The organism is Candidatus Delongbacteria bacterium (genome assembly GCA_041675285.1).
In the GTDB taxonomy this organism is placed as follows: Bacteria; CAIWAD01; CAIWAD01; order CAIWAD01; family CAIWAD01; genus CAIWAD01.
The window spans coordinates 115,343-173,013 of the sequence record JBAYTZ010000004.1; the positions used below are offsets into that span (position 1 = coordinate 115,343).

A 57,671-nucleotide genomic window follows, 5' to 3' on the forward strand; every position below is an offset into this window, starting at 1 on the left:
GGCCGACGCCAGCCTGATGAACTTCTTCGGCCTGCAGGGCATCGCGGACACGATCCAGCAGTTCGCCAGCGACGAGATCAAGAACGAGATCCTGCCGGACATGGCGGCCGGCCTGCTCAGCGGCGCCATGGTGCTCACCGAAGCGGACGCGGGCAGCGACCTGGGCGCCGTGCGCACGCGCTCGCAGCTCGAAGCCGAGGAGAACCCCGACGGCAACTGGACGCTGACGGGCAGCAAGCGCTTCATCACCAACGGCTGCGGCGACGTGCTGCTGGTGCTGGCGCGCAGCGAGGATCCCGCCAAGTACGGCGGCGGCCGCGGGCTGAGCTTCTTCCTTGTGACACGCGATGAGCGCGTCCAGGTCCGGCGCATCGAGGAGAAGCTGGGCATCCACGGCTCGCCCACCTGCGAGATCTACTTCGACAAGGCGCCGGCCCGGTTGATCGGGCGGCGCGGACACGGGCTCACCCGCTACACGGCCTGGCTGATGGCCGCGGCGCGGCTGGGTGTGGCCGCCCAGTCGGTGGGGATCAGCGAGGCGGCCCTGCGCGAGGCGGAGGCCTATGCCAACGACCGCGAGCAGTTCGGCAAGAAGATCGTCGAGCTGCCCGCCGTGGCCGTGATGCTGGCGGAGATGCGCGTGGCCACGGAGGCCTCGCGCGCCCTGCTCTACGCCACCAGCACCTTCGTGGACCTGCAGGAGGGCGCGGAGAAGCTGGGTCTCAACGCCGAGGAAAAGAAGTACGGCCGCGCCGCGGACCTGCTGACGCCGATGGTCAAGTACTACACGTCCGAGCTGTGCAACATGGTCACCAGCACGGCCATCCAGGTGCACGGCGGCAACGGCTTCATGAAGGATTACCCGGTGGAGCGCCTGTTCCGCGACGCGCGGATCACCAACATCTACGAAGGCACCAGCCAGATCCAGATTGACTGGGCCGTGGTCCGGCTGGTGCGTGGCGAGTTGTCCGCCATCCTGGAGCCCTATGCCGGGCGCGTCTGGGAGGATCCGGAACTGGCCGGGCTGGCCGAGCGCCTGCACGACTCGCGCCCCTTGCTGGACCAGGCCACGACCTGCCTCAAGCAGCGGGGTCCGGAGTATCGCGACCTGATGGCCCGCCGGGTGGTGGACATGGCCCTGGACCACTACGTGGGCTGGCTGCTGCTGGCCCAGGCCGAGAAGTGGAGCTACAAGCGCAAGGTGGTGCGCCGCTTCCTGGCCGACGCCCTGCCGCGCCTGCGCATGAACCACGAGATCGTGATGGGCGACCGCACGCTGGATCTGGAGCGGCTGGTCGAAGCCTGAGAATCGCCGCGCCGGCGTCCAATCGGGCGCCGGCGCTTCCTCCCTTGTGGCCCGCTTAGGGCATCTGCAGCACCAGCCGTTCGTTCTCCGCCTTCCAGGCCGCGTGCAGGAATTCGCGGAAGGGCGGATAGTCGCCGGGCTCGATCCGTTGTCCCGTGATCTCGAAGTGCCGGCAGATCCGCACCACGCCCGCCGGGGCCGGCTCACGCCTGAGGTGATAGGAGCCGGACGGGCACTTCAACTCGACAGCCTTGACCTCGCCCAGCAGGGTCGCGCCGGCGGGCAGCTCCAGCTCGATGGTCTCGTCGAAGCTACCGCGCCGGTGGGTGACGTCCAGCGCGGTGCGCCGGGTCTCCAGCGTGGCCAGGTCGTCCGGCACGTCGTTGGCGCTCCAGGGCAGCGGAACCAGCAGCAGGCTGCCGGCGGAGGTGCCCGCGGTGGGCAGCGCGTAGTCGAAGTCGACGCTGACGTCCTCATCCAGACCGGCGGCCTGCACCCGGAAGGACTGGAAGCGCGCGCCGGGCCGGCTCTCGCTGACGATCCCGTTCACCAGCGCCTCGTGGGTCTCGGGCTTCTCGCGGGAGATGTAGTCGCGCAGCCAGGCCGCCTCCTCGCCCGTGTAGTCGATGCGACCCCGGACCTGCAGGCCGCCATCAGCCGCCGCCACGGCGTGCAGGACTGCGCGGCTGGAGAGGCCCGCGAGGGGATCGAGGGGAATCCGCTCGAAGCCTGCGCCCTGTCCGTCCACCACCAGGGCCTCCTGGCCCTCCAGTGTGTACGGCACGTTGGGGAAGGTCAGGCGCCGGGCCGTGGTGTCGATCCAGTAGACGCGGCCGTCCCGTGTCACGGCCTTGACGATGGCGTGGGTGAAGCGCTGGGAGGGCAGGTAGGAGCGAACCATGTGGTCGGAGTTGTTGACCAGCGCCACGGAGGCCGACACGCCCAGCGTGCGCAGCAGGCCCACCAGCAGCACGGCCTGGTCCTTGCAGTCGCCGTAGCCCGTCCGCAGGATCTCACGGATGGAACGGGGCAGGTAGCCGCTGTTGACGAACTGCTCGCCCTCGTATTGGATGTTCTCCATCACCCAGTGCGTGGCGCGGCGGATGCGCAGGGAGTCCGACCCCTGTGACACGTCCAGCTGTCCGGCCAACTCGCGCAGCTCGGGGGAAGGCGCCAGCCGGCCGGAGATCACGTCCTGATACCAGCGCACCACGCGGTCCCATTCCCGGATCGTGCTGAAATCCAGCCAGGCGCCGTACTCGTGGGCCTCCGGGGCCAGGAACTCCTGCAGGAGCGCCGGACGCCGCCAGGTCTGGTACTCGAGGTAGGGGCGGCCGGCGGCCTGTCCCCGCCGGGCTTCGAGCTCGATGTTGTGCAGCTGGACCTTGGGTTCCATCCCGGCCGGAAAGTGCAGGACGGCGTGCGAGCAGAGGACGGGGTACCCGACGTCGAAGCGCCAGGATCCGTAGTACTCGTGGGGCAGGCCGGCCGTGGGCAGTGTGGTGCTGAGGCCCTGGAACTCCACCAGATCGCCCGGCTCCAGGTCCGCGAAGGCGGCCTCGCCGTTCTTGATGTCGGCCATGATCTGCCGGCCGTCGGCCTTGATGGTGCGGGCCACCTCCACGCTGCCCGAGGCGTTCATGGTCATGAAGTCCTTGACGCCGGCGTCGGTGAGCACCTTCACCAGGTAGCGGTAGCGCCGGTCGCAGGCCCCGCCGGGCTGGAACACGTACTGGCATTCGTCCAGCAGGTAGACCGCTGGCGAGCCGGTCGGCACCCAGTCCAGCGACTCCGCCAGCAGGGTCTCGCGCCGGATGCCGGGCAACTCGTCGAAGGGCGAGGGTTGGCTGCGCGCCGCGCGGATCATCTCCTGCAGCGTGTAGTTGTGCGTCGTGAGCCGGGCCTGCTCCAGCCGGGCCTCCAGGGCCTCCTCGCGGCGGTTCAGCTTGTCCAGCAGGACGGGCTTCAGCGCCAGCAGCCCCTCCATGGCCGGGCTCACCGCCAGTCCGCGGTTGACGTGCTCCAGCGCCTCGTCCAGCCGCCCGGCGCGTTGCATCACCAGCGCCGCGTCCCGGTGGTAAATGTCCCGGCGGCCGTCCGCGGCCAGCGCGGCCGCGGTCCAGCGCAGGGCCTCCTCCGGCTGGTCGTGGCGGAAGGCCTCGCCGCCGGCCCAGCGCAGCCCCTCGGGCCAATCGGGCCGGGCCCCGGCCAGGGCGAAGATCTCCGCCTGCCGCGTGTCCTCGTCCTGGAGGGCGGCCAGGATCTCCAGCAGCGAGTTGCGCAGGTCCAGGCAGCCGGGCTCCCGGGCGATGCCCTGCCTCATCAGGGCCAGTCCGCCCGGCGTGTCGCCGTCCATCAGCAGCATCAGCCCGCGGTGCAGGATGACTTCTGACTGGTCGGGAAACAGGCTGTGCAGCTCCTGCACCAGCCGGCGGCAGCCGTCGTTGTCGTGCTCCTCCAGCAAACGTCCCGGCTGCAGCATGCGAGCCAGCAGGAGCTCCGGGTACTGGTCGGCCAGTGTGCGCAGCAGTTGCGAGGCCTCGTTGGCGCGCAGATTCATGTTCAGGTCGTCCAGGCGGGTCATGGCGCTGGCCAGGCCGCTGGGGAAGCGGGCCTCCAGACGCCGCAGGCAGTGCCGGCCATCCTCCAGAAAGCCCCGCTTCAACAGGAAGGAGGCCAGGTAGACCTCATCGGCCAGGGGCAGGTCCGTCCGGGCCAGCAGACGCGGCAGCCACGCGCCGGGATCCCAGGCCGCCACGGCGTCCGGCGCCGTTCCCTGGGGCAGCTGCGCCACCAGCGGCCCCGGCGGCGTGGCGCGCACTTCCAGTTCGAGGGGGTGACCGGCGTCGGTGACCAGGCTCAGGCCGACCTGGAGGGCCTGCTGTTCGGCGCAGGCCTTCACCAGGATGCGGTTCCAGCCCGCGGCGAGACGCACGGGGAGCTCGTAGAGCAGGTCGATGCCCGCCTGATGCTCGGCGGTCTCCAGCAGCCAGGCGCCGTTGACCTGCACGCGGAACTGCCCGGATCCGCTGAGCAGCAGGCGGGCCGGCTGCTCCAGCGGGCTGAGCACGTGGGTCAGCAGGGCCGAGCAGCCGTCGGGCTTGCCGCCCAGCAGCATGTCCAGGTCCACCAGACCGCCGGCGGATTGGATCCGGCGCCACTGGCAGGGCAGGCCGAACTGGTCTTCCCAGGTGGCGGTGGTGTCGAAGAGGCCCGCCTCCACGTCCTCCAGGCGGCGCAAACCGGAGGCGGCCATGTTGGCGAAGGGGCCGGCCAGCCAGTACTCGCCCAATCCGCCGGTTGCCGACAACAGGGAGTCCGCGCTCCGCAGGCGACCCTGCTGGGCCTCCGCCTGGGCCCGCAATCTGCGATAGAACCGGTGCAGATCCGGACGTCCCGTCGACACGGCCTGCAAGCGTTCCAACTCCGACAACGTGCCGGGTTGCAGGCCGCGCAGCTGGAGATTGCCGGAGTAGTCGGCCAGGAGCGCCGGGTTCAGCAAGTGGTCCGGGTCCAGCACGACGGCCTCGGTGAGACAGGCGTTGGTCGCCGCGTACTCCAACCGCAGGTTGTGGGCCAGCGCCGCCAGGCGACAGGCCGCCGCGCGCTCCGCCGGACTGCCGCCGGCTCGCTGCAGGCGCTCCGCGCGCTCGATGACGGCCGAGAGCCGGCCGGCGTTGTAGTCCTGCTCCAGTTTGTCCAGCGTCCCGGCGCGCAACCAGCCGGCCAACAACAACAGCGGCAGCAAGCGACACAGCATGTGAACCTCAAGTGTTGATCTGGCGGGGAAGTGACGCAAGTATGATACTGATTCTGTCAGCCGCGTGGCGCGGTCAGGGGGTCCAACAGGAAGGAAGCGGATGCGGACGCGCGTGAGAGTGTGGTTCCTGTTGCTGGCCGTTTCCCTCTGCCGGGCCTCACTGGGGGATTTCCAGGGTCTCGAATTGCAGCTCGCGGCGGGGCGCTGCGTCCCCAGCGGCCAGCAGGGCCAGGGGCAGCTGGACTTCAACGGACCGACGGGCTGGTGCGGCGGCGCCCGTCTGCACATGGGCACCTATGAGCAGCTGAAGGCGGTCCTGTCCGTGACGGCCCACGGGCGCAACGCCCTGCGGGCGACGGACAGCGTGGGCTGGCAGGGCGCCGACGGCGGGCACCTGGCGCTGAGCGGCGCGGCCTTCCGGACCCGCGCCATCACGCTGGGCGCCTTGGTGCGTTCGGATCCGCGCCTCGACCTGCAGGCCTGGTTGCGCGGCGGACTGGGCTGGGGTCAGATGATTCGCGATCCGTGGACGCTCACGGACATGGATGCGGCCGAGCCGGAGACACTGAAGCGGCGTGTGGTGGAAGGCGTGGCGCTGGAAGTGGGGGTGGGCGTGGATCTGCGCCTGCTGCCGGATCTGGCGGTGGGCGTCTCCTGGACATCGCTGCACATGGCGGACATCTGGGATGGCTCCGCGCTGCTGCGGCAAGCCCAGGGCACCCTGCGCTGGACGCCCAACCTGCGGGGGGCGAGCCGGCCCTGATCCGGCCGCGTCAGGTCCGCCAGGCCTCGGCCAGTTCGGGCAGCCGGCGCAGGGCCTGCCACTCCTGCGGATGGGTGTCCCGACAGGCGTAGGCCTTCCAGCAGCGCGCCACGCTCCAGTCGGGATGGGGCCGCTGCAGCAGCCGTGGCCGGGCTCCCGCGGCGACCTGGCCCGCCACCAGCACGCGCAGGTACCAGCCCGTGTGACCCCACTCCGCCATCCGCGCCGCCATGTCCGCCTGCCCCAGCAGACGGCCCGGCTTGTAACACGGCACGCGGGGCTGGCTCACCTCCAGCACGGGCGCCGACACCGGCGGATCCTCGTCCTCCGGGTGGCCGGCCGGACAAAGGGCCCAGCGATCCCCCAGGCAGGTCAGCTCTTCGTCCAGTCCCTCCAGCAGCAGGTTCTCGCCGAAGGACCCAGCCGCCAGCGGCCGGCCCAGCCAGTCCGCCCAGCGCGGGTAGTGGGCAGCCGCCCAGGCCAGCAGGGCCTTGTCCGGCCCGCCGTGGTGCCGGCGATCCGCCTGCTCGTCGCCCTCCAGCCCCAGCCGTGTGACACTGGCCGGGCCGCCGAGCGGGAGCTTCTCCACGGCACTCTCCCATTCCCCCTGTCCGTCGACGCGCCGGATGACCCGGCCGGCCAGCACGGCAACTACGCGGGGATCCGGGCGTGGTGGCTGCATCTGCGGTCTCCCTGGCTTGGGTCATGGGACTTGCGCCCGTGGCCGGTGGGCATGATAAGGCCGGACGAAGCGGGTGTCAAACGACTTGGGGCGAATGCCCCGGTGGCCCTCAGCCTGCGCCGAGCAATGCCGCCACGGCGGGGGAGGCGGGCGCCGCGCGGAGAGCCTCCAGCCGGCCCTGTTGGGCCACCCGGCCCTGCTCGTAGACGATCCAGCGGTCGGCCAGGGCCGCCGCCTCCTCCAGGTCGTGGGTCACCAGCAGGATGGGGATCTGGAAGCGGGCGCGCACCTCCTGCAGCACCTCGCGCATCTCCAGACGCAGCGGGCGGTCCAGGGCGGAGAAGGGCTCGTCCAGCATGAGCAGCGCGGGCTGGCGGATGAGGGCGCGGGCCAGGGCCACGCGCTGCTTCTGGCCGCCGGAGAGCTCGCGCGGCAGGCGTTCCTCCAGCCCCTCCAGATAGAAGGTGGCCAGGAGCTCATGGGCGCGCTCGCGGCGCCGGGGGGCCGGCAGGTCCGGTGCGCCGTGCAGCACGTTGCCCAGCACGCTCAGGTGGGGAAAGAGCGCCAGGTCCTGGAAGACGTAGCCCACCGGCCGCCGACCGGGCGGGCGGCGCAGACCGGCGGCTGTGTCACACCAGACTTCTCCGTCCAGGGCCACCCGGCCCTCGTCGGGGTCCAGCAGGCCGGAGACGAGTTGCAGGGTCATGGTCTTGCCGGCCCCGGAGAAGCCGAAGAGCACGGCCAGCTCGTGCTCCATGCGCCACTCCACATCCAGCGTGAAGCCGGGCACGCGCTTGCGCAGCCGGACCTCCAGCCCGCTCACAGCCATCGGCCGGCTCCGCGGTTGGCCAGGTAGAGGAAGAGGCCCGAGAGCACGGTCATCAGCAGCACCAGCGCGTGGGCCGCGCCCCACTCGCCGCTGCCCGCCAGGCTGTAGATGGCCAGCGGCATGGTGGCCGTGCGGCCGGGAATGTTGCCCGCCAGCATCAGCGTGGCGCCGAACTCGCCCATGGCGCGGGCGAAGGCCAGGGCCGTGCCCGCCCAGAGGCCGCGCCGGGCCAGCGGCAGCAGCACGCGCAGGGTGGTGGACCACTCCGAGTGCCCGCAGCAGGTGGAGGCCCGCAGCAGGTTCTCGTCCACGGACTCGAAGGCGGCACGTGCGGTCTTGATCAACAGGGGCAGGGCCACCACGTAGGAGGCCAGCGCCGCGCCCTGCCAGGTGAAAACCACGCTCCAGCCCGTGGCGGCGAAGAGCGGGCCGCCCAGCCAGCCGTGGCGACCGAAGAGCAGCACCAGGTAGTAGCCCGTGACGGTGGGCGGCAGGACCAGCGGCAGGGTCAGCAGCACGTCCAACAGCTCCTTGCCGCGGAAACGGCGCCGCGCCAGCAGCCAGGCCAGCGGAAGACCGGTGAGCACCACCAGCAGGGTGGCTGTGAAGGCCACCTGGAGGCTGAGTCGGATGCTGCTGAGAATGGCGTCGTCCATGGACCCAGAGTAGCGTTTTCCGTCCGGCGCCGGGCGGGGTCCCGGGCCGTGAGACAGGCGGATCCGCCGGCCGGCTGTCGCTCAGCGCGTGGCCCGCTGGAAGCCGTGGCGGCCCAGGATCTCCTGCCCCGCTTCGGAGAGCAGCAGGCTCAGGAAGGCGCGGGCCTGGGCTTGGTGCGGCGTGCCGCGCACCACGGCGGCGGGGTAGACGATGGGCGTGTGGCTGGCATCCTGCGCCTGGGCCACCAGCCGGACCTCATGCGGGCGCGAGGCCGCGTCCGTGGCGTAGACCACGCCGGCGTCCACCTCGCCGCGGGCCACCCAGTCCAGCACCTGGCGGGCGTTCTCGGCGTAGATCAGCTTGCGCTCCAGGGCCGGCAGCAGCTTGTGGAAGAGGAGGACCTCCCGGGCGTAGCGGCCGACAGGCACGCTGCGCGGATTCCCCACGGCGATGCGCTGCACGTCCTTGTGGCTCAGGCCCTTGAAGGACGCCAGCCGACTGTGGGAGGCGGCAGGCACCACCAGCACGAGCTGGTTGCCCGCGAAATTGGCGCGGGAATCGGGCAGCAGGAGGCCGCGCCGCTCGGCCTCGTCGACATCCTGTTGGGCCGCGGAGGCGAACACGTCCACCGGCGCGCCGCCGATGAGCTGCTGCAGCAGCTGGCCCGACGCGCCGAAGTTGAACAGCACGCCGACGCCGCTCTGCTTCTCGTAGAGTGCGCCCAGCTCTTCGAAGGCATTCTTCAGGCTGATGGCCGCGGAGACGGTGATCTCCACCCGCTCCGCCGCGCGGACCGAAGTGGGGGTTCCGCCCAGGATGGCCGGGAGCAGGATCAACAACAAGGTGGATGAAAGGAATGCTCGGCGAGAACTCATGGCTCCGGTCTTTCGCTGGAGAGAGTGAAGAGTCGCACGTAGTCCTGGAAGATGAACAGGCGGTTGCGCTTCTGTCCTGTCATCTCGCGCATGATGCCCAGGCGGACGAAGTCGGTGATCAGGGCCGTGGCCGTGTTGGTCGGGACGGCCAGCCGCTCGGCCACTGTCCGGATGGTCACGACGGGGCTTTGGTACAGCAGGCGCAAGAGCCGCTGGGCATTGGCCTGGCGTCGCCCGTGAAAGGTGGGGAGAAGCGTGCGCTCAATCCGCTCCTTCAACGCCAGGATGTCTTTGAAGACCTGGATGGACTGGCTCGCGGTTTCCTGGACTCCCACGAGGAAGAAGCGCAGCCAGGGTTCCAGGCGACTTGTGTCACGCACCCCCATCAGTTGGTCGTAGTACTCGCCTTTGTGGCGCTCGAAGAAATCCGAAAGGTAGAGCGCGGGTTTGGCCAGCAGGCCGAAGTGGACCAGATAGAGCACGATCAGCAGTCGCCCCAGCCGGCCGTTGCCGTCGTTGAAAGGATGGATGGTCTCAAACTGGTAGTGAATGAGCGCGATGCGGATCAGGTGTGGCACATGGATGCGCTCGTTGTGCAGGAAGAGCTCCAGATCGCTCATCAGGGCCGGGACGTGGGACGGGTGCGGAGGAACAAAGGTCGCGTGCTTCAGGCTGGGACCGATCCAGTTCTGGCCGGTGCGGAACTCCCCCGGTTGCCGCGCCTGGCCCCGCCCGCTCTGCAACAGGATGGCGTGAGTCTCACGGAGGAGGCGATTGGAGAGCGGCAGCGTCGGCAATTGACCGATGGCGTGGTGGACGGCCTGGATGTAGTTGTGGACCTCCGTCCAATCATCCCGCCGCTCTGGATTCAGGTCCTGTTCTTCCACAAGAGCCTCTTCCAGATTCGTGCGCGTGCCCTCGATGCGGCTTGACGTGGTGGCTTCCTTGGCCACGTGCATGCGGATGAAGAAGTCGACGTCGGGGATGAGTTGGGAGAAGGCGTTCAGCTCGCCCAACAGGCGAGTCGCCTCCTCGAGCAGAGTCAAGGTGCGGGGGTCGCTGAGGATCCACTCGCGGTTGATGGGTTCGGGCAGAAAGCTGCTGTACTGGTACTGGACTTCGCGGCGTCCGGCCTGAAAGGTCTTGAGGTCGGCAGGGTCCCCGGGTTGGAGAGGTTTTGGCGCGTCAGTTGACATGGGAGTGACTCTTGTTTCATATGACGGCCAGTAATTGAAATAAGATTGGAGCTAATGTCAACTGCTGCCCGACTCTGGGGTGCTAACTGGCCGTCACCCGGTGGCCCACCAGCCGCTCCTTCAGGGCGCCCAGGAACTCCGGCGTGATGGCCACCTTGAACTTGCCGCTCTTGAAGTGGACGGCCTGGCCGTCGGCGGCCACCAGGCGGAAGAAGACCTCGCCCTCGCCCTTGTGCTGGCGCAGCAGGGTTTCCAGGCCGTCCAGCTGGACGGGATCCAAGTGGCGCTTGTCCAGCTCGATGGTCAGGCGCTTGGCGGCGCGCTCCAGCAGCTCGCTGAGCGGATAGGCCTGCTCGACGATGAGGATCCGGTCGTTCTCGTCCTTGACGCTGAGCCGGCCGCGCAGGGCGCAGAGCGCGTCCTTGCGCAGGGCGTCGCCCGCCAGACCCAGCTGCTCCTCGAAGGCCATGAATTTCAGGCTGCCGCCGAAATCGTCGATGGCGCCCAGGGCCATCTTCTTGTCCTTTTTGTTGATCAACGTGCGGAAGGCGCTGATCATGCCGCAGACCAAGAGCTGCGCGCCGTCGCCCAGCGCGTTGACCAGGTCCAGCCGGCGCGTGCTGAAGCCCTCCACCACGTCGCGGTACTGCTCCAGCGGATGGCCGCTGATGTAGATCCCGATCAACTCCTTCTCGCGCTGCAGGCGGTCGGCCTCGCTCCAGGCGGGGGCCTCGTCCAGCACGGGGGGCGGCACCTGGACGGCCTCGGCTTCGCCGAAGAGGCTGATCTGGTTGCGGCTGGCCTGCTCCTGCTGCACGGCGGCGAAGCGCAGCAGCTGCTCCACCCCGGCGAACAGCGTGGCGCGGCGCTCGTCCAGCGAGTCGAAGGCGCCCACCTGGATCAGGCTCTCCAGCACCTTGCGGTTGACCCGTGTGACATCCACGCGCCCGGCCAGGTCGAAGACGTCCGTGAAGGGGCCGTCCGCGCGGCCGGCCACCAGGGCCTGGATGGCCGTGTCCCCAACGTTCTTCACCCCGCCCAGCCCGAAGCGGATCCCGCCGTCCACCACGCGGAACTCGCGCAGGGACTGGTTGACGTCCGGCGGCAGCACGGGAATGCCGAAGCGCCGGCACTCCTCGATGAACACGACCATCTTGTCCGTGTCGGCCATCTCGTCGGTCATCACGGCGGCCAGGAACTCGGCCGTGTAGTTGGCCTTTAGGTAGGCCGTCTGGTAGGCCAGCCAGGCGTAGGCCGCGCTGTGGCTCTTGTTGAAGCCGTAGCTGGCGAAGCGCTCCAGCAAGTCCCAGATCTCGACGGCCGTCTTTTCCGGAATCTGCCGTTCGGCCGCGCCCTGGACGAAGCCCACCTTCATCTTGGCCATCACGTCGAGCTTCTTCTTGCCCATGGCGCGGCGCATCTCGTCGGCCTGTCCCAGGCTGAAGCCGCCCACGGCCTGGGCGATCTGCATCACCTGCTCCTGGTAGACGATGACGCCGTAGGTCAGGTCCAGGAATTTCTCCATCACGGGATGCAGGTAGCGCACCTCCTCGCGGCCGTGGCGGCGCTCGATGAAGAGCGGGATGTTGTCGATGGGGCCCGGCCGGTAGAGGGCGTTCATGGCGATCAGGTCGTCCAGGCGCGAGGGCTGCAGCTTCTTCAGGTACTCGCACATCCCGCCGGACTCGAACTGGAAGACGCCCAGGGTCTGGCCGCGGCCGAAGAGCTCGAAGGTCTTGGCGTCGTCCTTGGGAATGGTCTCGATGTCCAGGTCCACGCCGCGCTCCAGCAGCCGGCGCTGGGTCTCCTTGATGATGGTCAGGGCGCGCAGCCCGAGGAAGTCCATCTTCAGCAGTCCCACCTCGTCGATCCAGGTGCCGTCCCACTGGGTGGTGACGTCGCCCTCCATGCCGCCCGCGCGCTGCAGGGGCACGAACTCCTCCAGCGGGCCGGGGGTGATCACCACGCCGGCGGCGTGCACGCCCGAGGCGCGGTTGAGGCCCTCGAGGATCTCAGCGTTGCGCCACATCTGCTCGTAGCGCGGATCGGTCTTGAGCAGCAGGTCCAGCTCGGGCACGGCCGCGCGCACGTCGGACAGATGGACCTTCTTGTCCATGGCCATCTTGGGCGGGATGAGTTTGGTGATGGCGTCGGTCTCGGCGAAGGAGAGGCCCAGCACGCGGCCCAGGTCCTTGACCACGGCCTTGCTCATCAGGCGGCCGAAGGTGATGATCTGCGCCACGTTGCGCTCGCCGTACTTGCGCTTGACGTAGTCGATCACGTCCTGCCGGTGGCGGTCCTCGAAGTCGATGTCGATGTCGGGCATGGACACGCGTTCGGGGTTGAGGAAGCGCTCGAAGAGCAGGTCGAATTCCAGCGGATCGATGTTGGTGATGCCCAGCACGTAGCTCACCAGCGCGCCGGCGGCGCTGCCGCGGCCGGGACCCACGCGGATGTCGTTGGCGCGCGCGTAGTCGATGAAGTCCTTGACGATGAGGAAATAGCCGGCGAAGCCCATTTTTTGGATCACGCCGATCTCGTAGTCCAGGCGCTCGCCGGCGCCGGCGGGCGGGCCGGCGGGGAAGCGGCGGGCCAGGCCTTCCTGGCAGGCCAGGGCGAAGTAGTCGTCCAGGGTCTGGGCCGGACTCTCCGGCGGAATGGGGAAGACCGGCAGCTGGCGCGTGTCGAAGTCCAGGCTCACGTCGCATTTGTCGGCGATTTCGCGCGTGATGCGGCAGGCGTCCTCCATGCCGGGGAAGGCCTGGTACATCTCCGCGGCGGTCTTGAAGAAGAGCTGGTCCGTGCTGTAGCGCATGTTGCGCGGATCGTGCTGTTTCTGGTCGCGGATGCAGATGTACATGTCGTGGGCCAGCACGTGGCTGCGCTCGAGGTAGTGGATGTCATTCGTGGCCACCAGCGGGATGGCCAGCGAATCGGAGAGCTCCTTCATGCGCGCCCGGGCGATGTCCTCCTCGGGGATGCCGTGGTTCTGCACCTCCAGGTAGAAGTCGTCGCCGAAAAGCTCGCGGTAGGCCAGGGCCGTGCTCTTGGCCTTGTCCCAGTCGGAGGCGAGCAGGGACTGGTTGATCTCGCCGCCCAGGCAGGCGGTCTGGGCGATCAGCCCGCGGTGGTACTTCTGCAGCAGCTCCCAGTCCACGCGCGGCCGGTAGTAGAAGCCGTCCAGGAAGCCCGCGCTCACCAGCCGCAGCAGATTGTGGTAGCCCTCCTGGTTCTTGGCCAGCAGCACCATGTGGAAGTAGGGCTTGCGGCCGGCGACCTTCTGGCGCTCCTTGCGGCTGCCGTTGGCCACGTAGACCTCGCAGCCGATGATCGGCTTGACCTTGGCCTTGCGCGCGGCCTTGTAGAATTCCAGCAGGCCGTAGAGATTGCCATGGTCGGTCAGGGCGAAGCTGTCCATGCCGTTGTCCACGCAGCGCTGCACCAGCTGGTCCACCCGGGCGGCGCCGTCCAGCAGGGAGTAGTGGCTGTGGTTGTGGAGGTGGACGAACTCGGGCATGGCATTCTCGATGCTTCCGGCGCAGCGGAGGGGCGATCGCCTTTCCTGACAAATGGATCGGGTTCTGGCTTGGAGTCTGGCTCCGGGTCAGCGCCCGCGGGCTGGCCACCCGGGGCGAGGCGCAAGAACATAGAATTGCCCCCCCACGCCCCAAAGCACTCGGCGGCAAGAAGCGGTGGATAACCCGTCAAGTGGTTGTGGGACATGAATCTGTCGTGACCGCGCGCTTCGCCACCTTCAATGGTCATTTCCGGAGGCCGAGTGTCGCCATCTGCCGTTCTGTGCATGTTGCTTGCCGTCTGCCTGAGCGCCGGGCCCGCCCCGGGCCGGGAGATCCGCTGGGCGCCCTTTCCCGTGCTGGCCTACACGCCGGAGACCGGCGGGATCGGCGGCGCCTTCCTGCAGGGAGTGACGTCGGGGGACAGCCTGGCCCACGAGAGCCAGTTGGCCGCCTGGCTCTCCGTCAGCACGCGCCGGCAGCTGGAGCTGGGCCTGCGGCCGGAACTCTGGCTGGCCCAAGGGCGCTGGGTGGCCCAGGGCGAACTGAGCTACCAGAACTGGCCGGCCACTTGGTTCGGGCCGGGGGATCCCGCGCCGGAGGCCGCCTACACGGTGGAGAAGGGCAAGGTCGAACTGAGCCTGCGGCGCCGGGTGGCGTCCGGGTTGTTCGTGGGTGGCTACGGCCTGCAGATCCGCGAGAGTTTCACGGACTGGGAGGCCGGCTTTCCGCTGGCCGAGCAGGAAGGCCGGGACAGCGGCCTGGGCCTGGAGTGCGCCTGGGATCGGCGCGACAGCTCCATCTGGCCCACCCGCGGCGGCTATCTGCTGGGGCGCGCGGCCCGGCATGCGCCCTGGATGGGGAACAAGCGGCCCTACACGCGCTGGCTGCTGGATCTGCGCGGCTACCGCTCTGCGGGGCCCGGCGTGCTGGCGGGACAAGCCGTCCTGGACGGACGGGGCGGCCGGCCCGGCTTCCGGGCGCTGCCCCGGCTGGGCGAGTATCTGCGGGCCTATGAGGATCTGCGCTTCCTGGATTCCTGGTTGCTGGCCGGGCGGCTGGAGTGGCGGCAGCCTGTGCCGCTGCCCGCCTGGACGGGTCCCTGGCTGGCGCGGCGCTGCGGGATGGTGGCCTTCGCGGAGCTGGGCGCACTGGCGGATGGGCCCGGCCGGCTGGCGGGCGCGCCTTGGCGGCGCAGCCTGGGATTGGGCGGCCGCTACGCCCTGCTGCCGGACCAGCACGTCAACGTGCGGGCGGACCTGGCCTTCGGCTCGGAAGGGCTGGCGCTGCGGATCAAGGTTGGGGAAGAGTTTTGAGGACGTACTCTGCAAACCAGGCAGAGCCAGGGACAGACGGTGACACCGACCCCTTCCCCCTTCAGGGGGAAGGGTGGGATGGGGGTTCAAGGCAAGCCTGATTTCTTTCCACATCCCTCTCGACCAATGCATGGAAGATCGTTTGGATCACACCTTCAAGATTTTCTTCAATCTCTGTGTTCCAGAAACGCATCACCTGTACGCCTTGCTCAGAAAGCCAATGGGTTCTGAGCAGATCTTGCTCAGTTGACAGCGCATGCTGACCGCCATCCAACTCGATGGCCAAGCCGCACGACAGACAGATGAAGTCGATGATGAAGGGGCCTGCCGGAGCTTGTCGACGGAACTTGTATCCGCCCAACTGACGGCTGCGCAAAGCTGCCCACAAGCGCTGCTCAGCGGGCGTCATTGCGTGGCGCAATTGGCGGGCACGAACCGTCATGATGGGAGAGATCCTGTGATACACGTTGAACCCCCATCCTAACCTCCGCCCGAAAAGGAGTAAGGGCTCGTGAGGCAGAAACCCCCATCCTAACCTTCCCCCTGAAGGGGGAAGGGACTTGAAGGCGGAGAACCCCCATCCTAATCTTCCCCCTGAAGGGGGAAGGGATCGCGCAACCAGGCCTCTGCATCAGGAAGGGAGTGGGGTCAGACTCTCCAACAAGCGCCGGGCGGCCGCAAGATCCGGCTCCTCTTCGCGACCGGATTGCAAGCGGGCGATCTGCCGCAGGCGGCCCTCCTCGTCCAGCAGGCGGATGTCGATGCGCGTGGCGCCATCGGCGTAGGCCTTTTCCACGCCGATCTGATGCCGGGCGGCGGCGGCGATCTGGGGCAGGTGCGTGATGCAGAGCAGCTGGTGGCGGGCCGCCAGTTGCCGCATGAGCGTGGCCACGGCCAGGGCGGCCTTGCCGCTGATCCCGGCGTCGATCTCGTCGAAAACCAGGCACTGGCCCGCGCACTCCTCCAACAGCAGGCACTTGAGCGCCAGCATCACGCGGCTGAGTTCGCCGCCGGAGGCGATCTCCTCCAGCGGGCCCAGCGGCGTGTCCGGATTGGTGCTGATGTAGAAGGCGGGCGATTCGGCGCCCACGGCGTCCCACTCGGCGGCGGGTTCCTCCAGGCAGACGTCCAGGCGCCCGCCCAGGATGCCCAGCTCCTCCAGCAGGGGCTGGATGCGCCGCGAGAGCGCCGCCCCGCCGCTGGAACGGGCCGCGCTCAGGCCGGCGCGGGCGGCGGAGAGGGCCGCGCGCAGCCGCTCCTCCTCGCCCTCCAGCCGCAGGATCTGCCCGTCCAAGTCGTCGCCCCGGGCCAGCAGGTCGTCCAGCTCGCTCTGGCGGGCCAGCAGCAGGTCCAGGCTGCCGCCGTGCTTGCGGATCATCCGGTCCAGTTGCTGCAGGCGCTCGCGGATCTGTTCCAGCCGCTCGGGATCTCCTTCCAGGGCCTCGGCCCGGGCGCGGGCCTGCTGGGCCGCCTCCTGCACCTGGATCAGGGCCTCGGCCAGCAGTCCGGCGGCGCTGGCGAAGGCCGGGTCCAGCTTGGCGGCCTGGGCCAACTCGCGCTGCAGGGGCACCAGGCGGGAGTGGACGCTGTCCTCGCTTTCCTCCAGCGCGTCGGCGGCCTGGAACCCGGTCCGTTGCAGCTCCTCTGAGTTGCTCAGCACGCGGTGCTCGGCCTCGAGCTCGCGGTCCTCGCCGGGGCGGGCGGCCAGCTTCTCCAACTCCTCGCTCTGGAACTGCCACAGCTCGCGCAGCTCGCGCTGGCGGTCACGCGACTTGCGCGCGGCGGCCAGCTGCCCGGCGGCCTCCTTCCAGGTCTGCCAGAGGGCGTCGTGGGCGGCGCGCGCCGGGGCGATGGCCGGCAGGGCGTCCAGCAGGTCGGCGTGGCGCTCGCGCTCCAGCAGCTGGGCGAGATCGCGCTGGCCGTGGAAGTCCGCCAGCAGGCGGGCCAGTTCACGCAGGTCGCGCTGCTGGACGGGCTGACCGTTCACCCAGCTGCGGCTGCGGCCCTGGGAGATCTCGCGCGTGATCTCCAGCGGGCCGTCCTCCGGCAGTCCGCGCGGTTGGCACCACTCGCGGCGGGCGGCGTCCGGCGGCGCCTGGAACACGCCGCTGAGCCGGGTGGTCCGGCCCTCGTGGAGCAGCTCGCGGTGGACGCGGGCGCCCAGCAGGGCGGCCACGGCCCCCAGCAGCATGCTCTTGCCGGCGCCGGTCTCGCCGGTGACGGCCACAAAGCCGGCCGGCAGGGCCAGGTCGAGGGCTTGGATCAGACCGAAGTGCTCGATGGTCAGGTGTCTCAGCATGGGGGCAAGATACGGCGTGGAGGCCTCAGGGAAAGGGGGAGAAAACGCGGCTTTCCCCGAGACGGTGGAGAGGATTCGCTGGAATGGACAAGGGACGGGAGCGGGCGGCAAACGCGCGGGTTATGTGGTGAAGCCCGGACGGGGGCCAGACAGTCATCCGATTTTAACGATGAACCCTCCCACCGCCCCCCACCCGCCCGGGGTACTTGGGGTCTTCAGTTTTGATCCCCGTATGACGAGGGAAAGTGGTGGATAGCGGAAAGCGTGTGGAGTGACGCAGACGAACCGGCTGTTCCTCGCATGGCCGGGCGCAGACTGTCATGGCCCGCCGTCCGAGTCCTCAGGGCCGGCCCTGCGCCGAGTCCACGTCCAACGGGCCCACGGGCAGGAAGCGATCCCGGCGGCGCGCGGTCTCCAACTCCTGGGCCTGCCTCTCGTCCCACCACCAGAGCCAGAGCGGGCAGCTCTCCCCGGCCTGTGGTCGCAGCACTTCCGCTGGAACGCCGAAGCGATTCCACCAGGCCAGTCGCAGAAACGGTGCATGCCAGCCCAGGGCGTAGGGCGCCAGCTGACCCAAGCGGGCGTCCAGGTGCTGCAACAGCTGGACGCGCTGGTCGTCCAGCAGACTGGCGTCATAGGCCACGATCAGGGAGTCCACGGTCGCATCTGCCAAACCCGACGGATTGTACGACGCGACCTGCGAGGAATGGAAGGGGTAGAAGGGACGGGGTTCCTGCAGGCCGCGCCATTGATGCCAGAACAAGTGGATCTCGCCCTTGCTCACCCGGCCCCGATGGGTGGTCATGTCCACCGGTTCGGTTCGCAGCCGCACCCCGGCCCGGGAAAACTCATGACGAATCAGATCCATCACCAAGGTCCAGTCCGGTGAGGAATTCGTCGCCAGCACCACCTCCAGCGGGTGTCCCAAGGAATCCTGCCGCACGCCGTCCGGACCGCGGTGCCAGCCCGCTGCATCGAGCAAACGGCCGGCTTCCAGTGTGTCACAACGCAGCTCCGGCAAGGCGGGATTCTCGCCCGGCGTGCATTCGAAGTAACTGCGCAGGAGTTCATACTCTCCGCGGTAAGGACCCTCGATGATCTGCTCACGGGGCAGCAGGCGCGTCAAGGCCTGGCGCACGCGAAGATCATTAAATGGTGGATGGCGCAGATTGAAGACCAGCGCCATGCCGTCCGCCGGCTGATGCAGCCGGACCTTGCGGCGCTGCACCCAACCGGCGCGGAGCGGCTCCAGGGCCTGCGGCGTGATCTCGGTGACCCAATCCGCGGAGTTGTTGACGAAGAGGATGTCCACTTCATCCTCAAGAAAGAACTGCCGCTCCTCCTGGGGTGACCGGACCACACGCAGCACCAAATCGCGGAAATTGCCCACTCCCTGCAGGGCAGGGTCCCTGCGTCGCCAAGCCCGACTGTGCCGCGTCAACCGTAGTTCGCTGCCCGGCTTGCTCTCGGACAGGAAATAGAGGCCGCTGCCCGGCAGGGGCTCGGTCCTCCAGCGCTCCAGCACATCTCGGGCACTCAGGCCGTTGATCAAGTGAGCGGGCAGGATGGGCATGAGAAAGGCCAGATTCTGGAAGACGGACAGCGAGCGGGTGAGGCAATGGACTCGCACCAGATGGGGGCTGAGGACCTGTGGCTCGGCCACCTGCCGATACTCGGCGGAGACACCGGGTTGACCCAGGCTTTCATCCGTCAGCAGCCGCCAGGTGGCCCTCACATCCTCCGCTGTGACACGCTGACCGGTTTGCCAGCGGGCCTCGGGGCCGAGACGAAACCAGATCCATTGACCCGCCGCGGAGTCCGCTTCGATTTTCCAATGGCTGGCCAATTTGGGCGTGTGGGATCCACTCCAGGCGTCGCCACCCAGCAAGGTCTCGTGGAGGAGTCCTGCCGCCAGCTGTTGGAAGTGCTCCGCGCCGCTGCGGGCCAGGGGACAGAGGCTGGCGGGATAGCCATGCAGGGGGACGCGCAGCACGCCACCCGGCCGGGCGAGGGGATCGCCCGGAGAGCGGAAGTCGGCATTGGTGACGAATCCCAGACTGGCGGCGAGCGCCTCGAAGCCCGCTCCACCCAGTTCGGCCGAGACTCCGGACACGGGGCCAGCGGTCGGCTCCTCCGTCGCGTATCCGTGCCGCGCCCAGTACTTGCGGGCATCCTCGCCCTCGGGGGAAAGGGCGGCCGGCAGGGGCCGGACAATGGCGAAGCAGAGCAGGGCGCCGATCAGGCGGACTGGAGGGAACCGCATGGCAACTCCGATCAGTGGATCACGGCCAGCTTGCCCTCCGCGCTGCCGCCACTGGAGGTGACCAGCAGGAGGTAGACGCCGCTGGGCACGAACTCGCCGCCGCTGTCCCGGCCGTCCCAGCCGGCCTCGGCCTCCAGCAGGCTCAGGCTGCGCAGCCGGCGGCCGTTGGCGTCGTAGATGCTCAGGCGCGCGTCGTTGGCCAGGCCCTCGGGCAGGACGCGGGCGCGCCGTGTGCCGTCGGGGCGGAAGGGGTTGGGATACATGCGCACGGATCCTGCGGGACTCGTCCCGTAGTTCTGGGCGCCCTCGGCGTTGGCGAACAGACCCAGGCTGGTGGCGGCCCAGAGTTCGCCCGTGCGCGGATTCACGCGCAGTTTGTTCACCACCAGATCGTCCACGCGGCGCAGGTAGTGATTCAGTTCGTCCACCACGGCGGGTTCGCGAAAGGTCCCGGATTCCGGCTCATAGACGTTCAGGCCCTCGGCGGAGCCCAGCCAGACGCGGCCGCGGCCGTCCACCTCCACGTCGCCCAGATCCTCGCTCAACAGGCCCTCGATAAACTGCACGCGGCTGAACTGGGCCGTCGAACCATAGAGGCCGCCCATGTAAAACCCGTCGCTCGTGCTGATCCAGAGATTGCCGTCCGGATCTGCCCGCAGTCCGCGGATGCTGCCCTTGGCCTCCAGCTCGAAATTCCAGACGGCATCCGCCAGCTGGTGCTCCTCCAAGCGCCACTCCCCGAGCCGGGTGACGGGCAGGCCGCGTGGGCTGAGTTGCAGCAGGCGCTTGTACTCGTCGCGGGATTCCTTGCCGGCCATGCCCGCCCAGACCAGACCATCCGGGGACGGCTCCAGGAAGTAGGGGAAGATCTGATCGAACTGGGCATAGAAGCGACGTTGGAGTGCCGTGCTGCTATCGGAGTACCAGCCGGCGGGCAACACCACCAGACAGGAATCGTCAATCGCCTGATGATTGATGATCCAGAGGTTGCCCGCCGCGTCCTCCTCCACGTCGCTCACCAGGCAGAAGGTCTCACTGGACCCCCCAAGAGTGCTTTGGTAGCCTGCCAACCGCTTGGCCGCAAGAGAATCGGCGTTAAAGGTGACCAGGCTGGAGTCGGCGGGCAGCAGGCGGCTGCAGCCCTTGCCCCAGCTGCCGAACCAGACGCCGCCGCGGCTGTCGCAGCAGACCGAGGTGGGGTAATTGGCGAAGACGCTGTAACCCAGTTGCCAGGGGCGCCAACCCGTCTCCGTCAATTGGAACAGACCGTTGCGCACCAGATCGGCGGAGACGCCCACGGCCCACAGCTCGCCGTCCGCCGTGAAGTCCAGGTCCATGAACTGCTCGGCGCCGGGCACGTCCGGCGACCAGCTGCCCGCCAGCGCGCCGTCCACGATGGCGGCCAGGCCGCCGGGCCGGGTGTCTGGCAGCAGCGTGGCCCAGAGGGTGTCGCCGCTGAAGGTCAGTGCGCCGGCCTGCTGCGGCAGGAGCACTTCGCGCCCGTCCCCGAACAGGACGCGGCTGCCGGAGCCCTCCGCCACGGCCACGGCCCAGCGCGTGTCGGCGGCGGCCAGGGCCAGCGGCGATTCCAGGTCGGTGCGCTCAGCCGTCCAGTCCCCCGTGGCGCCCAGCGAGCCCAGCCAGCCGCGGTTCTGGGAGCCGCGCAGCAGCGCGTAGATCCGCTCCGCGCCGGGGGCCAGCCAGGCGCGCTCCACCAGGGTCAAGGCTGCGGGCGTGGGCCGGGTGGTGAAGGAAGCGGGCAGGGCGGGATAGCCCTCGCCCACCGCAAGGCCCTCCTCGACCACGGCCACCAGGCGCGAGCCCAGCGGAGCGGCGGCCAGCACGGCGCTCTGGCTGCTGAAGGAACCCAGGTCGTGGAGGTTCCAGCGCACGAGGAACTCGTCGCTCTCCGGCAGGAATTCGAAGCGTGTGACACCGATGCTGTGCGAGACCAGCACGCCGCCGTCGCCGCCCCACAGGTCGTTGATGGAGGAGATGAGCGGGTGTTCGCGGAACTCCAGGAAGCCGCGGGATTCTACCTCGCCCTGCACGGAGCGCGCAGAGAGGCTGGCGTCCCGGCCCGCCCAGAACAGCGTGCCCGCGCCGTCCTGGCAGACGTCCGCCAGACTCACGGCCAGCAAGCCCTGGGGCAGCGAGAGGTGGCGCCACGTGCCGCCGGCCGGATCGAAGAGCGCGGCGCCCCGGGTGGAGGAGGTGGCCAGCAGGCCGTGGGCCTCCACCAGGCCTGTGGCGTAGGTGTAATCGACCACGTGCCGCCAGGCCGCGGGGGCCGATGCGGCCAAACCCAGTGACACGGAGAGTGCGAGCAGGCAGGCGCGGTTCATGGCTCAGCCCAGCTGTTTGTGCAGGTCGGCCATTTCGATGGCGCTGAGCGCGGCGTCCCAGCCTTTGTTGCCGGCCTTGGTGCCGGCGCGCTCCACGGCCTGCTCGATGGTGTCGGTGGTCAGGATGCCGTTGGCCACGGGCAGGCGCTTCTCCAGCATGACCTGCGCGATGCCCTTGGCGGACTCGGAGGCGATCACATCGAAGTGCGGCGTGGCCCCGCGGATCACGGCGCCCAGGCAGATGATGGCGTCCAGCTGGCCCTTGTCCGCCAGCAGCGCGGCGGCGAGGGGAATCTCGAAGGCGCCGGGCACACGCACCACGGTGACGGACGCACGGTCGCCGCCGTGGCGCTCGATGCAGTCCAGCGCGCCCTCCAGCAGGCGTCCGCCGATCAGGTCGTTGAAGCGGCCCAGCACGATGGCGAAGCGGCGACCGGCCGCCTGCAGCTGCCCGTTGTATTCCTTCATGGCTCCACTCCTGTTCTTGCAGGCCATTGTAACACTGATATCGATGCGACGCGGGCCGACAGGGGTCACATGTTCAACATGTGTCCCAGCTTCTGCTGCTTGGTGCGCAGGTAATGCTCGTTGAAGGCCCCGGGCTCCATGCGCAGGGGCACGCGCTCCGTCACCTCGATGCCGAAGCCCTTCAACCCGACGATCTTGCGCGGATTGTTGGTCAGCAGGCGGATGCGCGTCAGGCCCAGCTCCTGCAGGATCTGCGCACCGATGCCGTAGTGCCGCAGGTCGGCCGGGAAGCCCAGCTTCTCGTTGGCCTCCACCGTGTCGGCGCCCTTGTCCTGCAGCGCGTAGGCCTTGAGCTTGTTGGCCAGTCCGATGCCGCGGCCCTCCTGGCGCATGTATAGGATCACGCCCCGCCCCGCGCGACTCACCTGGGCCAGGGCCGCGTGGAGCTGGTCGCCGCAGTCGCAGCGCATGCTGTGGAACACGTCGCCCGTGAGACACTCGCTGTGCACGCGCACCAGCACGGGATCGTCGCCGGAGATGTCCCCCAGCACCAGGGCCAGGTGGTCGCGCTTGTCCACGGGGCTGTAGAAGTGGTGCAGCTGGAACTCGCCGTAGGGCGTGGGCAGCTTGACCTGCACGCGCTCGTTCACCTGGGACTCCTGGTGGGCGCGCCAGGCGATGAAGTCCTCGATGGTGATCATCTTCATGCCGAAGCGCTCGCGCACGTGGACGAGGTCGGGCACGCGGGCCATGCTGCCGTCGTCGTTCATGATTTCGCAGAGCAGGCCGGCGGGCGCCCGGCCGGCCAGGCGGGCCAGGTCGACGGAGGCCTCCGTGTGTCCGGCCCGCTGCAGCACGCCGCCCCGGGCCGCGATCAGCGGGTGCACGTGTCCGGGCCGCGCCAGATCCTCCGGCCGTGTGCCGGGATCCGTGAGCAGGCGGATGGTGTGCGCGCGGTCCGCCGCGCTGATCCCCGTGGTGGTGCCCTCCCGGGCGTCCACGCTAACTGTGAAGGCCGTGGTGTGGAGGGCCGTGTTGCGCTCGGTCATCAGCTCCAGTTCAAGGGCCTTGCAGCGCTCGGGGGTCAGCGGGACGCAGATCATCCCGCGGCCATGTTTGGCCATGAAATTGACGGCCTCGGGGGTCACCAGGTCGGCGGCCATGATGAAGTCGCCCTCGTTCTCGCGGTCCTCGTCGTCCACCACAATGATCATCTCGCCCCGGGCGATGGCGGCCAGGGCGTCCTCAATGGAATCGAACTGCGTGCTCATGGTTCCTCAACTCTGCAGGAGATCCAGCAGCCGCTGGCCGGAGTCCGCGCCGGGTAAGGCGCCTCCGTGCCGGAGCAGCTGCTCCAGGTATTTGGCCAGACAATCGAATTCAATGTTCAGCGCATCGCCGGGCCGGCGCGTGCCCAGCGTGGTGTGCGCCAGCGTGTAGGGGATCAACGCCACGCCGAAGTGCGCCTCCGCGCCCTCCTGCCGGGCCTCGCGGGCCAGGGTCAGGCTGACACCGTCCAGGCTGACGGAGCCCGTGCGGGCCAGGTAGCGCAGGAACTCGGCGGGCACGGCCAGCTCCAGTTCCGCTCCCAGGGCCGTGCGACGCAGGCGGACCACCCGGCCCGTGCAGTCCACGTGGCCCTGGACCAGGTGGCCGCCCAGCCGCGTCTGCAGCGTCAGGGCGCGCTCCAGGTGCAGCTCGGCGCCGGGCGCCAGGCCGCCCAGCGTGGTCTTGGAGAGGGTCTCGGCCACGGCTTGCAGTTCCACCACGGGCGCCTGGACATCCGTCGCCGTGAGACAGACCCCGTTCACCAGCAGGCTGTCCTCGGGCTTGAGATCCTCCAGCACCCGGGCGCAGCGCACGCGCAGCCGGCGGCCGTCGCCGTCGGGGCGCATGGACTCCAGCCGGCCCAGTTCTTCCACGATGCCCGTGAACATCTCAGGCCTCCCCGGCGGCGGGTCGCCACCAATGCCAGGAATCCACGCCCACCTGCTGCTGGGCACGCAGCCGCCAACCCGCCGGGTCAAAGGCCGGCGCGGCGCCCGTGACGGGGGACAACCCCCGGCCCAGCAGGCAGGGCGCGGTGATGATCAGCAGTTCGTCCGCCAGCCGCGCGCCCAGAAACGCGGCGTGGACGGCGGCGCCGCCCTCCACCAGCAGGCTGTCCACGCCCAGGGCGGGCAGCTGCGCCAGGACCCAGTCCAGCGGCGGACGAAGCGCGTCGCCGTGACACAGCACGCGCACGCCTGCCTCTTCCAGCCGCTGCCGGCGCAGCTGGGGAGCGCCGCGGCCGCAGGCCACCAGCACGGGCTGCCGCCGGGCCGTGCGCACCAGTTGCGAGTCCAGCGGCAGGCGGGCCGTGGAGTCCAGCACCACGCGCAAGGGGGCCACGCCCGGCTCGTCGCGCAAATCCAGCCCGGGGTCGTCCGCCAGGACCGTACCCACGCCCACGAGAATGCCGCCGTGCCGGGCGCGCAGACGGGCGGTTTCCCGTCGGCTCTCGGCGCCGCTAAGCGTCGTGGGCCGGCCGGCCTCGGCCGTGATGCGGCCGTCCAGGCTCTGGGCCCACTTGAGGGTCAGCCAGGGCCGGCCCAGCCGCATGTGGGTGAGGAAGCCGCGATTGAGGGTCCGGGCCTGTTCCTGGAGCAGGCCGCAGGCCACGCTCAGGCCCGCCGCGCTCAAGCGGACCAGGCCCTGGCCGGCCACCCGCGGGTTGGGATCCTCCATGGCCACGGTCACCCGGGCGATGCCGGATCGCAGGATCAGTTCCGTGCAGGGGGGCGTGCGTCCGGTGTGGCAGCAGGGTTCCAGGCTGACCAGCAGGTGGGCCCCCGTGGTGGCGGAGAGCGGCAGGCCGCGCAGGCAGTCCGCCTCGGCGTGGGGACCGCCCAGCCGGCGGTGCCAGCCCTCGGCCAGTCGGCGGCCGTCCTTCACCAGCACGGCGCCCACCAGCGGATTGGGCGCCACGGCGCCGCGCCCCAGCTCGGCCAGGGCCAGGGCGCGCTGCATCCAGCCACGATCGATCGCGGACCACGAGGGCTTCATGCGCTTCCAGTTGCTGGGGGGCGGGGGGATTGGGGACGGCAGACGTGGCTCCAGCGACCGGCCGCCGCGGAGCGGGGACGGTTCTCTGGTTGCTAGAAGTCTGACATCGCTTCTCTCCCATCCGGGCTCTAACCGTCGGCGTCCGGATTCCACGGACTCGGCCTGCACGGACACGATCCATCGTGTCCCTACAGGTTCGCGGGCTGTCACCGCCGGCTGGGACTTCCACCCAACCCCGAGAAACGACCATTCATTCCGGCGGGCAAGATAGGCTCGCGCCGTGGATTCGCCAAGCTGGCGGCCTCGCATGAGCGGCGGGGCCGTCCATGTGAAAGGGATCGCCCGGACGACGCGACCCCCGACGCGGGCCGGGGGTCGAAGAATTTCTAGTGCACAGCGGAAGGCTCAGCCCGTGGGCTCGTCCAGCACCTCGCGCACCTTGCGCGCCAACTCCGCGGCGGCGAAGGGCTTGTTGAGGAAGGGTGCGCGCGCCAGGTCGAGGCCGTAGCGGCCCATGGAGTCATCCGTGTAGCCGCTCATGAAGAGCACGCGCAGGCCGGGATCCAGTTCGCGCAGTTTGCCCGCCAGGGCCGGGCCGCCCAGTTGGGGCATCACCACGTCGCTCAGCAGCAGGTCCACGCGCTCGTGGGAGTCCCGCATCCAGGCCAGCGCCGCCTCGCCGCTGGAGAAGTCCTGCACCTGGTAGCCCAGTCCCTTGAGGATCCGCTGGGCCACGGCACGCACCGCCTCCTCGTCCTCCACCAGCAGGATCCGTTCCCCGCCGCCCCGCCTGATCGACGCCAGGTCGTCGCCCGGGCGCGCGTCCCCGTCCACGTCGGCGCGCGGCAGGTAGACGCGGAAGGTGGTCCCCACGCCCGGCTGGCTGCTCACGTCGAGGAAGCCGTTGCTCTGTTGGATGATGCCCAGCACCGTGGCCAGGCCCAATCCCGTGCCCTTGCCCTGTTCCTTGGTGGTGAAGAAGGGTTCGAAGATGTGGGAGACCAGCTCGGGGCCCATGCCGCAGCCGCAGTCCTGGACCTCGAGAACCACGAACTCGCCGGGCCGGTGATCGGGCTTCAGGCGGCAGTCCTGCTCGGTCAGACTTACCTGCCGGATCTCGAGGACCAGCCGTCCGCCCTGGGGCATGGCGTCCCGGGCGTTCACGCACAGGTTGATCACCACCTGCTCGATCTGACCGGGATCCACGCGCACGCTGGGCTGGCCCGGCGGCAGGATGGTGGCGAGCACCACGTCCTCGCCCAGCAGCCGGCGCAGCATTTTCTCCAGCCCGCGCACCACGCCGCCCAGATTGATCAGCCGCGGCTGCAGGACCTGCTTGCGGCTGAAGGCCAGCAGCTGCCGTGTCAGGGCCGCCGCGCGCTCGCCGGCGTCGCGGATGTCCACCAGCAGGGCGCGGTTGGGGTCGTCCGCGGCCAGGGAGGATTGCAGCATCTCGCTGTAGCCGTTGATGACCGTCAGCAGGTTGTTGAAGTCATGGGCCACGCCGCCGGCCAGCTGGCCCACGGCCTCCATCTTCTGGGACTGCCGCAGCTGGTCCTCGAGCTTGACCCGCTCCGTGATGTCCGACCAGACGCCCACCACTTCCTTCACCTGGCCCGACTCGTCGCGCAGCAGGCGCTTCTCGTCGCGGACCCACAGGTAGTGGCCGTCCTTGTGGCGCAGCCGGTGCTCGATCACCTGCAGGTCACGGTCACCCATCTCGTGCTTGGCCTCCCGCACGCGCGGCAGGTCGTCGGGATGGACGTGCTCCTCCCACCAATCGCCCTGGGTCTCCTGGGCCTGGCAGCCGATCACCTGCTGGATGTTCTCGCTGACCCAGGTGGGCACGAAGCCCCGGGGCGTGCGCCGCAGGATGTAGGAAACCGAGGGACTGGTGGTGACCACGTGCTTCAGTTCCTCTTGCGCCAGGTGGCGCACGAGGTGTTGGCCCACCTGGCGTCCGATGCCCATCAGCACGTCAAAGCGGACCGGATCAGCGCCCAGCGGCGCGCGGCTGAGAACCTCCAGCGCGCCGATGATCTCGCCCGCGTGCTGGATGGGCACGCAGAGCGCGCCGTTCAGGCCGGCGAGGGACAGTGCGCTGCGCGTGCATGCGGCCCGCAGGGCCTCCTCGTTCAGCGCCAGGGGTTCCCCCGCGCCCCAGACCTGACCGGGCAGGTCCGCGCCCTTTGCCAGGCTCATGTCCCCGGTCTGCTCCGCCAGCCCGGCCGCGCCGCCGTCAGGGCTGCTCCACACGGCCAGGGGGATGAGCCGGTCGGAGAGGCGGTCCAGGCTCCAGAGCGCGCCGAACTCGAATTCCTCGGCCAGGCAAATGGTCTCCAGGATGCGTCGCGCTGTCTCCTCGAGGACGGCCGTCTCGGCCAGCACTTGGCTCACGGTGGCCTGCATGGCCGTGCGGCGTTCCGCCTCGGCGCGTGCCGTCACGTCCCGATCCACTCCGCGATATCCCAGCAGCAGTCCGTCCTGGGTCAGGATGGGCATGCCGCTGGACTCCAGCACCACCCGGTGGCCATCGCGATGAATGGCCGTGTTGATCAGCCCGCTGAAGGACCTTCGCTGCTGGATGATGGCCTGGAACTCCGCCTGCACGCGGGCGGACTCCGCGGGTTCCATGAAGTCGTAAGGCGTGTGCCCGACGACCTCCTCGGCGTGGCGGCCGAGGATGTCCAGCGACTTGGGGCTGACGTAGGTGTAGATGCCCTGGGCGTCCACTTCCCAGATCCAGTCGTAGGTGGTCTCCACCAGGTTACGGTAGCGGACTTCGCTGCGCTTGAGGGCCTGCTCGGCCTGCACGCGGGCCGAGATGTTCTGCACCATGCCCACGATCCGCACCGGCCGGCCGGCCGGCGCGTTGCCCGCACGAATCACCTGGGAATAGGTGGCCAGCCAGTGCACGCGCAGTTCGTCCAGGCAGATGCGGAACTCCAGCGAATGGCTGCGGTCGTCGCACTCGGCGACCATCCGGGAGAGGGTGGACTGGACTTTGTCCCGGTCCGCGGGATGAACGCGCTCGAGGAAATCCTCCTGGCTGTAGCAGTTGTGGGACAGTCCCAAATGGTGGCTGGCGCGGGGATCCAGGCGAAGCTCCTTTGTCGCCAGGTCCAGCGACCAGGAGCCCAACTCGGCGGCCTCCAGCGCCTGGTTCAGGCGCTCGCTGCTCTCCAGCAAGGCTCGTTCGCGCTGACGGCGCTCCAGGGCCGAGGAGATCAGGTTGGCGACCGCGCTTAGCACGTGCTGTTCCTCAGCCGACCACTCCCGCACCGCGTGGAGGGTGTCGAAACTCACGAAGCCGCGCAGCTCGCCCTGCCAGGAGAGCGGCAGCATCAACAGGGAGCGGGTGCCCGCCAGGGAGGCCCAGATGCGTTCCACAAGGTCCGCGCGCGGCAGCTCCTCCAGGTCCGTCACCAGCACGGACTCGCCGCGCGTCAGGGCCTCGTCCCAATGAAGCGAGCCGGCGCGCGGGATCCGCTGCAAATGGCTGAAGCGGGGTTCGATCCCCGCATCGCACCACTCCTGCGTGCAGGTGTAGGCCGCTCCGCTGGAGTCCAGCTGGAAGACGTAGCTCCGATCCACTCCCAGTTTTCCGGCCACGGCGCCGAGGGTCTCCTGGACGGCGTCATCCAATTGCTCGAGAGGCAGCGCCAGGAAGCGCGCCGAGGTCTCCGCGATCAGGGCCAGCAGTTCCATGCGGCGCTGGAGGGCCAGGCCGCTCTGCCAGCGCTGGGTGATGTCGGCGAAGACACAGGCGAACTGGCCCGGCGCGGGCCGGTAGGCCATCACCTCGAAGTGCTTGCCCAGGTCGGCGCTGTAGTTCTCGAAGTACTCGGGCACGCCGGTGAGCGCCACGCGGCCGTAGACCTCGATCCAGCTGGCTTCCACGCCGGGCAGCGTCTCCTGGGCCGTGCGCCCCACGATGGCCTCCGCCTGCAGGCCGGTCATCCGCTCGAAGGCCGGATTGATGGCCAGGAAGCGATAATCGATGGGGCGACCCGCCCCGTCCAGGATGATCTCGTGCAGGGCGAAGCCGTCCAGCATCTCGCGGAACAGGGTCTGGTAGCTCTCCTCGGCCTTGCGGCGCTCGGTGACGTCGGCCAGGTTGCCCACGACCTTGACGATTCGGCCGTCCCGCCAGACCGCCTCGGCCGTCGTCCGGACCCACTTGGGCGTGCCGCGGGTCGACGTGAAGGGCAGCTCGAGGTCGTAGGCCTCGCCTGTGCGAGCGCAGCGCTCGAAGGCCTCGCGCACGATGGGCCGGTCCTCCGGCCGGTAGCAGCTGAGACTGACCGACACCAGCTGGTCGACCTGGCGGCAGGGCTGGACGGGTTCCTGCTCGTGGATGCGGAAGGTCTCCTCCGTCCAGGACATCGTCCCCTGGATCAGGTCCCACTCCCAGCCGCCCACCTTGCTCAACCGCTGGGCGTCATTCAACAGGCGCTCGCGCTGCCGCAGCGCCGCCTCGGCCTCCAGCCGCTCCAGTTCCGCCGCCGCCCGCACGGCCACCAGGCGCAGCACGGCCTCGGCGGAGCGGGGATTGGTCAGCGGGCGGCGGCCGACCAGCACGATGAGACCGCTGGGGGTCTGGCTGTGCCCGGTCAGCGCGATGCCCAGATAACTCTCGGCGCCCAGCGAGCAGAGGTGGGCGTTCCCGGGACAATGGGCCGCCACGCCGGAGGGCAGGCAGAGCAGGGAATCCCGCACCACCTGCTCGCACAGCGTGTCCCGCAATTCGTAGGAGAATCCCTCCTGGAGAGCGCCGTCGCCCCAGGCGGCGAGCGTGTGCGCCGTCCGGCCGTCGGGATCCAGCTGATCGATGCTGACGTGGTCGACGGACAGCTTGTCGGCCAGGAAGCTCGCCAGGGAGCGGAAGAAGTCGACGCCATCGGAGCCCGAACTCTGGGCCAGAAAGGCCTGTACCTCTTCCAGGCGCCGCCGCTCGGTGATGTTCTCGTGCGCCACGACCACGGAGCCATGGGAGCCTTGCAGCGGCAGCACGCGCAACAGGAACCAGCGCTCCTGGCCGGGGGCGTTGCAGCCGTACTCCAGTTCGAAGGAGGCCGCCCGTCCGTGGATCACGTCCTGGATGCCTTCGAAGGCCAGCCGGGCCTGGGGCTGGGTCTCATCGCCGCAGGCCTGGAGGCAGACGTCCAGATAGTTCGCGCCCACCAGCAGGCTGGTGTGGTCCAGGCCGCCGTTGTCGCGGGCGAAGTTCCGCCAGGCGTCGTTGACCTCCAGGATGACACCCGCCTGGTCCAGCACGGCGATGTGCGCCGAGAGGGAATTGAGCACGCCGTGGGCGAAGCGCTCGCTCTCCTGCAGCGCGCGTTCCGCCTGGCGGATGGCCGTGATGTCGGTGAACAGGCCGAAGGAGCCCTTGTAGCGCCCGTCCGGATGCAACAGGGCCGTGGCCTCCACCTTGCAGATGCAGGTCGCGCCGTGCTTGGGTTTGAGGCGGATTTCATAGGACCCCCCCCGTCCGGCCCTGCGCTCTTCGGTGCGGCCGTGATACGCGGGCAGGTCCTCCTCGTGGATCAGGAAGTCGGCGGGCCGGCCGACCAGTTCGGCCTCGTGATAGCCCAGCATGCGGCACATGGCGGGATTGAGGAAGACCGTGCGGTGCTGGTCGTCCAGGGACCAGATGCCCTCGTTGGCGGATTCCACGATGTGCTGGTAGCTCGCCCGGCTCTGGTCCAGCTGGGACTCCGCCCGCTTGCGGGCCACGATGTCCGCAGCCAGGCCCGCCAGCTCCTGGACCAGCCGGACGTCCTCGTCGTCGTAGTCCGCGGGTTTGTTGCCCACGCCGATGACGGCGGTCACCAGACCCTCCCGGACGATGGGCACGGTCAGCTCCCGGTGCACCGGGGCGTGGCCTTGGGGCATGCCCTTGCGATGGGCCAGGCTGGCGTAGTCGTTGTGCACGATGGGCTGGCGGGCGTGCACGCAATCCACCCAGACGCCGGCCTGGCTGATGGGGTAGTGGTCGCCCTTGCCCTGGGCCGAGCACATGTTGAGCAGGGTGTTGCTGGACCAGGCCGTCAGGGTGAGATGCTCCTGGTCCTCGTCCACGAAGTGGAAGAAGCCGATGCTGCTGCCCGTGAGGGCCTCGGCCTCGTTGAGGGCCACCTGCATCAGATCGTCCACGGGCAGGTGCCCGGCTTGCTCGGAGATGCGCAGCCGGGCCCGGAGGACCGCGTCGCTGTGCTTGCGGCGCGTGATGTCGCGCAGGAAGATGAACAGGCGATCCTCGGCGCTGGACCAGTGGCTGCAGGTCACCTCGACGGGCCAGATGACGCCGTGGCGGTCCCGATGCCCCGCTTCGAAGAGCAGGCTGCCCGTGTCCACCGCCTCGGCAATGCGCTGGCGGATCCGCTCGGGCGGGTCCAGGGCCTCGAGATCCTCGATGCGCATGCCCAGCAGTTCGGCCCGCGAGTACCCGGAGCGGCGCACGTAGGTGTCGTTGACCTCGAGGATGCGCCCCGCCAGGTCGCAGAGCCAGAACCCGTCGGCGGAGGTCTCCACCACGGCCCGGTACTGGGCTTCCTGCTTCTGCAGCCGCTCCTCGGCCTGTCGGCTGGCCGTGATGTCCTGGCAGAATCCCATGAACAGGTCGGGCGCAATCCGAAAGGCGTGCAGGGTCACCCAGATCACCTGTCCATCCCGGCGTTGCAGCTGGATGTCCGCGTGGCGCAGTCCGGTTTCGGCCAGGGACGAGAAGCCTCCCCGCGCGCCCGGGCGCTGGTCGGGGGGCACGAGGTCCTCGACGGTCATGGCGGCGAATTCGGCGGCCGGGTACCCCAGCAGTTCCTGGGCCGCGGCGTTGGTCTCCACGAGCCGGCCCTGGTCGTCCACCACGAACATGGCCAGGGGCGCCTTCTCCAGGAATCCGCGCTGCTTGGCCTCCTGGGTGCGCAGCCACTCCTCCGTCAGGTGACGGGCCGTGCAGTCCTGCAGGGTCGAGAGGAAACGGTGTCCGGGCAGTTCCACGGAATGCGCCTGCACGCGGACGGTTTCGCCGCTCTTGGTGCGCAGCTGGAGCGGACCCTCCGCCCGACCCTCCCGTGACACACGCTCGAAATGCCCCTGGACGGACGGTTGGCCCGCGGCGGGGAAGACCAGGCTGGCCGGCGCCCCGGCCAGTTCCGCCGGCGTGTAACCCAGCAGGGCCGCGAGGGCCGGGTTGGATTGCACCAGCGCACCGCTGTCGTCGGTGACCAGCAGGCAGACGGGCGTGCGCTCCAGGGCGGACTGGAAGAGCACCTCGCGGGTCAGCAGGGCCGCCTCGCGCTGACGCGGCCCGTGCAGGCTGCGGACCAGCACGGCGAAGCCCTCCGGCTTGCCCGCCGAGTCGTGAAGCGGCGAGAGGAAGACCGAAACCCAGAAGGTGCTGCCGTCGGAGCGCACCCACAGCTCCTCCTGCTCCAGTCCGTTCTCCTGCGCGGCCAGGTGCAGGGAGTCGGCGTGCAGGGAGGATTCCAGGGTGGTGGCCACGGAGAGGTGGGAAAAGGGTTGGCCGAGCATCTCGGCCTCGCCATGCCCGGTCAGTCCGACGGCCTGGCGGCCCCAGCTGCTCACCCGGCCGGCGGCGTCCAGCGTGAACAGGGCGGAATCGGGTTCGTCCCCCACAAGCCGGGGGCCGAGGTCATCCAGGGGGTTCATCGATTCGCGTTCCATTGGGTCAGGCATGCCGGATACTCCGCCGCGGGGACCCGCGCGGGCGGGTCGTTTGAAGTGCCGTCGGGGGGGCGAAGCTGTTGTCTACATCGTCTATTTCCAGTCAGAACTTGAATTTGGGTGACCTGCCAAATGGCCCCGCACGGTGTCCGGGGTGGTATCTTGGCAGGAGTCGGACGGCAGCTTCAGGAGGGCAGATGTGGCGGGGAACCTTGACCAAGATGGACACGGCCGTCGCGGATCCGGTGCGCTACCGGTTGCGCGACGCCTTCGGCGGGCCGGGGCTGGACCTGAATCCGCTGCTGGGGAGACGCCTGCGCTTGTCCCGGGACGGCGGGCTGCGCTGCATCCACTGCGGCAGCCCCACGGCCAAGCCCTACGGCGAGGGTTCCTGTTATCCCTGCTTCGCCCGTCTGCCGCAGAACGACATCTGCATCGTCAAGCCGGAGCTCTGCCACTTCCATCAGGAGGCCAACCCCTGCCGGGATCCGGACTGGGGCCAGACCCACTGCTTCAGGCCGCACATCCTCTACCTGGCCGTGAGCAGCGGGTTGAAGGTTGGCATCACGCGGGAGAGCCAGGTGCCCACGCGCTGGATGGACCAAGGGGCCAGTCTGGCGCTGCCCGTGCTGCGCCTGCCCGACCGGCTCTCCGTCGGGCGGGTGGAGCAGTTCCTGGCCGGCCATCTGGCGGACAAGACCCACTGGCAGAAGATGCTGCGCCACGAGGTGCCCGAGGTGGACCTGGCGGCGGAGCGCCGGCGGGTGCTGGACCTGCTGGGGGACCGTTTCCCCTGCGAGGTGCTGCCCGAGCGCGAGCCCTGGCGCTTCACCTATCCGGCGCTGGAGTGGCCCAGCAAGGTCCTCAGCCGCAACCTGGAGAAGGAGGAGGCCGTGGAGGGCCGCCTGCTGGCCATCAAGGGCCAGTACTGGATTCTCGACCGCGGCGTGTTCAACGTGCGCAAGCACTCCGCCTGGTGCGTGCGCCTGACGGAGGTCGCGCCATGAAGACCCGCCTGAGCGCCTGGCTGCTGCTGGTCTGGGTAGTGTGCGCCGGCGCGGCCCCGCCGCCGCCCCGCTTCGCCCTGGCGCTCGGGGGCGGCGCGGCCCTGGGCTACGCCCATCTGGGCGTGCTGGAGGTGCTGGAGGAGGAGGGTCTGCGGCCGGACTTGGTGCTGGGCACGTCCATTGGCAGCATCATGGGCGGGCTCTACTGCGCGGGTCTCTCGCCGGCGGAGATCGCCAACCGGGCCGAGGGCATGAACCTGTGGCGGATCGGCGACCTGCAGTGGGCCGGACTGGGCCTGCTGGAGTGGAACAAAGTGCGGCGGCAGCTGGCGCCCCTGCTCCTCGTGCAGCGGCTGGAGGACTGTCCGCTGCCGCTGATCTGCGTGGCCACGGACCTGGCCAGCGGCGAGCGTGTGATGCTGCGCCGGGGTCCGCTGCTGGAGGCCATGCTGGCCTCCGCCACCGTGCCGGGGCTGTTCGAACCGATTGTCTGGGAGGGCCGGCTGCTGGTGGACGGCGGCCTGACGGACGAGGTGCCCGTGCTCAGCGCCCGGGAGGCCGGCGCCGCCATCGTCGTGGCCGTGGATGTCTCGCATCCGCTGCTGGAGCGCGAGATCAAGGGCCCCGTGGACGTGCTGCGCCAGAGCTACTTCATCATCCAGAAGCAGAACGTCGAGCAGCGTCGGGCCCTGGCCGACCTGGTGATCCGGCCGGACCTGACCGGGTTGGACTTCCACGCCTTCGACGACGTGCAGGCCGGCCGGCAGGCGGGCCGCGAGGCCGCCCTCCGCGCCCTGCCCCAGCTCAAGGGCCTGCTGCGCGAGCGGGGGTGGCAGGCGCGACGCTAGGAGTCGGCGGGAAGTGGGGCACGCAGCCGCGCGCGCCAGAGGCTCTCGGCGGCGAAGAGCGCCAACCCGCTCCAGACCAGCAGGAAGCCCGGCAGACGTCCCGGACCCAGCTCTTCGTGATAGAGCCAGACGCCCAGCATGAACTGCAGGCTGGGGGCCAGGTACTGGAGCAGGCCCGTCTGCCAGAGCGGGATGCGCCGGGCTCCGGCGGCAAAGAGCAGCAGGGGCACGGCGGTGACCGGACCCGCGCAGACCAGCAGGATCCAGATCGGAGCCGGCCGCGGCGGGGCGGAGGGCGTCTGCAGCAGGATCCAGCCCAGCGCGGGCAGGAAGAGCAGGGCCGTCTCCAATGCCTGGCCGGTGAGCGAGCCCAGGGCCGTGGTCTTCTTCACCAGGCCGTAGAGGCTGAAGGACACGGCCAGGGTGAGCGCGATCCAGGGCAGGCGTCCCTGGGCCAGGGTCAACAGCAGCACGCCCAGCGCGGCCAGGGCCAGGGGAATCCACTGCAGGGGGCGCAGGCGCTCACGCAGCACCAGCACGCCCAGCAGCACGCTGAACAGCGGGTTGATGAAGTAGCCCAGGCTGCTCTCCAGCACGTGGCCGGAGTTCACCGCCCAGATGTAGGTCAGCCAGTTGACGCTGATGAGCAGGGCCGCGGCGGCGATGCCCAAGCGGGCGCGCCGGTTGCGCAGCGCGGCCAGGACATGGGCACGGCGGGTCCGGGTGAGCAGGAATCCCGCCAGGAACAGGCAGGACCAGAGGATGCGGTGGGCCAGGACCTCGCCCGCCGGCACCTGTCCCAGGGCCTTCCAGTAGATGGGGAAGAAGCCCCAGAGCAGGTAGGCGCCCGTGGCGAAGAAGATGCCCTGGCGGGCCTGGGTCATGGGGGACTCCCTGATTGGCGCGCCGAAGGATCCTGCCGGCCGGTCGCGGTAGGAAGGTAGGGCAGCGGGGCGGCATCCCGCGGGACAGGGAAGGAGGACGACGTGGAGCAGCGACTGCGGCGGGTGGAGGAGAAACTGGCGCACCTGGAGCGACTGACGGAGCAGCTGAACCAGGTGCTGCGCGAGCAGGATCGGCGCCTGGAGCAACTCGCCCGGGCCCTGGAGGCGCGCGGGGAGTTTCCGCGGACCGCGGCCGCCGGCGGCGGGGACGGGCCCGCGTGAGCCTGGAGGCGCGCGAGCTGCTGCACCGACACTTCGGCCATCCGTCCTTCCGCGGGCAGCAGGAGGCCGTGGTGGATCACGTGCTGGCCGGCGGCAACGCCCTGGTGGTGATGCCCACGGGCCAGGGCAAGAGTCTGTGCTACCAGTTGCCGGCCCTGGCCCGGCCTGGTCTGACGGTGGTGGTCTCGCCCCTGATCGCGCTGATGAAGGACCAGACCGACGCCCTGCGCGCCCGGGGCCTGGACGCGGTGACCCTCAACTCCAGCCAGTCCGGCGCGGAACGCGGGCGGATCCTGAGCGCGCTGGCCCAGGGCCGCCACCGGCTGCTGCACGTTTCGCCCGAGCGCTTCCGCAAACCCGCCTTCCGGCAGGCCCTGGCCGCGCGGCCTGTGGAGTTCCTGGCCGTGGACGAGGCCCACTGCATCAGCGAGTGGGGCCACGACTTCCGGCCGGACTACACGCGTCTGGCTGAATTCCGGCAGCTGCTGAAGGACCCGGTCACCCTGGCGCTGACGGCCACGGCCACGCCCCGCGTGCAGGAGGACATCGTCCGGCAGCTGGGCCTGCGACCCGCCGAGATCCGGCTCTTCCACGACGGCGTGGAGCGGCCCAACCTGCGGCTGGCCGTCCAGGACGTGCACGGCGTGAAGGAGAAGGCCGAGTGGCTGATCCGCCTGCTGCGTGAGACAGAGGGCTCGGCCATCGTCTATTTCGCGCTGATCCGCAGCCTGGAGGAATTGTCCCCGCTGCTGGAGAAGGCCGGCCTGCCGCACCTGGTCTACCACGGCCAGCTGCCTCGCCAGCGCCGCCGTGCCGTGCAGGAGGCCTTCATGGGCGATCCGCAGGCCCGCGTGCTGGCCACCAACGCCTTCGGCCTGGGGGTGGACAAGGCGCAGATCCGCCTGATCGCCCACGCCGAGGTGCCGGGTTCGCTGGAGGCCTATGCCCAGGAGATCGGCCGCGCCGGGCGGGACGGTCGGCCGGCGGACTGCGTGCTGCTTTACGACCAGCAGGACCTGTTGATCCAGATGCAGTTCGTGGACTGGGCCAATCCCGCCCCGGGTTTCCTGGAGCGGCTGTTGACGCTGCTGCGCGACCGCCCCGGCGAGGTGCAGGCGGGCGGGCTGGATTTCCTGCGCGAAGAGCTGGTCTTCAAGAGCCGCTTCGACTTCCGGCTGGAGACGGCGCTGAGCCTGCTGGAGCGGCACGGCGTGCTGGAGGGCGACCTCGAGCGCGGCGCCGTCCAGGTGCTGCGGGAGCGTCTGCCCGAACCGCTGGCGGACGAGGAGCGCGCCGCGGCCAAGAAGCGCGGCGACCTGACCCGCCTGCACGATCTGGTGCGCTACGTGGGGGCCGCGGAGTGCCGCCACCGCTTCCTGCACCGCTTTTTCGGCGCCGAGCCGGGGGCGCCCTGCGGCGACTGCGACGTCTGCCGGTCGAACGGCCCGTTCGTCCTCCACGAGCCACAGCTGGATTGCTAAGCTGCCCGCGTCATCCACAGGAGGACCGCATGTCGGACAAGGCCACGACCATCGACAAGCTGGTGCAGCGCCAGGCTCATCTGTTCGAATTGCGCCGCAAACTGCAGCAGCCCCAGCCCACGCGCGCCCAGCCCTTCATCACCATTTCGCGGGAATTCGGCTGCTCGGGATTCCGCCTGGGTCTGGCGCTGCTGGCGGCCCTCAACCCGGGCAAGATGGAGGAGGAGCAGTGGGCCGTCTACGACCGCCGGGTGTTTGATTACATCGACGGCGACCCGGAACTCAACCGGCGCTTTTTCGAGGAGCACGTGCAGCGCCGCAACCTGGAGTTCGAGGAGTACCTGAACAGCACCTTCGGCGCGGCGCCTTCGGATCTCTCCATCTTCAACCGTTGGGCCAACGCCATGCGCAACCTGGCCCTCTCGGGTCGCGCCGTGTTCGTGGGGCGGGCCTCGCACATGGTCACGCGGGACATCCTGGGCGGCCTGCATGTGCGGGTGATGGCGCCCTTCGAGTGGCGCGTGGCCGAGCACGCCCGGCTCAACAACCTGACGGAGACGGAGTCGCGCACGCTGACCCGCCTCAAGGACCGGGAGCGCGGGGAGTTCCTCCAGCGCTACTTCGGCACCTCGCCGGAGGACGTGACCAGTTTCCATCTGGTGATCAACAACGCGCTGGTGAGCGAGGAAGAGATGGTGCGGATGATCCTCAGCCTGCTAGGGGTGCGCAAGCCCTGAGCCCTGTCCGGCGCGGTGGACAAATCGCCCAAGTGGTGTCAGGCACCGTGCCAGACACTGCGTTGGTTCCATCTGGTGATCAACAACGTGCAGGTGAGCGAAGAGGAGATGGTGCGGATGATTCTCAGCCTGCTGGGCGTGCGCAAGCCCTGACACCTGTCCGGCGCAGTGGACGAATCACCCCCGTGGTGTCAGGCACCGTGCCAGACACCGCATGAAAAGGCCCCGGCGGTTGCCGGGGCCTTTGTTGTCTCACGGATGCGGCCGGCTTACTTGCTGGGCATCACTTCGTTGGCCGGGGCGCCTGCCGGGCTGCCCGCGGTCAGCGTGTTCACCAGCGTGAACTCGCCCGTGGTGCCGTCCACGGTGCCCACGGTCCACCACCAATGCGGCTGGTCGCCGCCGGTGGCGGGCACGTCGTAGCCGCCCTGCCGCGTGCGGCCGTTGAAGACCTCCACGTGGGCGCCGGAGGTGGAGAGCAGGCCGTTGCCCGACCAGTCATACACCGCGAAGGTGTAGGTGCCCGGGTAGAGGGTCTCGATGGTGGTGGCTTCCGGGCCCCAGGAGGTCACGTCGTCCACGTCCAGCCAGGCGTAGGGGGCGCTTTCGCCGGATCCGCGGCTGGCGTAATACACGTGGTAGGCGCTGCCTTCGATGGTCGGCGTGTAGAGGTGCGAGTCCAGGTCGCTGGGCGCCTCGCCCCAGGTCAGGATGAACTTGTAGTCGTACTCGGTTTCCTGCTGGGAGATCACGTCGCCGATTTGGATGTAGGGCAGGTAGTAGTCCTGGCCGCCCGCATGGATCGTGTAGAAGCAGTACTGGACGACGTCGCCCTCGTAGATGCTGGCCGCACCGAACATCAGCTGCTCGAAGTAGGCTTCGTTGAGACCCTCCGAGAACATGCCCAGGTTGACGATGCCGGGATCGCCCAGCGCCGCGGCCTCGCCGTACACACGCACGGCCCAATAGGCGCCTAGCGTGGTGTTCGCCGCGATGTAGAGGTCTCTCAGCGTGCCCTCGAAGCAATGCGGCGTTACGGAGCCGTCAGCGAAGAGCTGGGTGATGTGGGCCGGATCCGCCTCGAAGGTCTGGAAGAAGCCGCCCGACTCGATCAGCGTCAGGTTGATGGTGTAGAGTTCCTGCGTGCCCAGCTCCAGCACCTGGAAGACCGGGTAGTAGCCCATCAATTCCACCCACAGCAGCGCGAAGCTCTCGCCCTGGAAGACGTCCACGGTGGCGCCGGTGACGGGCAGGTTGGCCTCGTTCAGCACCGTGACGGCCACGTTGTAGTTCTCCAGATCCAGGGCCGCCAAGCCGGCGGCATTGGTGGAGCCGCTGACGTACTCCGGATCGTAGGAGGTGTTGTTGTCCTCTTCCTCGTCGTCGGAGCAGGAGACAAAGCCCAGGGTGCCGCCCGCCACCAGCAGCGCAAGCATCCCGCTCTTCAGCCATTTCAGATCATTGAAGCGCATGGGTCCTCCCAGTCTGTTCAGCTTGTGTCAAGACCACCGACAATGGGGTCCTGTCTTGTTGGATTGCTTGTGTATCGGCAGGCAAGCTGGCGAATCTTGAGCTTTTTGAAGAGTGGTTCACGCGGACGCTGATTTTTCGTGCAAAACCCCGCTGACGCGGACGCCAACGGGGTTTGATGATTCATGGTTGTCAGGGTCGCTACTTCACCAGCAACAATTTGCGGCTGACCCGATCCTGCGCGTGCTCGGCGCTCAGCACGTAGAGGCCGCTGGCGTGGCCCGTCAGATCCAGCCGCTGGCGCGAGAGTCCGGCCGGGGCCCAGGCGGTCTCCGGCCCGTACACGCGCCGACCCGCCAGGTCATAGACGGTGAGCGTGAGCGCTCCGGCTTCCGGCAGCATGATTTCCACCTGGGTGACCGGGTTGAAGGGGTTGGGGTGCACGGAGGCCACTTGCAGGCGGGCGGGGCGCGTGGTCGGCGAAACCGGAGTTCCCGGGTCCAGCACATCCAGGCGGGCCAGACGGGTCTGGTAGCCGTAACCCTGCGCGCTCCCCCGGAGGTCGCGCCACTGCAGCAGCACGTCTCCGGCGGGGGCGGCCACGAGCCGGGGCTGTCCCGCCACGTAGGGCACCGGATGGATCGGCGCGTCGAAGAGGGTCCCGATGCTTCCATCCTCGTCCAGCAGGTAAGCCGCGGCTTGCGGACCCAGCTCGTCGCTGTACTCGCCGGAGACCGCCACCAGGGCCGTCTGCGTGCCGGTGAACACGAACGCCGCCGCGTCCAGCAGCAGATTCCCATCCAGCGGCCAGGTCCAACGGCCGGACTCCCCACCGCCGGCATCCACGCGCACCACCTGCAGGGAATCCGCTTGCTCCACTCGAATCTCGTGGGCGTACCACAAGCGCCCTGCGGCATCCAGCGTGGCCGTGCCCGGGGTCAGGTGCCCGGGAAGCTCCACCCCGCCCAGTTCCTCGCCGGCCGGGTCCAGTCGCAGCAGGTGCAGGACCTGGCTGACCGGGCTGCTGATCAACAGGCCGCCGTCGGAAAGCTCGGAGAACCGCGAACCCGACCAGGGCGCCAACGGCAGATCCAACCGGCGACCGAGGCCGTTGTGGTCGGAGAACTGCGGCACCCCGTTCCCGTCCAGCTTCTGCAGATAGATGGACGGGCTGGCGCCCCCGGTGGACCACACCACCAACACGCCGGACGGACCGGCGACCATGCCGAAGTCGAGGGAAATGGAGGAACCGCCGGTGGGCAGCAGAACCCCCGCGTCGCCCCAGAGCCGGTTGCCCGCACTGTCCATGCGTTGCAGGCGGATCTGGGATCCCGACGAGGTCCAGCTGTGCGCGGCCGCCACGACGTCCTCGCCCAGCGTCGCCAGTCTCCAGTTGAACACGTCCAGCGTGTCCGGCAGGGTGGGGAAGACCACGGTGGAGGGCAGGGTCAACTGACCCTGGAGGTCCGTGCGCTGCAGGAAGAGCAGGGATTGGGGCGGTTCCTGTTGGTATGTGACCGTGCCCAGCCAAAGGCCAGCCTCCGTGGGGGCCACCGGGGGGCTTTTCCAGTGTTCGTGGTATCCCAGCGGGCGTTCCAGACAGCCCCATGCCGGCGCGCCGGAGACGGGATCGACGGATAGCAGGTAAACCCGGCTGTTCGCCACCCAGGGCACCAGAATGGAATCATCTTCCACCAATGGAGACAGGCAGGACTCGGCCACCGGCCCCAAATCCAGGGCCAGGCCGTCCGCGGGCGTCAACAACTCGGCGCCGGACAGGTCGCGGCGGCGCAGCAGCACGCGCTCCCCTTCCTCCCCCAGTTCCCGCCAGCAGATCCACACCTCGCCGTTGGGCGTGCTGCCCATGTCGTGCACGAAGCCGCTGCCTGGGGTGCTCTCCAGTTGCGCCAGCGCGGGGGACCAGAGCTGGGTGCCATCCGCAGATAGGCGCTGGAGATAGTCCAGCTGTCCTTCCGAGTGCCGGTACACGAGGCCCTGTTCGTCCTGGGAGGCGCCCGCCATCCAGCCTTGCTCTTCGCCGGGCAACACGGCCAAGGCCGCGGGCTGCGGCCAGACCAGGGCGCCGTCGGCAGCGAGGCGCTGCGCCAGCCAGCCGGTGTTCTGCTGGAAGACCACGAACCAGGGCGGGCCGGTTTCCAGACCGGTGAGCAGGTGGAAGTTGTTGGCTCCGGTGCCCGCCACAATGCCTCCGGCCGCCCACTGGGCGTGCAGGGCGGCGTCGAAGAGCTGGACGCGCAACTGGTTGTCGTCCAGCCAGGCCGCCAGCCAGTTCCCGGCGCCCGCCGGCCGCAGGGTGAATTCGTTCACGGAAGCGCCATCCGGCGTCAGGGCCAAGGCCCCAGCGGGAAAGAGCGGGCTGCCGTCGGGCAACAGGCCCTGGACCCTGCCGCGCACCGCGGGCGGGTTGCCTTCCTGCCAGGCGTACAACAGCGTCGTGCCCCGGCTGTGGAACTGGCGACTCAGATCCCCGGGAGTCAATTCCACACCCGTTGGCGGAAATCCCGGGGCGACCTGTCCATCCGTCCCCAGGCGCAGGGTCCAGCGCCGACGGTCCAGATCCACCCACGTCACCCAGACGCCCTGGTCGTCGGCCACCATCCAGCGCAGGTCGTCGGTCCACGTGCGGCAACGCTCCGCGGCGTCGCGGCAGTCGTTCTCGGGGACGGGCACGGCAGGCGCCACCAGCCGATCCTCCGGCCAGAGGAACTGCCCTGCGGCGCTCACCCGCTGCAGGCGCAGCTCGCCCCACCCCTCCGTCAGCATCTCGTGCCACAGGACGTAGGCGCCGCCCTGGCCGTCGGCGGTCAGGATGGGCATGAAGGGCGTGAGGACGGAGGGCTCGTGGGCCAGCGCCCGCACCGTGCCCAGCCCATCCACCTCCGTGGTCCACTCGCCGCCGGCGGCCGGGTGGTCGAGGGAATAGGATTGCAGCATCAACCGCCCGCGGCCATCCCGCATGTCGCTCCACGCCAGCAGCAGGTGATCGTCCCCCATGGGCAAGGTGGCCCCGTTGAAGGCTGCGGTGGGCGCGACGTACAGCACGGTGCCCGCCGGCCGGTCGGGCCAGGCCAGGGGCAGCTCCTGAGCGGAGGCGAATGCCGGCCAACACAAAGCCGCGAACAAGCAGGCATGGGAAGGCTTCATGAGAGTGTCCCTTGCTGGCGTGGGTACAAGGATAGGCGCTTCAGATTGTACGGAGCAAACCCTGTGCCACTGCTTTGAGTTCTTCCGCGCTGGCGATCGGCACAGTGAAGTCAGATGACAGTCAATGCGTTATCTCGTCGAGCTGAGATCAAATGGTTGAACTGGTTCACAGGGGAGTTGTATGGGCGTGAAGTTTGAATTGCACATGGTTTCGGGCTTTCATGTCAAGGCGACAAGATGGCTGAACGGTTCCTCAGGTGTGGCAGCAGGTTCAAGGGGAATTTCAAATAATGAACACACGCGCCCTCCCACTAACCCCCCCGCCCGCCCCTAGAAGGGAGTTTCCGGGGGCGCCGCTTCCAAACGGAAAGCTGATATGTTCAGGTTCCCCGGAAAGCAGGGGTTCCAGGTGGGAGAATTTCCCCAGGCATCCGTGCGCTTGACGTTCGCAACAGGGCCGGCCGGGATTGCGACGAAGGCTCCAGCTGTGTTGACGTGAGAATGGGTTGAAGTCCAGTCAACCCCGCAGGCCCCGCCCATGAAAAGCCCCCGACCGCGGGGTCGGGGGCTCAAAGATCAGGCTGTGGCGATGGGCTACTTCACCAACAGAAGCTTGGCGCTGTCCGCTCCCCGGGCGTGCTCGGCGGTGACCACGTAGAGGCCGCTGGCATGTCCGCCCAGGTCCAGCCGCCGGGTGGACAAGCCGGCAGGCGCCCAGTCCAGCTGCTGACGCGCCACCAGGCGTCCGGCCAAGTCGTACACACTCAGCGTCAGCGGACCGGCTTCGGGCAGCACGACTTCCAGCGTGGTGGCCGGATTGAAGGGATTGGGGTGCGCGCCGGCGATGCGCACGGCCTGCGGGCGCAGGCTGGGCTCGGCCAGGTCGCTGAAGTCCGCCGTGCCGCCCGCCTCGTGGTAGCGCGCCGCGAACTCCTGCAGGTACTGGTTGGCGATGGCCGCGCTGTGCATCACGACGGTGTTCTCGTTGTTGCCGTCTTCGGCGCTGTTGGACCAGTTGTAGCTGCCGGCGATCACCACGGGGTCGCTTTCCGGCTGCTCGGAGTCCAGCACCATGTACTTATGGTGCAGCACGCCCGAGCCGCCCGTGACGAAGATGTCCGCGCCGAAGGCCTGCAGGGTGGTCCACTCGCTGAACTCGTCGCCCTGGGTGTCGAAGACGCCGCGCACCACGGCGCCACGCTCGTGGGCGTCGCGCATGCCGTAGCCGATTTCATTGCGCGAGAAAGAGAAAATGCAGAAGTAGACCGAGTGGTCGGCCGTGCCCAGGTAGTTGACGATGCGCTGGCTGACGTTGTCGCCGTGGCTGAACCAGATCTCCACCGGCGTGCCGCCCACCAGGAAGTAGTGCGGCGTGTTGTTGGTCTTGTTCTCGCCGAAGTAGCTGGTGGCGCTGTTGGGCGTCATGCCCGCGGAACCCCACATCTCGTTGAACTCCAGCGTGTAGGCGCGGGCCACCGCCTGGTCGGCGATGAGGATCGCGTTGTCCTTGGCGTGGATGCCGTTGTCGCTGGGCTGGTCGATGAGGTTCACGCTGCCCGTCCAGACCACGTCGTTGGCGGGGTCGTCGTCCGCGGCCTCGAAGACCATGAACTTGTTGTGCTGGATGTTGGTGCTGGAGTGCTGGCCGAAGCTGTTGTCGATGACCGTGATGCCGGCGTTCACCAGCTGGTTGACCTCGGGCTGGCTGTGGTCCGCGTCATAGATGAAGCGCACGGCCACGCCGCGGTCGTGGGCGTTGATCAGCGCCGTGGCGACGCTGCTGATGTTGAGGCTGTAGATGGCGCAGTCGATGCTGGTCTGCGCGGCGTCGATCAGGGCGTTGAGGCGGATGGGGATCTGGTTCTCCATCTCGTCTTGGGCTTCGTTGCCCTCGGTGGCGTAGCCGGTCTCGGCGTCCTGGGTGAAGAGGATCTCCAGCGTGCCCGGGCTGCCCTGGGAGACCGTGGAGAACCAGTAGTCGCTGCCCATGCTCAGGCCGGTCTGGTTGCGCGAACCCACCCGGGCCCAGTAGGGCGTGCCCGGCTCCAGGCCGGTGATGGTGAATCCATGCTGGGTGGTGAAATCCTCCTGCTCCACGCTGTCCAGCGGCACGCCGTCGACGCCGCCCCAGACGCAGATGGTGGAGCCGTCGCTTTGGGTGGTCCATTCCAGGTGGACGCTGTCCGTCTGGTGCTCCGACTCGAAGGGGCCGCCGGTGATGCCCGGGCCCACCAGCTGGATCTGGTCGCTGGCGAAGCGCGGCAGCAGCTGGTAGCCGCTGTGGTAGGGCGAACTGAAGTCGTACTGGCTGCAGAGGGCGATCAGATCGAAAGCGCCCGTGGGAATGGGCGTGCCCACCAGCTCGCAGGTGGAGGAGATGCGCATCTGGCTGGCGCCGCTGGCGTCGCTGATGTTGTAGTTGGTGTTGCCCGCCCAGCTGCCCGTGCCGTCCACGGTGATGCCGTCGATGCGGAGCAACAGGCCTTCGTAGGGTTCGCCCGCGGCGCCCTGGCCCATCACCTGGGCGCAGGTGACGACGGTGGGCTCCACGACCACGCCCGTGGCGTGGGTCTCCATCAGGGTGGCCGGGGTCAGCTCCACCAGGCCGTTGAAGTGGGTCACGGTGCCCATCACGGTCACGTCGTCGCCCACGTTCACGGCGGCGGAGAGCGTGCTGCTGTAGCACACCAGGCCGCCGGTCTCGTCCTGCATGTAGACGGCCACGCCCTGCTGGGTGTCCGCCGTGATCACGCCGCGCACCACCACGGTCTGGCCCAGCAAGAGGGGCAGGCCGTCGATGCCGTTCTCGCGCAGGGCCGAGCAGGGGATCGGATCGCCGAGGACCTGGATGGCCGGACTCTGGGTGATGGGCGTGGGCGTGCCGCCTTCCACGGCCGTGCGCACGACGAAGGTGTAGGCCGACGTGGCCATGGGATGGCTGACCGCCGACAGCGTGAAGGTGCCGTCGTTGAGGTCGCTCACCTGGGCGCCTTCCACCCGCAGCACGCCGTTGCTCGACGTGAAGGTGCCGCCCTCGAAACCGGCGCCCTCGACGGCCACGGAGGCGGCCTCCCAGCCTTCGGGAAGCACGACTTCCACGATGGTCAGCACGTAGTCCTCGCCCGTGACCGTGATGGAGACGTCCACCGGGTCGGGCGTGGTCACCAGGTCCGGACTGATGGTGGCCGTGCCGCTGCCGTCCTCGAGGGGCACGTCGGGCTCGGCCGGGCTGGCGGAGTTCTGCGGGCTGCAGGTTCCCGCCGTGTCGTGGGTGACGAAGTCCGCCGCGTTGTTGTTGGCGTCCCAGCCGTTGCCTTCCAGCGCGTCGGCGCCGCCGGGGGCCATGCCAGCCGCCGTGGAGGTCTCGAAGGCCTTGCGCTCGTAGCTGCCGCCGCGGGCGTGGGCCACGGAAATGACCGTGCCTTCCGGCGTGTCACCGGTGAGCCAGGCCACCCGGTCGATGGTGGCGGACTGGGCGTTGACCAGCCGCACGTGGCCGCCCGAGTTGCCCAAGCCCGGGGCCACTCCGGTGGCGAAATCCGGCGCGGGCACCACGGCCGTGCCGCCGTAAAGCAGGTAGCGGCCGGGCAGCAGCAGCTGGCCTGCCGGCAGGGTCTGCTTGTCCTGCCAGGTGGTGCCCGTGGCGGACTTGTACTGGATCTTCCAGCCGCCCACATCCACCGCGGCAGCCGTGGGGTTGTGGATTTCCACGAATTCTTCGTTGATGCCGGACACCTCGTAGAAGCGCAGTTCGCTGATCACGGGGTGATCGGCCATCTGCGCAGCGACTTGTCCTGACAGCGCCAGGACGGCCAGCGCCAGGACTTTCAGCATGTGTTTCATCGTTCGCTCCTATGGTCATCGCAGCGCGGGCCGCGTTCCTTGCGTTCGTCTTCTCATCCTGTCGCCTGTGCGAGGCGCGATGGGATGGGGGCGAGGCGTTCGTCATCCCCCGGCTTGACCGGGGGATCCCATCGCTTCGCCAGTCATCTGCCGGAGCGCGATGGGATGGGGGCGAGGCGTTCGTCATCCCCCGGCTTGACCGGGGGATCCCATCACCCCGCCAGTCATCTGCCGGGGCCCCTTGTTTTCCACCTTTCTGCTTGCGCCAGAAAGGTGGAGCCAAAGAGGCGCTTTTTCTCACTCGCCAGAGTCAGCCCGCCTCCCGGCGGGCTTCCGCTGGCGGCAGCGTCTCCTTCCTGTCTCCAGGAAGTTGGTTCGCGCTGCGCGCTTCACCCATTTTCTGGTTCAGCCCTGCGGGCTTCACCTCGCCTGATCCAAAGAACTTCTGTGTCACCATGGAGCGGTGATACGTTCACCACTCAATCCGAAATCGTCTCTGTGCCTCTGTGGTGAGTCGTTCACTCGGCAGGGATGGCCCCTGCCTCAGTAACCCACCAGCACGCCATCGTAGCCCATCTCTGTGAGGGCGGCGTGCAGCATGGCGCGCTTCTCCCGGTAGGGCAGGAAGGCGCTCTTGAAGCCGTTGGTGATGATCTTCGCCACCTCGTGCTCGCTCAGGCGGAAGGTCTGGGTCATGCGCCACAGCTCCTCGGTGATCGTCGTGTCGCTGATCAGCCGGTTGTCCGTGTTCACCGTCACCCGCAGGCCGTAGTCCAGGTAGAACTTCAGCGGGTGCGAGGCCAGGTCCTGGACCACGCGCGTCTGCACGTTGCTGGTGGGGCAGGCCTCGATGGGGATGCGCAGGTCGTTCATGTAGTTCAGCAGGCTGCCATCCTCCTTCAGCCGCGTGGAGTGGCCGATGCGCTGGGCGTGGAGGTGGTGCAGGGCCTGGTGGATGCTCTCCGGGCCGTAGGCCTCGCCGGCGTGCACCGTGCAGTTGACGTTGTTCTTGCGGATGAGGTAGAAGGCCTCGCGGTGGTCCTTGGCCGGGAAATTGGCCTCCGCGCCCGCCAGGTCGAAGCCCACGACGCCCGCGCTCTTGTAGGCCACGGCCAGCTCGGCCAGGCGCAGGGAGGTGGCGGGGTTGATGTTGCGGATGCCGCAGACGATCACGCCGCAGCGGATGGGATACTGGCGCTCGGCGCGGCGCAGGCCGGCCAGCACGGCGTCCATCACCTGGGCCAGGCTCAGGCCCTTCTCGATGTGCAGGATGGGCGAGTAGCGCACCTCCAGCCAGCGCACGTTCTCCTTGGCGCAGTCCTCAGCCAGTTCGAAGGAAGTGCGTTCGAGGGCCGCCACGTCCTGCATCACGGCCAGCGTGTAGCGGAAGACGGCCAGGTAGTCCACCAGGCTCTCGTAGTTCTGGCCCAGGCGCAGCTTGGTGAACAGCTCGGCGGGGTCGAAACTGGGCAGTTCTACATGGCGCTCGCGGGCCAGCTCGATCATGGTGGGGAGCCGTAGCGATCCATCCAGGTGGCAGTGGAGTTCCGCCTTGGGCATGGACAGGATTTTCTCGCGAGTGAGGCTCATGACCCCTCCGGTTGACAAAAGGGCCGGTCCCGAAGGACGGCCCTCAATTCTGATGCCGGATGGCGGATTCCGCTCCGCGTCCACGGTGGGTCAACATACCACTCGGAACCCGGCGAGTCCTCATTCCCCGCCGGTCCTGTCATCCCAGCGAACGCTGGGATCCCCTGCGGTCAAGCGAGGCGAAGCCAATTCCCTTCCCTCGCCCCCGGCGGGGGAAGGCGTCGCGTAGCGACGGGGGATGGGGGTGTTCGAGAGTCCGGGCCCCCATTCGCGCCTGCGGCGCGGCTTCCCCCGCGGGGCGCGGGGGAAGAATCCAGCCTACGGCGCAGTTGAGGGTGTTTGCTTGTCCGCTACTGCAGCTTGCCCGCCGCCAGTGCCGCGCTGAGTGCGTCGAGCTTGGCGTAGGAGTCGCCCAGTTTGCGCTGGGGGATGAGGCCCATCTCGGCGCGATCCTCGTCGGTAAGCTGCTCGCTGACGGCCTTGAGCAGCTCGGAGAGTTCGGGATGCACGCGCTCGGCGTATTCATAGGCCTTGAGCAGGGCCAGCAGACGCAGGCGTTCCACCTGGGAGAGTTCGAGCTGCTCGGCCTCGTCGTCGATGACGGCTTCCCAGCGTACGCGGGGCATGTAGCCCAGCCGGCGCAGCTCCTCCACCAGCTTCTGGACCCGCACGCTGGAGGCCAGCAGCATCAGTTGCTCGTCGAAGAGCCCCAGCCAGGACTTGCGCAGGCCCGGGGCCAGGCAGAGCTCCTGCATCAACTGGGCGTTCTCGGTCTTCAGCACCATCAGCTGGGGATCCACCAGGATGTGGCCGTGGCGGTTGGTCACCTCCTCCACCAGATAGTTCACGTTCTGGGGAATGGACTGGGAGGAGTGCTCCACCAGGAAGCCCTGGATGTGCTCCAGCGAGAGGCCGGAATCCAGCCCACGGGAGAGGGACTGCTTGCCGATGCGGTAGCGGCCCTTTTCGTAGTCGGCGAAACGCGCCAGGAAGAGCGTGTGCTCGGGCAGGAAGCGCGCGGGCAGGAAGACCTCCAGGTTGGCCTGGACCAGCAGCTTCTCCTGCGGATCGTACCAGCCGTCCAGGTCGTCGGGCAGCTGCCCTTCCTGCAGCACGCGCCGGCCGCGCTCCGAGAGCCGGAAGACCAGCCCGCCCTGCTCCGGGTGGTTGGAGAGTTCCACCAGCCCGAACCAGAACAGCGGCTTGACCAGCTGATGCGTGATGAATTTTTCCACCGCCACGCGCTGGTTGTCGCTGCGCTGCCCGCCTTCCAGCTGGGCGTAGAGGAAGGTCAATTCCTCCAGCGCGATCCAGGCGGCGGGGCTGACGTGCTGCAACAGCCAGAGCAGCTTGAGGGGATCCAGGCCCGCGCTCTCGGCGCGCTCCAGGTGCTCCTCCAGCCGGCCGGCGGCCAGCACGTCGGCGCCGAAGGCGTCGCTCATCATGCGGCGCAGGCTCTCCCCGGGCTGGCGGAAGAAGGCCGCGGCCACGGGCACGTTCACGGCCCAGACCTCGTGCTTGAGCTGCACGATGCCGTGGGCCTCGAAGTAGTCGAAGAGGAAACTGAAGAGGTGCTGGTCTTCCTGCGCCGGCTGGAACAGGCTGCAGACGCGCTTGACCTCGGTCTTGTGCACGCCGCCTTTTTGGATCCGCTGCACGCGGTGATTGACCAGATGCACGAGCAGGATCAGCGCGTTCTGGAAGAGCTGCGCGGGTTCGTGCCGCACCTTCCAGGCCTCGGGCTCCAGGCGGCCGCTGAAGGCCGGGTAGAGCTGGGGCGGCGCCTCGGGCAGCTGGCAATTGGAGCGGATCATGGCCAGTGAATCCTGCACCAGCACGATGCGGGACTCGGCGGGGAAGTACTGGTCGTGCTTGAGCAGCGCGCTGCCGTCGCTGGTCCAGACCAGGCCCGTGGCCCGGAAGAGCAGCACCAGCTCGCGCTTGAGTTCGTCGGAGTCGAGCTTGATCCCGAAGAAGCCGATCTGCTTGCGCAGATCTTTCAGGGGCAGGCCCTCGGGGAACATGGAGAGCACCTTGAGGATCACCTGCCCGGTCCAGGAGACGTGCTCGTCCAGGGCCTTGCGGAAGCCGGCGGAGTCGACGAGCAGGGCCTTGCAGGCGGCCAGCAGGCGGGTGCGGTCCTGGCAGTCCGCGGCGGCGGGTTCCGGCGAGCTGGCGTAGAAGCCCGCGCACATGCGCTTCAGCTCCTCCAGGTCGCGGCCGACGATCTTGCGGCGCAGCCGGTTGCGGTAGAAACTGGGCAGCCGGAAGAGCGGCTCGAGGTTGTCCACCAGGGTCACCAGGCTCTCGGCCTCTTCCAGCTCGCCGTCGGGACCGACGGCCGGGCGCAAGGCCACCAGACCGGCCGTGACCAGGCTGGCCAGGGCCTCGGAAGCGCCTTCGCCGGGCAGATGCGCCAACAGCCGGTTCAATTCCGGCAGGGGCACGGTTCCGCCTTCGGCAGCCAGATAGAAAATGATCTCCAGGTGCTGGTGCTGGCTTTCCTGAAAGGTTGCGAGGTGTCTCAGGGCGCGCAGAAAGTCGGATGGGAAATGGAAAGCCATCATATCGGGTGTGAAGGATCGTCTCTGACTTGGATATTGGCCCGGGGTGGCACCCGGTAGCCGCGGGGCCGCCGACAGGGAGGGGGCCGCTCTCCTCGCCTGTTAAAGGTTTGTGAGAGTAACAGTTCACCCTAGCCATGTCAAGCTGGACGCCGGGAGGAAGGTGGGGATGGGCAAAAGGAAGTGGCTGGCGCTGTTGCTGCTGGCGCTGATTTCCAGCGGTTGCATGCTCAGCACCGTCAACCACCTATGGGCCACTCGTCGGCAACTGCTCAAGTTCGACGAGTTCGTGCGCTACGAGAAGGCCGGGCCGGTGCAGGGCCCGGGGATCCGGCTCCTGCAGCCGCGGCTGACCACGGAGGACATCCGCGCCCTGGCCAACGGCCGTCCGCCCAGCCGGATCTTGAAGGACGCCACGGGCGAGACCTGGATCTTCCGCTGGCAGCGCCGGCCACCCCAGCGGGGCAAGACGGTCACTCTGGAGCTGCGCTTCCAATCCGACCTGCTGGTGGGCCTGCACGTGGACAAGCGCTTCGCCGACAAACTGGGCGACGCGCGCATCGAAATGCTGATCCGCCAGTTCGTGGGGCCGGCCACGGACCTGGACGTCTTCCACAAGCGCGTTGTCAGCCACGTGCCCGCCCGGGAGAACGCCCGCTTCCCGGCCCTGACCCTGGCGGATATCCGCGAGTTGTTCGGCCCGGAGAACCTGATCCGCGAACTGCCCCTCAAGCGCGACGAACCCAGCCACATCTACCGCTACCAGCTGGACGGGGCCCAGGGCGACAAGGCCGCCATGAGTTTCGGCGTCCGGTTCCAGGAAAACCGGCAGCTGGCCATGATCACCAGCCGGCTGGGTTCCTTCTCGCTGGTCTTCGATTTCAGCGGGCGCTGAGCCTGTCCGATCCCTCCCAAAAGTCGGCGCGGTTGTTGCTGTGGAAGCTGGTTCATTGGAACTCAATCAGCTGACTGGTATGTTTTCGCCTTAACCTGTTGGCGCGCGGCAAGAAAGCCGACAAGCTGTCAGACGGCGCGCCATCCCAACTCAATTTCCCGGGTCGGAATCGACCCAGCACCTGGAAGCAGGAGGAGCCATGAGATTCGGCCAGTCCTCGATCCTGATCTTGCTCGGCGCGGCCATGATGGGCAGCCTGATCGGCTGCGGTGGCGGAACGGCGCGCTTCGACACCGGCCCCGTCATGGAGCCGGATGAAGGCATCAACTCCATTGAGTACTGGGCCTCCAAGGGCTTCGAAACCCAGGAGAATCCTCCCGGCGCCCTGCCGGACGTCTCCGCGGAGTTGGGCGGCGCGGGCTTCGAGCAGCTCGCGGCCTCGCTGGGCTTCAAGACCAACGAGAACCAGAAGTCCATGGCCGACCCCCGCGGCGTGCCCGGCGGCATGCTGCGCATCCCCCTGCAGGAGTTCCCGGCCACCCTGCGCAGCGAGGGCAAGGACGCCAACACGGCCTTCATGAGCATGGTCTCGGGCATGATGTACGAGTCCATGATGGGCCTGGACAGCTGGACGGACGAGTTCACGCCCTCCCTGGCCACCCACTGGAAGGTCGAGGACAACGCCGCGGGCGGCCAGACCTTCACTTTCCGCATCAATCCCAACGCCCGCTGGCAAACGGGCCACCGCATCACGGCCGAGGACATCAAGGCCACCTGGAAGCTGATGGTGGACGACGGCCTGCTGCAACCCTACAACGGCATCCTCTACCGGCAATACAGCGAGCCCGAAGTGCTCAGCCCCTACCTGGTGCGCACCTCCACCAAGGACCTCAACTGGCGGCACTTCCTCTATTTCGGCGCCTCCATGTCCATCTACCCGGCGCACATCATCGGGTCCATGACGGCCAAGGAGTACATGGAGCGCTTCCAGAACCAGACCATGCCCGGTTCCGGCCTCTACCTGCTGCGTGACGAGGATATCAACCAGGGCAACAGCCTGACCATGACCCGCACCAGCAACTATTGGGACAAGGACAGCCCCATCGGCAAGGGCTCGGGCAACTTCACCAAGGTCAAGTTCCGCGTGGTCACCGATGAGACCCTGCAGCGCGAGATGTTCAAAAAAGGCGAGCTGGACATCTACATCGTCGGGCAGGCCAAGTACTGGGTCAAGGAGTTCCTGCCCGAGCAGATCGAGCAGCTGGGCAAGGGCTGGATCCAGCGCAAGAAGATCTACACCCAGAACCCCAACGGCACCAGCGGCTTCGTCTTCAACATGCGCGAAGAGCCCTTCAACGACATCCGCGTGCGGCGCGCCTTCGCCTACCTGCTGAACCGCGAGAAGCTGATCGACAAGCTGTTCTACAACGAGTACCTGCCCATCCACAGCTACTACCCGGGCAGCGTCTACGAGAATCCCAACAACGAGAAGATCAAGTACGACCCGGAAACCGGCCTGCGCCTGCTGGCCGAGGCCGGCTTCGCCCAGCGCGACGGCGAGGGCTATCTGGTGAACGCCCGCGGCCAGCGGCTGGAACTGGACCTGATGACCGACGAGAGCCCCACCTGGGAGCGCATCATCACCGTGATCCAGGAAGACTACAAGCAGGCCGGCGTCAAGTTGAACCTGAAGCCCACCACCGCCGCCACCCAGTTCCAAATGGTGATGGACCGCAAGTTCAAGATGCACTGGCAGACCTGGACCGGACTCTATTTCCCCAATCCCGAGTCCTCGTTCAAGTCGAACCTGGCCGACGAGCCCAACACCAACAACCTCTCCGGCTTCAAGAGCAAGGAATTGGACAGCCTGTGCGAGGTCTACAACAAGACCTTCAGCCAGGAAGAGCGCATCAAGCTCATCCGGCGCACGGACACCATTCTGATGGAAAGCTATCAGGAAGCCCTGGGCTGGTACGGACCCTTCACGCGCGTGGGCTACTGGAACAAGTTCGGCATGCCGGAGTGGGGCCTGGCCCGCACCGGCGACTGGCGCTCCATCGTGAGCCTGTGGTGGTACGACGCCGACAAGCACAAGGCGCTCGTCAAGGCCATCAAGAAGGACCAGAACATGCCGCTGGAGAAGGTCGAGATCGATTACTGGAAGGGGTACGACCCCGCCACGATCGCCCGCTAGACTCCGACGCCCGCCGGTCTACCCAGGCCGGCGGGCTTTTTCCCACGATCGCAGGACAACCAGGAAGGTCCCATGACCACCTATTTCATCCGCCGCTTCCTGCTGGCCTTTCCCACCTTCATCGGCATCACCCTGATCGCGTTCACCATCATTCAGTTCGTTCCAGGCGGACCGCTGGAGCAGGAGATCATCTCGCTGAAGATGGGCATGACGCAGATGGGCGAGGCCGGCGCCGGCGGCAGCAACGACGTGGCTTCCGGCGGGACCACCATCCCGGCCGAGGCCCTCGAGGAGATGAAGGCCTACTACGGATACGACAAGCCCGTGCTGCTGAACTTCCGGATCTGGGGTCCGGAGAAGCAGGTGACGCGGTACATGGAAGGCCTGCGGCAAGAACCGGCGCTCAAGGAGCGCGAAGTCCAGCTGACCTCCCTCTTGGGGCGGATGCGCGAGGGGGAGGACACGGCCCCCATGCGGGCCCAGGTCAACCACCTGCGGGAGGAGATCAAGGCGGAGCGCGAACGGATCGAACAGCTGCGCTCCAATGTGATCGCCTGCGCCGACATCGCGGTGCCGGCTCTGCTCAAAGTGGCATTGGACGAGAGCGGCCAGCTGGACGCGAGCCAGCGGGAAAAGGCCGTGGACCTGTTGATCAAGCGGCTGGCCCTGCCGGTCTGGATCAGCCAGGACTATGAGACCAAGCTGGCCCAGGTCAAGGGCTGGGCCGCCAAGAACGAGGCCAAGGGCACCGGACCCGTGGCCCTGGTCTGGAAGACCTTCAGTTACGGCCGCTACGGCGCCTGGCTGATCCGCATCTTCCACCTGGACCTGGGGCGCTCCCACACCTACAGCCGGCCCGTCTGGGACGTGATGAAGTCCAAGTTCCCGGTTTCGATCTACTTCGGCGTGATCGGCCTGGTGCTGGTCTACAGCATCTGCATCCCGCTGGGCGTCTGGAAGGCCGTCAAGCACGGCAGCCGCTTCGACACGGCCAGCTCGGTGATCGTCTTCATCGGCTACTCCATCCCCGGCTGGGCCCTGGGCGCCGTGCTGCTGGTGCTGCTGGGCGGCGGTTCCTTCTGGGACGTCTTCCCGCTGGGCGGCTTCCGCAGCGAGGACTGGGAATACCTGGGCTTCTGGGCCAAGATCTGGGACCAGGTGCACCACACCATCCTGCCCATCATCGCCTGGGAGATCGGCTCCTTCGCCAGCATGACCATCCTGATGAAGAACAGCCGGATGGAGAACCTCTCCCAGGACTACGTGCGCACGGCCTTCTCCAAGGGCCTCTCGGAAAAGCGCGTGGTCTTCGTGCACGCCCTGCGCAACAGCCTGATCCCCCTGGCCACCGGGCTGGGGCACCTGATCGGGATCATCTTCGCGGGCAGCTACCTGATCGAGAAGGTGTTCAACATCGACGGCTTCGGCCTGCTGGGCTTCAACAGCCTGATTCACCGGGACTATCCCGTGATGTTGTCCTCGATGGTCATCAGCGCGGTGATCGGGCTGATGGGCAACATCCTGTCCGACATGATCTACGCGGCGATCGATCCGCGCATCCGCTTCAAATAGGCACCTGGGAGCACCACGATGGCTAACAAGCCGGATCTCGTCGTTGGCACTTCGCTGAACGCCAAACGCTGGCGCAAATTCAAGTCCATGAAGCGGGGCTACTGGTCGCTGCTCATCTTCTTCAGCACCTACCTGCTCTCCTTCGGCCTGCCGCTGGTGGTGGGCAACCAGGCCCTGGTGGTGAAGCATCAGGGCGAGTACCACTTCCCGCTCTTCACCAGCTACATCTCGGCCCAGGAACTGGGGCAGAACCGGATCGGCGATCCCAACTACCGCAACCTGAAAGCCCAGTACAAGGCCGAGGGCAAGGGCGACTTCGTGCTGATGCCGGTCTATCCCTACGGGCCCAAGGAAAGCCTGCTGGACCTGCCCGGCACGCCGCCCCACCGCCCGGGCGGAACCCACTGGCTGGGCACGGACGACCGGGCCCGGGACGTGCTGTCGCGGCTGGTCTACGGGTACCGCGTGTCCATCAGCTTCGCCCTGGTGGTGACCATCTTCTCCTACCTGATCGGCGTGAGCGTGGGCGGGCTGCTGGGCTACTACGGCGGCACCTTCGACATCCTGGTGCAGCGCCTGGTGGAGTTGTGGTCCGCCGTGCCCTTCCTGTTCATGATCATGATCATCGTCACGCTGGTGAAGCCCAGTTTCTGGCTGCTGGCCGTGCTCATGATCATGTGGGGTTGGATGGGCATCACGCGCTACGTGCGCGGCGAGTTCTACCGCGAGAAGACCAAGGACTACGTGCAGGCGGCGGTGAGCATGGGCGCCAGCGACCGGCGGATCATCTTCAAGCACATCCTGCCCAACAGCCTGACGCCGATCATCAGTTTCGGCCCCTTCGCCGTGGTGGGCAACATCGGCGCGCTGGTCTCGCTGGATTACCTGGGCTTCGGCCTGCCGCCGGAGGAACCGTCCTGGGGCAACATGGTGAAGGTGGGCATGGCCAACATCACCGACTGGTGGCTGGTGCTGGCGCCGGAAGCGGCCTTCTTCCTGACCCTGTTGATGGTGGTGTTCATCGGCGAAGGCATCCGCGAGGCCTTCGATCCCAAGGTCTACTCGCGCCTGCGCTAGGCTGCAGCGCTGCAAGGAGCTTTTCGCATGAGTCAACTGAACCAAGCTGCCCCGCGCCCGCCGGCCGGAGCGGACGTGCTGTTCGAGATCCGCAACCTGCAGACCCACTTCTACACGGAGGCGGGCACCGTGCAGGCGGTGGACAACGTGTCCTTCAACATCCTCCGGGGCGAGGTGCTGGGCATCGTGGGCGAGTCGGGCAGCGGCAAGTCCGTCACCTGCCTGTCCATCAACCGCCTGATTCCCGATCCGCCGGGCCGCATCGTGGGCGGCGAGATCCTCTACCACAAGGACGGCCAGGCCATCAACCTGCTCTCGCTCTCCTACGACGAGATGCGCAAGTTCCGCGGCCAGGACATCGGCATGATCTTCCAGGAGCCGATGACCAGCCTGAACCCCGTCTTCACCATCGGCATGCAAATGACCGAGGCCGTGCGCTTCCACCGCAACATCAGCAAGCAGGAAGCCCGCACGCTGGGCATCGAGATGCTGGCGCTGGTGGGCATCCCGGCCCCCGAGAAGCGGATGGACGACTATCCGCACCAATTCAGCGGCGGCATGCGCCAGCGGGTGATGATCGCCATGGCCCTGGTCTGCAACCCGGCCCTGCTCATCGCCGACGAGCCCACCACCGCGCTGGACGTGACCATCCAGGCCCAGATCCTCCAGCTGATGCTGCAGATGAAGGAGAAGCGCCAGGAGGCCTCCATCGTGCTGGTCACCCACGATCTGGCGGTGGTGGCGGAAACCTGCGAGCGCGTCATCGTGATGTACGGCGGGCACATCCAGGAGGTGGCGAGCAGCCACGTCCTGTTCAACACGCCGGCCCATCCCTACACCGCCGGTCTGCTGGGCAGCCTGCCCCGGCCGGACAAGGAGCGCCAGCACCGCCTGTCCACCATCCGCGGCTCCGTGCCCTCCATGCTGGAGATGCCCAAGGGCTGCCGCTTCTGCACCCGCTGCGACAAGGCCATGCCGCACTGCGAAAGCCTGGTGCCGGATCTGGTGGAACTGGCCGCGGACCACCAGGTGCGCTGCCACCTGTATTCCAAGG

35 protein-coding genes and 1 riboswitch (2 of these 36 running past the window's edge) are annotated in these 57,671 nt (G+C 68.3%); of the genes, 13 read left to right on the top strand and 22 right to left on the bottom strand.

The genetic code is table 11. The annotated features are described in order from the left end of the window. A protein-coding gene (locus WC326_05475) for an acyl-CoA dehydrogenase family protein (GenBank protein ID MFA7330510.1) crosses the window boundary here: on the top strand, window positions 1-1,306 show its 3' portion. It extends 395 nt beyond the left edge of the window; 1,306 of the gene's 1,701 nt are visible here — the last part of the coding sequence; its start codon lies off the left edge, out of view; its stop codon occupies window positions 1,304-1,306. Window positions 1,307-1,361: 55 nt separating this feature from the next. Here WC326_05475 and WC326_05480 read toward each other — a convergent pair whose 3' ends face one another. Further along, complete coding sequence (locus tag WC326_05480) at window positions 1,362-5,066, bottom strand: transglutaminase domain-containing protein (GenBank protein MFA7330511.1); 3,705 nt, start codon at window positions 5,064-5,066, stop codon at window positions 1,362-1,364. Window positions 5,067-5,178: 112 nt separating this feature from the next. Here WC326_05480 and WC326_05485 point away from each other — a divergent pair, with 112 nt between their 5' ends. Beyond that, on the top strand, window positions 5,179-5,829 hold the full coding sequence (locus WC326_05485; GenBank protein ID MFA7330512.1) for a hypothetical protein: 651 nt from the start codon (window positions 5,179-5,181) through the stop codon (window positions 5,827-5,829). 10 nt (window positions 5,830-5,839) lie between these two features. Here WC326_05485 and WC326_05490 read toward each other — a convergent pair whose 3' ends face one another. The 6 genes from WC326_05490 to dnaE form a co-directional block, all read right to left on the bottom strand. Beyond that, window positions 5,840-6,511 carry an MOSC domain-containing protein gene (locus WC326_05490; protein ID MFA7330513.1) on the bottom strand — a complete coding sequence of 224 codons (672 nt, stop codon included), beginning with the start codon at window positions 6,509-6,511 and terminating at the stop codon, window positions 5,840-5,842. Window positions 6,512-6,620: 109 nt separating this feature from the next. Further along, window positions 6,621-7,340: an ATP-binding cassette domain-containing protein gene (locus WC326_05495; protein MFA7330514.1), complete on the bottom strand. Its 720-nt coding sequence runs from the start codon at window positions 7,338-7,340 to the stop codon at window positions 6,621-6,623. Next, window positions 7,331-7,996 carry a molybdate ABC transporter permease subunit gene (gene modB, locus WC326_05500; GenBank protein MFA7330515.1) on the bottom strand — a complete coding sequence of 222 codons (666 nt, stop codon included), beginning with the start codon at window positions 7,994-7,996 and terminating at the stop codon, window positions 7,331-7,333. Before modB ends, WC326_05495 begins: the two co-directional genes overlap by 10 nt. Before the next feature lie 81 nt (window positions 7,997-8,077). After that, entirely contained in the window at window positions 8,078-8,872 is a 795-nt protein-coding gene (gene modA, locus WC326_05505; protein MFA7330516.1) for a molybdate ABC transporter substrate-binding protein, read from the bottom strand. Beyond that, window positions 8,869-10,068, bottom strand: a complete 1,200-nt coding sequence (locus tag WC326_05510; protein MFA7330517.1) for a Fic family protein — start codon at window positions 10,066-10,068, stop codon at window positions 8,869-8,871. Before WC326_05510 ends, modA begins: the two co-directional genes overlap by 4 nt. Before the next feature lie 82 nt (window positions 10,069-10,150). Then, window positions 10,151-13,585, bottom strand: coding sequence for a DNA polymerase III subunit alpha (gene dnaE, locus WC326_05515; protein ID MFA7330518.1), 3,435 nt, complete (start codon window positions 13,583-13,585; stop codon window positions 10,151-10,153). A gap of 261 nt (window positions 13,586-13,846) precedes the next feature. Between dnaE and WC326_05520 the strand changes: the two genes are divergently transcribed. Continuing rightward, on the top strand, window positions 13,847-14,899 hold the full coding sequence (locus WC326_05520; protein MFA7330519.1) for a hypothetical protein: 1,053 nt from the start codon (window positions 13,847-13,849) through the stop codon (window positions 14,897-14,899). Window positions 14,900-14,960: 61 nt separating this feature from the next. Here the strand turns inward: WC326_05520 and WC326_05525 are convergent, their stop codons facing one another. The 9 genes from WC326_05525 to WC326_05565 all read right to left on the bottom strand — a co-directional run bounded on the left by WC326_05525 (window position 14,961) and on the right by WC326_05565 (window position 32,993). Continuing rightward, window positions 14,961-15,341, bottom strand: coding sequence for a DUF559 domain-containing protein (locus tag WC326_05525; GenBank protein ID MFA7330520.1), 381 nt, complete (start codon window positions 15,339-15,341; stop codon window positions 14,961-14,963). A gap of 189 nt (window positions 15,342-15,530) precedes the next feature. Then, window positions 15,531-17,198 carry a DNA repair protein RecN gene (gene recN / locus WC326_05530; protein MFA7330521.1) on the bottom strand — a complete coding sequence of 556 codons (1,668 nt, stop codon included), beginning with the start codon at window positions 17,196-17,198 and terminating at the stop codon, window positions 15,531-15,533. Window positions 17,199-17,538: 340 nt separating this feature from the next. Further along, window positions 17,539-19,461 (bottom strand): ABC transporter substrate-binding protein, encoded by a 1,923-nt coding sequence (locus WC326_05535; protein ID MFA7330522.1) that lies wholly within the window; start codon window positions 19,459-19,461, stop codon window positions 17,539-17,541. Between the two features lie 11 nt (window positions 19,462-19,472). Continuing rightward, the gene (locus tag WC326_05540; GenBank protein MFA7330523.1) at window positions 19,473-21,806 is read right to left on the bottom strand and encodes a FlgD immunoglobulin-like domain containing protein; all 2,334 of its coding nucleotides are present in this window, start codon (window positions 21,804-21,806) and stop codon (window positions 19,473-19,475) included. Between the two features lie 3 nt (window positions 21,807-21,809). Next, complete coding sequence (gene ribE, locus WC326_05545; protein ID MFA7330524.1) at window positions 21,810-22,274, bottom strand: 6,7-dimethyl-8-ribityllumazine synthase; 465 nt, start codon at window positions 22,272-22,274, stop codon at window positions 21,810-21,812. Window positions 22,275-22,339: 65 nt separating this feature from the next. Next, a complete protein-coding gene (locus tag WC326_05550) occupies window positions 22,340-23,545 on the bottom strand; it encodes a bifunctional 3,4-dihydroxy-2-butanone-4-phosphate synthase/GTP cyclohydrolase II (protein MFA7330525.1) in 1,206 nt (401 codons plus the stop codon). A gap of 6 nt (window positions 23,546-23,551) precedes the next feature. Then, complete coding sequence (locus WC326_05555; protein MFA7330526.1) at window positions 23,552-24,211, bottom strand: riboflavin synthase; 660 nt, start codon at window positions 24,209-24,211, stop codon at window positions 23,552-23,554. Between the two features lies 1 nt (window position 24,212). Beyond that, window positions 24,213-25,283: a bifunctional diaminohydroxyphosphoribosylaminopyrimidine deaminase/5-amino-6-(5-phosphoribosylamino)uracil reductase RibD gene (gene ribD, locus WC326_05560; GenBank protein MFA7330527.1), complete on the bottom strand. Its 1,071-nt coding sequence runs from the start codon at window positions 25,281-25,283 to the stop codon at window positions 24,213-24,215. 141 nt (window positions 25,284-25,424) lie between these two features. Next, window positions 25,425-25,566: riboswitch (FMN riboswitch) on the bottom strand. 158 nt (window positions 25,567-25,724) lie between these two features. Then, the gene (locus tag WC326_05565) at window positions 25,725-32,993 is read right to left on the bottom strand and encodes a PAS domain S-box protein (protein ID MFA7330528.1); all 7,269 of its coding nucleotides are present in this window, start codon (window positions 32,991-32,993) and stop codon (window positions 25,725-25,727) included. Window positions 32,994-33,205: 212 nt separating this feature from the next. Here WC326_05565 and WC326_05570 point away from each other — a divergent pair, with 212 nt between their 5' ends. Both WC326_05570 and WC326_05575 read left to right on the top strand, forming a co-directional pair. Continuing rightward, window positions 33,206-34,015 (top strand): DUF2797 domain-containing protein, encoded by an 810-nt coding sequence (locus WC326_05570; GenBank protein ID MFA7330529.1) that lies wholly within the window; start codon window positions 33,206-33,208, stop codon window positions 34,013-34,015. Then, window positions 34,012-34,863, top strand: coding sequence for a patatin-like phospholipase family protein (locus WC326_05575; protein ID MFA7330530.1), 852 nt, complete (start codon window positions 34,012-34,014; stop codon window positions 34,861-34,863). Before WC326_05570 ends, WC326_05575 begins: the two co-directional genes overlap by 4 nt. On the opposite strand, the gene rarD is transcribed toward WC326_05575, so the two are convergent. Continuing rightward, on the bottom strand, window positions 34,860-35,747 hold the full coding sequence (gene rarD / locus WC326_05580; GenBank protein ID MFA7330531.1) for an EamA family transporter RarD: 888 nt from the start codon (window positions 35,745-35,747) through the stop codon (window positions 34,860-34,862). The genes WC326_05575 and rarD overlap by 4 nt on opposite strands. A 102-nt stretch (window positions 35,748-35,849) precedes the next feature. Here rarD and WC326_05585 point away from each other — a divergent pair, with 102 nt between their 5' ends. Genes WC326_05585 through WC326_05595 form a run of 3 tightly spaced genes read left to right on the top strand, consistent with a single transcriptional unit; the run spans window position 35,850 to window position 38,247 of the window. Then, window positions 35,850-36,029 (top strand): SlyX family protein, encoded by a 180-nt coding sequence (locus WC326_05585; GenBank protein ID MFA7330532.1) that lies wholly within the window; start codon window positions 35,850-35,852, stop codon window positions 36,027-36,029. Next, window positions 36,026-37,510 (top strand): RecQ family ATP-dependent DNA helicase, encoded by a 1,485-nt coding sequence (locus WC326_05590; protein MFA7330533.1) that lies wholly within the window; start codon window positions 36,026-36,028, stop codon window positions 37,508-37,510. The genes WC326_05585 and WC326_05590 overlap by 4 nt, the downstream gene beginning before the upstream one ends. 29 nt (window positions 37,511-37,539) lie before the next feature. Next, complete coding sequence (locus WC326_05595; protein ID MFA7330534.1) at window positions 37,540-38,247, top strand: cytidylate kinase-like family protein; 708 nt, start codon at window positions 37,540-37,542, stop codon at window positions 38,245-38,247. Between the two features lie 269 nt (window positions 38,248-38,516). On the opposite strand, the gene WC326_05600 is transcribed toward WC326_05595, so the two are convergent. The 5 genes from WC326_05600 to WC326_05620 form a co-directional block, all read right to left on the bottom strand. After that, window positions 38,517-39,719: a hypothetical protein gene (locus tag WC326_05600; protein MFA7330535.1), complete on the bottom strand. Its 1,203-nt coding sequence runs from the start codon at window positions 39,717-39,719 to the stop codon at window positions 38,517-38,519. A 199-nt stretch (window positions 39,720-39,918) separates the two neighbouring features. After that, window positions 39,919-42,882, bottom strand: a complete 2,964-nt coding sequence (locus WC326_05605) for a T9SS type A sorting domain-containing protein (GenBank protein MFA7330536.1) — start codon at window positions 42,880-42,882, stop codon at window positions 39,919-39,921. A 594-nt stretch (window positions 42,883-43,476) separates the two neighbouring features. Then, window positions 43,477-46,725 (bottom strand): phospholipase D-like domain-containing protein, encoded by a 3,249-nt coding sequence (locus WC326_05610; protein ID MFA7330537.1) that lies wholly within the window; start codon window positions 46,723-46,725, stop codon window positions 43,477-43,479. A 543-nt stretch (window positions 46,726-47,268) separates the two neighbouring features. Then, window positions 47,269-48,315, bottom strand: coding sequence for an adenosine deaminase (gene add / locus WC326_05615; protein MFA7330538.1), 1,047 nt, complete (start codon window positions 48,313-48,315; stop codon window positions 47,269-47,271). Window positions 48,316-48,665: 350 nt separating this feature from the next. Then, window positions 48,666-50,762: a helicase-associated domain-containing protein gene (locus WC326_05620; protein MFA7330539.1), complete on the bottom strand. Its 2,097-nt coding sequence runs from the start codon at window positions 50,760-50,762 to the stop codon at window positions 48,666-48,668. A gap of 286 nt (window positions 50,763-51,048) precedes the next feature. On the opposite strand from WC326_05620, the gene WC326_05625 reads away from it, so the two are divergent. The 5 genes from WC326_05625 to WC326_05645 form a co-directional block, all read left to right on the top strand. Continuing rightward, the gene (locus WC326_05625; GenBank protein ID MFA7330540.1) at window positions 51,049-51,774 is read left to right on the top strand and encodes a hypothetical protein; all 726 of its coding nucleotides are present in this window, start codon (window positions 51,049-51,051) and stop codon (window positions 51,772-51,774) included. Between the two features lie 199 nt (window positions 51,775-51,973). Continuing rightward, on the top strand, window positions 51,974-53,968 hold the full coding sequence (locus tag WC326_05630; protein MFA7330541.1) for an ABC transporter substrate-binding protein: 1,995 nt from the start codon (window positions 51,974-51,976) through the stop codon (window positions 53,966-53,968). Window positions 53,969-54,040: 72 nt separating this feature from the next. Then, entirely contained in the window at window positions 54,041-55,540 is a 1,500-nt protein-coding gene (locus tag WC326_05635) for an ABC transporter permease subunit (protein ID MFA7330542.1), read from the top strand. Window positions 55,541-55,558: 18 nt separating this feature from the next. Continuing rightward, window positions 55,559-56,617: an ABC transporter permease subunit gene (locus WC326_05640; protein ID MFA7330543.1), complete on the top strand. Its 1,059-nt coding sequence runs from the start codon at window positions 55,559-55,561 to the stop codon at window positions 56,615-56,617. Window positions 56,618-56,644: 27 nt separating this feature from the next. Then, window positions 56,645-57,671, top strand: the 5' portion of a protein-coding gene (locus tag WC326_05645) for an ABC transporter ATP-binding protein (protein ID MFA7330544.1). Its footprint extends 29 nt past the window's final position; the window shows 1,027 of its 1,056 coding nt (coding positions 1-1,027); its start codon is at window positions 56,645-56,647; its stop codon lies off the right edge, out of view.

Excerpts from the sequence above, each read along its gene's own strand:
- WC326_05480 (MFA7330511.1), bottom strand. The coding sequence starts at position 5,066 with ATGCTGTGTCGCTTGCTGCCGCTGTTGTTGTTGGCCGGCTGGTTGCGC.
- WC326_05490 (MFA7330513.1), bottom strand. The coding sequence starts at position 6,511 with ATGCAGCCACCACGCCCGGATCCCCGCGTAGTTGCCGTGCTGGCCGGC.
- WC326_05495 (MFA7330514.1), bottom strand. The coding sequence starts at position 7,340 with ATGGCTGTGAGCGGGCTGGAGGTCCGGCTGCGCAAGCGCGTGCCCGGC.
- modB (MFA7330515.1), bottom strand. The coding sequence starts at position 7,996 with ATGGACGACGCCATTCTCAGCAGCATCCGACTCAGCCTCCAGGTGGCC.
- modA (MFA7330516.1), bottom strand. The coding sequence starts at position 8,872 with ATGAGTTCTCGCCGAGCATTCCTTTCATCCACCTTGTTGTTGATCCTG.
- WC326_05510 (MFA7330517.1), bottom strand. The coding sequence starts at position 10,068 with ATGTCAACTGACGCGCCAAAACCTCTCCAACCCGGGGACCCTGCCGAC.
- dnaE (MFA7330518.1), bottom strand. The coding sequence starts at position 13,585 with ATGCCCGAGTTCGTCCACCTCCACAACCACAGCCACTACTCCCTGCTG.
- WC326_05525 (MFA7330520.1), bottom strand. The coding sequence starts at position 15,341 with ATGACGGTTCGTGCCCGCCAATTGCGCCACGCAATGACGCCCGCTGAG.
- recN (MFA7330521.1), bottom strand. The coding sequence starts at position 17,198 with ATGCTGAGACACCTGACCATCGAGCACTTCGGTCTGATCCAAGCCCTC.
- WC326_05535 (MFA7330522.1), bottom strand. The coding sequence starts at position 19,461 with ATGCGGTTCCCTCCAGTCCGCCTGATCGGCGCCCTGCTCTGCTTCGCC.
- WC326_05540 (MFA7330523.1), bottom strand. The coding sequence starts at position 21,806 with ATGAACCGCGCCTGCCTGCTCGCACTCTCCGTGTCACTGGGTTTGGCC.
- ribE (MFA7330524.1), bottom strand. The coding sequence starts at position 22,274 with ATGAAGGAATACAACGGGCAGCTGCAGGCGGCCGGTCGCCGCTTCGCC.
- WC326_05550 (MFA7330525.1), bottom strand. The coding sequence starts at position 23,545 with ATGAGCACGCAGTTCGATTCCATTGAGGACGCCCTGGCCGCCATCGCC.
- WC326_05555 (MFA7330526.1), bottom strand. The coding sequence starts at position 24,211 with ATGTTCACGGGCATCGTGGAAGAACTGGGCCGGCTGGAGTCCATGCGC.
- ribD (MFA7330527.1), bottom strand. The coding sequence starts at position 25,283 with ATGCAGCGCGCCCTGGCCCTGGCCGAGCTGGGGCGCGGCGCCGTGGCG.
- WC326_05565 (MFA7330528.1), bottom strand. The coding sequence starts at position 32,993 with ATGAACCCCCTGGATGACCTCGGCCCCCGGCTTGTGGGGGACGAACCC.
- WC326_05570 (MFA7330529.1), top strand. The coding sequence starts at position 33,206 with ATGTGGCGGGGAACCTTGACCAAGATGGACACGGCCGTCGCGGATCCG.
- WC326_05575 (MFA7330530.1), top strand. The coding sequence starts at position 34,012 with ATGAAGACCCGCCTGAGCGCCTGGCTGCTGCTGGTCTGGGTAGTGTGC.
- rarD (MFA7330531.1), bottom strand. The coding sequence starts at position 35,747 with ATGACCCAGGCCCGCCAGGGCATCTTCTTCGCCACGGGCGCCTACCTG.
- WC326_05595 (MFA7330534.1), top strand. The coding sequence starts at position 37,540 with ATGTCGGACAAGGCCACGACCATCGACAAGCTGGTGCAGCGCCAGGCT.
- WC326_05600 (MFA7330535.1), bottom strand. The coding sequence starts at position 39,719 with ATGCGCTTCAATGATCTGAAATGGCTGAAGAGCGGGATGCTTGCGCTG.
- WC326_05605 (MFA7330536.1), bottom strand. The coding sequence starts at position 42,882 with ATGAAGCCTTCCCATGCCTGCTTGTTCGCGGCTTTGTGTTGGCCGGCA.
- WC326_05610 (MFA7330537.1), bottom strand. The coding sequence starts at position 46,725 with ATGAAACACATGCTGAAAGTCCTGGCGCTGGCCGTCCTGGCGCTGTCA.
- add (MFA7330538.1), bottom strand. The coding sequence starts at position 48,315 with ATGAGCCTCACTCGCGAGAAAATCCTGTCCATGCCCAAGGCGGAACTC.
- WC326_05625 (MFA7330540.1), top strand. The coding sequence starts at position 51,049 with ATGGGCAAAAGGAAGTGGCTGGCGCTGTTGCTGCTGGCGCTGATTTCC.
- WC326_05630 (MFA7330541.1), top strand. The coding sequence starts at position 51,974 with ATGAGATTCGGCCAGTCCTCGATCCTGATCTTGCTCGGCGCGGCCATG.
- WC326_05635 (MFA7330542.1), top strand. The coding sequence starts at position 54,041 with ATGACCACCTATTTCATCCGCCGCTTCCTGCTGGCCTTTCCCACCTTC.
- WC326_05640 (MFA7330543.1), top strand. The coding sequence starts at position 55,559 with ATGGCTAACAAGCCGGATCTCGTCGTTGGCACTTCGCTGAACGCCAAA.